A 54,236-nucleotide genomic window follows, 5' to 3' on the forward strand; every position below is an offset into this window, starting at 1 on the left:
GCTTCATGGACAGCTTCTACGGTCCGATCGGATTTATCACCTCGGTATTGAAGAGGCCGATCAAACATTCGGCGAGTGCATTGTCGTAGGCAGCACCAACGCTTCCGACAGACAGATCTATGTCTGCATCCGCCGATCAGTCCGTATACTTGATAGACAGATATGGCTAGCCGCGGTCAGGATGGAAAACCAAGCTTTTGTGAGCTGGTGTTTGTCCTTGCCAGATCGCTTGCTCGAATGCGTTGAGAACGAACTGGGTCTTCATTGAAGTCATTGCCCGCCAGCCGACAATTCGCCGCGCAAAGACGTCGATCACAAAAGCCACGCATACAGTGCCTGGCCAAGTGTGCATATAGGCAAAGTCTGACACCCATAGCTGGTTCGGACAGTTCAAGAAGAAGAGACTGTTTACCTTGTCGTCCGGGCACGCTTGCGATGGTGGGCTCATTATTGAGCATCCCAGTGCTACAAGCACAATCGCGAACCGATTGGTCGTGACAACCTTCTCCCCTCAGACCACACTCCTGACCCCGAAAACCATCATACAAGCTCTCGACAGTACAACGAGCGACGTCTTCACGATCACGACGCAAAACATTCCAAATCTTCCGCGCGCCATAGAGCTTGCGGTTCTCCTACCAGATCGCTTCTATCTTGAGACACAAACAAGCCTCGGACTTTGCCCAGGCCAAGGCCCGGGATGAGTTAGGTCTAGAACCAGGTCGTCTTCGTGCGGCAGAGATTCTTTGTGCCGCAGCCCAGATTCAAGAATTACGCCGAGCTTAATGCTTTGCTCCAAAACCGCTGCGTGGCGTGGCCAAGGCCAATCCCCAGCTAGACCGCAAGGATCGAATGACTTGGGAGCTGTTCCAAGCGGAGTGCGAGAGCCATTGTCCGTATGTCGCTACTCTTGATCGTTAGTCGGCAGGCGATTGCAGCGCAAGCGGCCGAGAGGGGGCTTGAACCGATGGTGCTTCAACTGGCTCACCTAGCTTAGGGATATCGTCGGCTTGATGCAGCTCGCGGACCTCTCGTTCCAATTCGCTAAACCGAGCTTTCTTCGCAGCTGTCGCGCGTGGCCCGTCGCGGCCATCGCGTTCGGCTTGCCGCACCCAAACGCGAAGACTGTTCGGCGAACAGCCCAGTTTCTCTGCGATCGAAGCGAGCGCCGCAAACTCCGGGCTATACTCATCGCGGTGCTCCATCGCCAACCGAACCGCGCGTTTGCGAAATTCGGGTAAGTATGGCTTCGAGCTTCTTTGTTTTCTGTTCTCCATAACAGGCAATGCTCCGAGAATTTAGCCCTCCCGTAAAGTTCGGGCGGTTCACTGCTTGTAGAGGGAGCATTCACTACCGAAGAACTCTGCGACAACATCAGCTTCGATTACATGTAAGCGGTAGGAACCGCGCATTGCGAGAGCAAGATCTTCTCTAGAAGACGTGCGGTTTTTTATTGACCCCCGCATTCGCTCTGAGAGGTCTGCTTAGTAAAGCCGTAAGCTTTTCTCCTCTGAAGCGTGTGCCTTTGCATCTATTGCGAGGTTTAGAAGCGCGCCAAAGGTCACCAGCCAAGTTGATCGCGAGATTGTTCGGTGAGGCTGCGTCAGCATGAAGAACCAAAACAGCCCACGCAAGCGAGGGCCGAGAAAGTCGCTCGACCCCCGAGGCAGCCTAGGCTGCAGCTGCTTTTTGTGCATCAATCATGACGCCAGCGAGGACGCCATAGGTTTCGGCCCATGCCTCCTTTACTTCGGGTGTGAAATCGTCACCGAGGCCTTTGCCAAGGGTGAAGAGCAGGGCCTCGCCAACGTAACCGTAGTGTTCGGGCGTGACTTCGTAGCCGTTATGACGACGGCCTAGGTCTTGGACTGCGGGCAGGATTTCGTCCAGCTTGGTCAGGCCGTTCACGGCGATGGCCAGCATCTGCATCAGTTTTTTCTTCTGCTCCGACATGTCATCGGGAAAGAGCGGACGTACTTGGGGGGCAAGTTCGAAGAGTTTGTCATAGAAGATGTCGGCTGCGGGACCAGCGATTGGCGCCACTTTTTTAAAGCTGTCTTGCACGAGGGTGATTTTCTCGGGGGTCATGTCTCTCATTCCTTGTTGTGTTCGATGAAGGCCAGTGCCTCGGCCTCGCCGCCGCTCGCCCAAACCATAAAGGTCACGGCTGCAGCGATCTCTGCGTCGCTTAGGTCGCGGTTGCCGCCACGGGCCGGCATTTCGGTGTAGGTTTTGCCCACAAAGCCTTGGGTGGCGTGGTCAATCAGAGTGGGCAGCCCCTGAGCGATGCGGGGCTGCCATTTCTTGGTTGCGGTGATCTTGGGCGCTCCGGTGGCTTTGTTGCCGCCGTGGCAGGCCATGCAGGTGCCCTCCCAGACTCCTTTGCCCTGAACCAGTGTTGGGGCGTCTGGTTCGGGCAGCCGGTCGGCAGTGACGAAGCCGTCCAGCCCACGGGTGGACAAAACGTCAGAAAGTGTCACTTCAGCCGCTGCAGGGGCACCCGCAAGGAGCGCCGCGCAGATTACCGCACGCCGCATCAGATCACTCCACAGGGATGCGGATAACCACACCGCCCATCACGTCACCGCCTTCGAAGTCGGTTTTGGGCGAGTCCTTGTGATCGTTGTGGCAAGAGGTGCACGCCTCGGCCACCGCAACGTCGGCGTAAAACGCGGTAAAGTAGTTCTGACCGCCAAGCTCTTCCTCTCCATAGAAATTCTCGCCGGGGTTATCGACGAGGTACTGAAGCCCCTCTTTTTCGAGGTCGGTTGCTGGAGCGTTCTGCTTGTTGATCGGCCAGAGCGACAACAGCGAGTACGAGAAAGCATCGGTTTCTTCGGCCACCATCTCCGCGCCAAAGCGGAACATCTGTGCGGGCAGAACCAGCGCTTTTTCATCTTCGAAGTGCTCGGAGGCGGTGATGACTTTTTCTTTGACCGCCAGTCGGTTGACGATCATGCGGGTGTAGACCGTGCGGTCCGAGGACATAACAAGATGCAGCAGATCCGCGACTTCTTGCTCTTCCATTTCAGCGTGGACGGCAGTGGCTCCGCTGAACGCCATTGCGCCGCAGAGAAGGACTGCTTTGATTTTTGTTCCGTAGCTGGTCATAACTATCTCTCCTGTTGGATTATGATTTGGCAGGGGTTTGCGTGGGACCGTGCGTTCATTGGTTGGCGCCTTGGTCGGACGGTTCTACGCGGCTTGTCGCCCAATCGATGCTTTCGATGTGGCGGGATGGTTGGCCCTTGAAGTTGTTTGCGATCAGCGCTGGATCAGCGAGCGCATCAATCGCAAAGCCCAATCCATGACAGTCTAGACAGACAGAGCGGATCATCTTCTCGTTCGGGCGAAGGTTGTCGTTCTGGTTGTGGTTGGTGACGGCAAAGCCTTTTTTCTCGGACTGCGGCATGTGGCAGGTCGCGCAGGTCACGCCGGTGCCTGCTAGGGCATTGCCAGTGGTTTCCGCCTGCCAGAGGGCAAAGTGCGGGCTTTCCTCATAGCTCTGGCTGTGATCGTCATTGTGGCAGCTAAGGCAGGCTGTGACAGCGGTTTGCTGCGGCTCTTCCTTGTGCGGCGAATGGCACGAGGTGCAGGTCATTCCTTGACCATGAGCGTCATCCGACAAATCGACCAAGGCTTCGTCCGTGCTCATCATCGGCGGCGGGGCGGGGTCGTTCAGATAGGCGTTGAGCGCGGTCACCAAGCCTTCGGGGGCATCTTTCCAGCCGAGAGATTTCAGCTGTTTGCCCGCGTCCCGAGGCTTCGAGATTTTCGAGTGCTGGCGCATCCCGTGACGGCCCAAGGAGAAGCTCTTGGCGGCGGGCTTGTGACAGTCCGAACAAATGCCCTCTTCGGGGTGGTCGTTCCACGCTTGCTCTTCGGGGGCGTGACAGCTGGTGCAGGTCACATCCGCCGCAGCGTGGGCGGTGCCCGCCCAATCGTGAGCGATTTCGTCGTCCTGAACCGGCGCATCGAGCGAGGCCAAATAGGTCTCAATCTCTTCCGTGCTGCTGGCGCGGGGCAATTGGGGCAGGGCGGCAGCGGCGACCACGGGTTCGTCCATCAGCCACGGTGCGCCTGCATGTTTCACAAGGAAATCCTCATAAAGCGCGCGGTTGTCATGGTAGTTGTGGCAGCCCGAAGAGGCACAGGTGTCAAAGGTCAGGTTCGCGTGGCTCTCGCGGTCCTTGCGAATGTCCTGATCGCCTTCGGAATGACAGGCCACGCAGTAGTCGCCTTGCAGGGTCACCATCATCGGCAGGGTGATTTCCGGCTGGTGCTCGGAATGGCAGGACGTACAGAACCGCCCGTCGATCTTTTCCCAGTAGCTGGCCATCCGCGGATTGGTGAATTTCTTTTTCGGGTGGCTGTCGTCGGCCTCTTTCAACTCGTCTTTGTGGCAAGTCGTGCAGGTCTTGTTGATGTCCTTTTTGATCGCGGCCTGACTGTCGAACGGGTCCGAAGTGTGGCAGGTTTCGCAGGCGATCTCGAGTTGGTGGTGAGCTCCAGCCGTCTGACCGGGCAGCAAGACCGTCCGGTCGCCGCCGATATAGAGCGCCGCGAAAACCGCGCCTGCGCCGACAAAGGTCAGCAGGCTCCAGAGCATCCAAAGAAGGGCGTTGCGTGACATCTGTTGCCCTCCTTAGAACGCGTAACTTGTTAAAACATGGGCGAGGATCAGCAGCGGCAGCGGCCAGATCATCACGATATGGGCCCAATTGGGCCAGCGGCGGGCGGGTTTGCGAGCGGTGCCGATGCGGCGCGCGCGCAACTCGTGGTCGCCGCCTGTTGCCAGACCGGCTGCCGCGCCAAACACCAGCGTCGCGGCAAAGCTGACAAAGAGCATGAGGTTCAGGTTGTCCCCCGGTCGTAGGCCGGTGTGCACGATTAGTCCAATCGCGGCCAAGGCACCAATCCCCAGATGGATCAAACGCCAGCCGTCATAGGATCCAAGCTTATCTATAAAACGCAGACGCTTGCGAAGGCCGATCGCAATCGCGGCCAACGTGAGCCCCAGCAGGATGAAGCCCGTCCACTGCCGCACGATATTGTCGCGCCACAACCAAACGCGCAGGCTCTCAGCGTCGAAATTGCTGGGGTAAGGAATGCGCGGTACAAGCGCGACGGTCAAAGCAGCTAATGCGGCCAGTGCGGACAAAACCAGAATGGGGCGATACCAGCGAACGGGCTTGGGGGCTGCGCCGCTGTTCACCATCTCGTCCAGAAGGGGAACGCAGGTTCCGCAGACCGTGCCAGCACCGGTCGCCGCGCTCAGCGCTTCGGGGGTCTTGGCCCCGCCCGCCATCGCGTCTCTTAGCCGCCCGCAGGTCACACCGGTGCAGTTGCACACAGTGGCGGCATTCGGCATTTGCGAGATGTCGCCGTCCTCTTCAACCCAGAGCGACCCGCCGCGCAGGAAACGGCCCACCATCCACGGAAAAATCAACGCTTCGTTCTGAATGGCACTTTGTACGCGACTGGCCTGAGGCCAACTGCCCACGGCAATGGCCCCGACCAAACGTCCCCCGCGTAGGAAAATTCGGCGATATCCAGTGTCGTCGCGCCAAGTATGGCTGCGGACGTCCGGCGCGACTTCTAGTTGCTCGACCTGACCGACAGAAAATACGTCTGCGCCGATGACTTTTAGCTTGGTGGTGGGTGTTGAGCCTTGGTAGCGACCATGCTCCCCCAGAATGTCAGCAACTGCCGCATCAGCTTGTTCATAGCCCGGTCCGACCAGACCATGCACGACGCCGTTGTGTTCGGCACATTCACCAATCGCGTAGATGTCCGGATCCGAGGTCCGCATTGCATCATCAACGGTGATGCCACGGCTAAAGCTCAGCTCGGCGGTGCGCGCCAGATCAGTTCGGGCGCGGACGCCAGTGCAGATGATGACGGTATCACATGGCAGGACTGTTCCATCCGCAAGGCGCACCGACTCGACCCGATGCTCGCCTTCGATCGCTTTGACAGCAACGCTGGCTCACAGCGTGACGCCAAGCTCTAGAATTTTCTCGGCCAACAGCGCGCCGCCCTCTTCATCAAGCTGACGGGGCATGAGCCGGTTTTCGTGCTCGACTACGGTGACTTGGGCCTGCCGCTGCTGCATGCCGCGTGCGGCCTCAAGGCCCAAGAGACCACCACCGATCACAACGACGCGCCGGGCGCTGATACTCCGCGCCATCAGGGCCGACGCGTCCTCGGCCGAGCGGAATGTGAATACACCGGGCAGATCGCGTCCCGGGACCCCGGGGATAAAGGCCCGCGAGCCCGTCGCGATAATCAGTTTTTCATATGGCCAGATTTGCCCGTCGGCGGTCGTCACAAAACGTTGCGCACGGTCGATGGATTTCGCACGCATTCCGGTGAGGAGACGCAAATCCTGTTCGGGGTCATCAAATCCGGGAGTGACAATCTCACCGAACTGCACCGCGCCCGCAAGAAGAGGCGTAAGCTTGACGCGATTGTAAGGCTCGAACCGTTCTGTCGATAGAACTGTCACTGCGAGCCCGCGTTTCGCCAAAAGCGTCGCGGCGCGCGCACCCACTGGGCCGCCTCCGATCACCACAATACGGGAGCGAGCGGACTCAATTAGAGGGTGTTCTTCGGTGAGGGCTGGCTGTGCTGGCATTTCACTCGCAAGGGTTTGGTCGTGGAAGTTCCACGCCGCTTCGTGCGCCCATAAGGCGCAGGGAAATCAACATAAATTCGGGACGAACGTTGTCTCGGAAGCGGCCAACCTCGTTGTCAGCACATTCTTGATGCTACATCAGGTTGAACAAACGAGAACCTTTTTCTGTACTGCAGCTGAATAAGAGGCATCGCACGGGGGCCTCCGGGCCGCCTTGGTGAATTTCTATACATTCATTTTGGGTGAATGATTAAATCTGGTGCGGTGTGTGAATGGTGGCCGGCTGCTGAAGTGCGAGTACGGCCCGAATCCAGATGGCTCCGCGGATCACTCGCCGCCTGTCAGCGACAATATATCGATCGCTTTGGGGTTCCGCGCGATCACTTGCTCAACCGTGTAGTTGTCCAGCACTCGAAAGAAGGCTTGCTTCGCCTCTGACATGATGCAGATCAGCCCGCATTCAGGCGCAAGAATACAGGACGAGCAATCGACCAAAGCTTGGCCGCCCTCCGTATGACGTACAATTTGTCCCACGGTCAGCTCCGATGGCGAAATGGCAAGCCTAATGCCGCCAGTGCGTCCTCGCACAGACTCAAAGAAGCCTGCGCCAACCAGATCAGTGGTGAGCTTCATGATATTTCCTTGCGGCAGGCCATACACTTTGACGATCTCCGAAATCTGCACCAAGCGCGCTTGATTGATCGCAAGGTAGAGGCTGACCCTTAGGGCATAATCCGAATAGCGCGTAAGTTTCATCGACTTTACATCCTGAGCCGTCTGCTAACCGGTCTCTTCGGCTGTGTCGTGATGGCCAGAAGGGACTCTGTCGCTTGCTTGGCACAGAACAGATTTGGAAACAAAGGTGTATGCGTTCAGGTTAGTGGTACGCTGCGATATCCACTGAAGACGGCTAAACTTTTCGCTTGGGTATGAGGTGTTGGAGCGCCAGGACGGCACTAACGGCGCGCTGGCTGACCTAAGCAGGTACACCAGAATTACTTGTTTTTTGGGGTAAATGTGGCTGGGGTGGTAGGATTCGAACCTACGGTGCGCGGTACCAAAAACCGGTGCCTTACCACTTGGCTACACCCCAGCAGCAGTGTGAGGCGGTGTTTACTCAAAGCGTTTGGGGGCCGCAAGGGGGGTGAAGTAAAAAAAACACCCCAATTTCGATTTTTCTCAGTCGAAGACTTCGTCTGCTTTGACGCCCCAAATTCCGGCCTTGGGAGTCCAGCCGCGGTAGTCGGCGACGCGTAGCTCGCACCAGGTGGGAATGCACTCGACGATTTGGGCAATCACTCCCTTTTCCAGTCGCGCAATTTCTGTCGCGCGCAGGTCGGGGCTGGCGTAGAGGCTGACCATCTCTTCGTCCACGAGCGCCGTACGCCGACCAGAGAGCAGGGCATAGTGAATCCAGCCGCCAGCGCCGTCATGGTCGCGAATGCGGCGCCAGTGTCCGTATTCTGCTGTGACTTCGACGGGCAGATCCTTGCGTTTGAACTCCCAATCAACGCGGTGTGTCTGACTGGGGCCGCGACGCACGTTCGCTTTGGACGACTTGATCGACACAAAGCGGGGGAGGGGCAGGTTGGTGACGGGGCCGCGCGCCTCTTCCTCAGGCGCGGGTTGTACGTCTTGGGCGAAAAGAGGGGTGCTGGTCAGGAGAGCGGCGATCAGAGCCGCACCAAGGATGGGAAATCCGCGAAAGGTCATCTGCTCTTTGTCTTTTTTCAGTGGGGTTCTTGTGCTGGCCCGTGTCATGGGACACTCTGCCAGCAACAGCGCGATATGGAAAGATGCGGAGGTTCCGAATGCCATCAGAGCGTTTGAAAGTTGTTGTGACGCGACGCCTGCCAGAAGCAGTCGAAACGCGGATGAAAGAACTTTTCAATGTAACTTTGCGTGAGAACGATCAGCAGATGAGTCGCGAGGAATTGGTCGCGGCCATGAAGGATGCGGATGTTCTGGTGCCGACACTGACCGATACTTTGGATTCGTCGGTGTTGTCGTCAGCGGGCGATCGGCTGAAGCTGATTGCAAACTACGGGGCGGGGATTGACCATATCGACGTTCATACCGCGCGTCAGCGAGGCATTCTGGTGTCGAACACCCCCGGCGTGGTCACTGAAGATACGGCGGACATGACGATCGCGCTAATCCTTGCGGTCACGCGCCGCATTCCCGAAGGACTGGCGACCATGCAGTCCGGGGATTGGGCCGGTTGGGCGCCGACGGCCCTGCTCGGGGGGCGCGTAGGTGGCCGCCGCTTGGGTATTCTGGGGATGGGCCGGATCGGTCAGGCGGTGGCGCGGCGGGCCAAGGCATTTGGCATGCAGGTGCACTACCACAATCGTCGCCGCTTGCGTCCCGAGATCGAGGACGAGCTGGAGGCGACCTACTGGGAGAGCCTTGATCAGATGGTGGCGCGTATGGATATCATTTCCATCAACTGTCCGCACACACCTGCCACGTTCCACTTGATGAATGCGCGGCGCTTGAAGTTGATGAAACCGAATGCGGTTATCGTGAATACTTCGCGGGGCGAAGTGATCGACGAGAATGCTCTGACGCGGATGCTGCGCGCGGGCGAGATTTCGGGGGCTGGCCTCGATGTGTTTGAACACGGGCATCAGATCAACCCGCGTTTGCGTCAGCTGAACAACGTGGTTCTTCTGCCGCACATGGGCTCGGCGACGATCGAGGGGCGTTTGGAAATGGGCGAGAAGGTCTTGCTGAACGTCAAAACCTTTGCCGATGGGCATCGTCCACCGGATCTGGTGGTGCCGGCGATGCTTTGATCTGCGCGCCTGCGTGTGGCGGGCGCTGGCGCAGTTGGGTATTTAGACCAAGAAAGAGGGGGCCGTGCTGGCCCCCTTGTTCGTTCTTAGCGGTAGACTTCGTCTTCGGTGGGGAAGGCGCGGGATTTGACGTCCGCCGCGTAGTCGCTGACAGCCTGTTCGATCATCGGGCCGAGTTGGCCATAGACTTTGACGAATTTCGGAGTCCACGGGTTCAGGCCGAGCATATCTTCGAGCACCAAGATCTGACCGTCGCATTCGGCGCTGGCTCCAATTCCGATCGTGGGGATGTCGATCTGTTTTGTGATCCTTGCCGCCAGCGGTTCGACCATGCCCTCGAGCACGATGGCAAAGGCGCCGGCTTCGGAGACGGCTTTGGCGTCTTCTTCATGCAAGGGCCAGCTGTCCTCATCGCGGCCTTGGGTTTTAAAGCCCCCAAGAACGTGGCTCGATTGCGGCGTCAGCCCGATATGCGCCATGACGGGGATGCCGCGTTCTGTCAGGAATTTGATGGTTTCTGCCATGCGCTTGCCGCCCTCGAGTTTCACCGCGCCGCAGCCGGTTTCCTTCATGATGCGCGCTGCGTTGCGGAAGGCGATGTTGGGGCTTTCTTCATAAGTTCCGAAGGGCATGTCGACGACGATCAGTGCCTTTTGGGTGCCCCGCACCACAGCTTTGCCGTGCATGATCATCAGGTCCAGAGGCACGCCCACGGTCGATTCCATGCCGTGCATCACCATGCCAAGGCTGTCGCCCACCAGAATGAAATCCGCGTGTTTGTCGACAATTGCGGCCGTGTGCGCGTGGTAGCTGGTCAGCGAGACGATAGGTTCGCCTCCTTTGCGCTGTGCAATCTGGGGGACAGTGGTGCGGCGGACCTGTTTCTGTGCGCTCATGGCGTAACTTCCTTCTGATCGATCAGCATGACGCCACCAACCTCGACCGAGATCATGATGGCGGTCAGTCCGGTCAGGGGACCGGAAATGTCTGCGAGTGTCTCGGCCGCGACGATATCACAGCCCACGAGTTTTGCACGGGGCTCCGCGCCTATGGTGTCCCCTATGATTTGGTGTAGCTCTGCGACAGTGGCACCGGTTTTAGCGGCGGCGTCTGCGGCGGCCAGAGATTGGCTTAGAACCACAGCAGCGGCGCGATCTTCGGGCGAGAGGCGCACATTGCGGCTGGACATGGCTAGACCGTCGGATTCGCGGACGGTGGCTTGACCTACGATTTCGATCGGCATGTGCAGGTCGCGGACCATCCGGTGGATCACTTGCAACTGCTGGTAATCCTTTTCGCCGAAAATCGCGACATCCGGCTGGATGATGTTAAAGAACTTGGTGACCACAGTGGTCACGCCGCGGAAATGACCGGGGCGTACCGCTCCGTGCAGCATGTTCGCCAGTTTGGTCGTCTCGACAATGGTTTCCGCGCCCTCGGGATAAATCTCTGATGCATCGGGTAAGAAAACGGCATCAACGCCTTCGGCCCGTAGCATGGCCAGATCGCGGTCGGTGTCGCGCGGGTATTTGGCCAAATCGTCGGGATTTTCGAACTGGGTCGGGTTCACGAAGATCCAGACCACCACGCGGTCGCCCTCGGCACGTGCGCGACGCACCAGAGTCATATGACCCTCGTGCAGGTAGCCCATGGTCGGCACCAGAGCGACTCGGTCTCCTGCCTGCTTGTAGCCGGCAACAGTCCCGCGAATCTGGGCAATTGTGGTGCAGATTTCCAATTTGGGCCCCTCCCTTTGGCGTCATAGGGCTTCTATCTTTCTGCGGGGGCAAGAACAACGACTGTATCATGCGACGTTGCGGTCGGTTTTATGCCGCAAAATGTCGGCTGGACCCTGCGGCAGAACATACGATCTGACTAGATAGAGCGAAAGAATTCTGCCCGCAGGGAGTCCCTTGATGAAAACCCAAGTCAAAGCGCTGGTTGTCGGTGGTGGTGCCATCGGTGCATCCGTAGCCTATCACCTGGCCAAAGCCGGTTGGGACGATGTCGTCCTGATGGAACGCGACGAGTTGACCGCCGGCTCGACCTGGCATGCCGCCGGTCTGCTGCCCCTGTTCAACATGAGCTACGCGGTCAGCCACATCCACCAGTACTCGGTGGAGTTCTACAAATCGCTCGAGGAAGAAACCGGCCTGAACGCGGGCTTCTCGATCGTGGGCAACCTGCGTATGGCCCGCACTCAAGAGCGTATGGACGAATATATGCTCTACGCCTCGACTGCCGAGACTGTGGGCGTTCCCTACGAATTCATGACTCCCGAGCAGATCAAAGAGCGTTGGCCGCTGGTTAATGTCGAAGGTCTGGTTGGCGCGATCTACCACCCCACCGACGGTTACATTAACCCTGCAGACGTCACTCAGGCGATGGCCAAGGGCGCCCGTCAGCGCGGCGTCGAGGTCTATCGCAAGTGTCAGGTGGACGACTACGAATGGACCGGCACTGAGTGGATCGTGCGCGGTACCATCATGGTCGAAAAGGGCGGCAACCTTGTCCCCGGCGAAGAAAAGTTCGAAATCCGCGCCGAGCACGTTGTCACCTGTACCGGTAACCACGCACAGCGCACCGCCAAGATGCTGGGCATCAAGATGCCCGCCATCCCCGTTGAGCACCAGTTCATCGTGACCGAGCCCGATCCCGCGCTGGTCGAATACCGCAAGGATCACCCCGAGCACCCCGTTCTGCGTGACGCCGATGCGAAGTGGTACGTCCGCGAAGAGCGCGGCGGCTGGATCCTTGGCCCGTACGAGCTTGGCGCGCCCGCATGCTTCGAATACGGTGTGCCCGACAGCTTCCGTGCGGACCTGTTCCCGCTGGATCTGGAGCGCATCGAAGAAGAATACATGGCGATGATCGAGCGTATTCCTTCGACAGAAGAAGTGGGTCTGAAAGACGACTTCAACGGCCCGATCTGCTACACCCCCGATGGCAACCCGCTGGTTGGCCCCGCACCTGGTCTGCGCAACATGTGGCTGGCCGAAGGTTTCAGCTTTGGCATCACCGCGGCAGGCGGCACCGGCTACTATCTGGCTCAGATGATGGTTGCTGGCGAAGCCGAGATCGACATGGCGTCGCTCGACCCCAAGCGTTTCGGCCAGAAGTGGATGACCACCGAATACGGCGCGCGCAAGAACGAAGAAGCTTACGAGCACGTCTACATTCTGCACCAGCCCGATGAAGAGCGTGAAGCCTGCCGTCCCCTGCGGACCGGTCCCGCCTATGAACGCCAGAAGGCGCGCGGCGCACAGTTCGGCTGCGTGAACGGCTTCGAGCGTCCCAACTACTACGGCCCGCTAGATGCGCCTGATAACTTCGATCACGAGGCCCGCAGCTTCCGCCGTGGCGGCTGGTGGCAGTACGCCGTCGAAGAAGCAAAAGCGATCCGTGAGGGCGTTGGTGTTGTCGACGCGACCGCCTTCACCAAGCACCTTGTCAAAGGCCCCGGCGCGACCGCGTTCCTTGACTGGTTCACCTGTAACAAGCTGCCCAAGACCGGCCGCATCAACCTGACCTATGCGCTGACCAAGCTGGGCACTGTGCGCACCGAATACACCATCGTCCGTCTCAAGGATGACGAGTACTATCTGGTGTCCGCAGGCGCTTGGCACGAGTACGATCAGGACTTCCTGATGAAGGCTGCCGAGGACATGGAAGCTGAGTTCGGCCGCATCGACATTCAGGATGTGACCACCCAGTGGGGCGTTTTCGCCATCGCCGGCCCCAAGTCGCGTGATCTTCTGAAAAAGATCATCAAGGACGCAGATCCCGAGACTGCCCTGTCGAACAAGCGCTTCCCGTGGCTGTCGGCGCGCCAGATCGAACTGGGTATGTGCCCCGTGAATGCGATCCGCGTGGCTTACACCGGTGAGCTGGGCTGGGAGCTACACCACCCGATCGAAATGCAGAACTACCTGTTTGACCTGCTGGAAAAAGCGGGCGCAGAGTTCGACATGAAGTGGGTCGGTGCCCGTGCACAGAACTGGCTGCGTCAGGAGAAATCCTACCGCGCGTTCGGCAACGAACTGGGCCGCGACGCGACCCCGCTCGAAGCAGACCTGCCGCGCTTTGTGGACATGTCCAAAGAATTCCACGGTAAAGCCCCGATGGAAGCGACCGGCATCCGCAGCAAGTGCGTGACTGTTCTGATCGACGGACCCGAAGATGCCGATCCGTGGGGCCGCGAGGCACTGTACATCGACGGTACCAAGATCGGTCGTCTGACTTCGGGTGGTTACTCGGTGGCGTTCGGCAAGTCGATCGGCATGGGCTACGTGAAGCCAGAGCATGCTGTGCCCGGCACCAAGGTGCAGGTGAAGATGTTCAACCAGCTGTTCGACGGTGAGATTGTGGTCGACAGCCCCTACGACAGCAAAAACGAAACCATCCGCAAGGACGGTTAATTTCTCTACTCCCCCAGAGAAAAAGAAGCGCTGTGCAGGGTCCCCCTTGCGCGGCGCTTCGCAGTTCCGAGCGACTTAATTATTTGCGGCCAAAGTCTGCGGTGGTTACCACGCCATCGCCATTTCGATCCATTTGGCCGATCCATGCTTCGGTGCGGCCCAAAAACTCTGCTCGGCTGACGCGGCCATCGCTATCGGCATCGTTATATGCCAAGTGCATGCCTCCCTCGGCATTCTTCATCGCGCCGTTGCCATGACCGCCTTGGCCTTCCATGTCGTTTTTGCGGGCTTCATCGAAATTCTTGTACTCTTCGCCGTCGATGAAGCCGTCTTCGTCCGCATCAAAGCTATAGAAGACATCGCCCCGACGCTCTTGGGCTTCGGCCAGCGTGACTTGACCGTCGCCGTCGAGATCCCAGTTCTCGATGAAATGCGAGCCGGGGACGCCATTTTCTGCCAGAGTGACAGAGGCGGCGAAGATCAGGGGCAGGGCCAGCTGGATGGGTTTCATGGAATGTCCTTTCTTGCTTTGCTGCATCTTAAACGCAGGAAAAAATATATTCCGGCTATGGAATATTAATTTTTTTCGGTAAATGCGTCAAAACACTCCAGTGCCTTGGCGGCGTACATCATCGACGGACCACCCCCCATCTGGATGGTCATACCCAGACAGTCCGCGACCTCCTCTCGGGTTGCGCCGCATTTGATCAGCGCGTCTACGTGCAAGGTAATGCAGGCCTCGCAGCGAGTTGCGACGGCAATCCCCAAAGCCACGAATTCTTTGGTTTTGAAATCCAGCGCACCATCCTGTTTGACGGCTTTGCTCAAGGTGCCAAAGCCTTTGGTTACGTCTGGGATGGCTTTGTTCAGGTTGCGTAGTTGGTCCTTGGTTGAGTCGATCTTGTCTTGCCAGCTCATGTATTCTGCCTTTCGCATATTTCAGCGACAGCAAAATCATTTGGCAAAGCTAAGTGCCTTGATCGATATCAACCGCGCAAACGATCCGGCGATACGGCAAACACTGTCTCGGTCGGCAGGCTAGAGGCCCGACCGCTGATCAAATCCGCAAGCAGATCGCTTAGGGCTGGCGCGGTTTGGAAACCGGTGCCCCCTTGGCCAGCAAGCCAAATGAACGATGGGTTTAGCGGATCGGCCCCGACCACTGGCGAGCGGTCGGCGGCAAAAGTGCGTAATCCGGACCATGTGTTGTTCACGCGGGTCACGGACAGGGTCGTCATATCCTCGAACCGGGCAAGGCCATGGGCCAGAACGCTCTCGTCCGGGGCTGAGTCGGTCGGCATGACCGGCTCCTCTTCGCCGCAGGACAGCAGCATTCCGTTCCCGGTCGGCTTTGCGTACCAGCGCCCGCCCGCCGCGCGGACATAGGGCCAGCGGCGGACATCGTGTCCCGCGGGGCTGGGCAAGTCGATCATCGACTGCCGTAGACAGGCCAGCCCAAGCGGCGGAAGCCCCGCCAATCCCGCGATCACATCAGCCCACGCCCCCGCCGCATTAATCACGAACCGAGAGCGGACCACGCTGTCCGCGCTGGCAATCTCCCACCCCTCAGAGGTTTGGGTCATCCCCAGAACCTGCGTGTTTGGTCGTAACTCTGCGCCATCTGCGCGGGCTTGATCAGCGTACCCTTTGATCAGGCTGTGTACGTCCATATCCAATGCATCGTTGGACCACGCGGCCCGCGATACCGTGCCTTGGTTCATCAGCGGAAAATAGACACCTGCATCCTCGATCGGGATAGGGGACAGATTGCCTGCGCGCATCTCGTAGTCGAAATATTGCTCTTCGCCTGCGCGGCCAAGGAGCAGCATCCCCCGTTTGCGCAGAACGCCCCCGTTGGCGAAGTGCAAATGGGTCGTGCTGGCTTCGGTCAAAACGCGCACGGCCTTGCTACCATGATGGGGCAGGAACATTTCTGACGAACGGCCAGAGGCGTGATAGGCCAACTGGCGCTCTGCCTCTAGGATCACGACAGACCCCAGCGGCGCCAACGCAGCCGCAGCCGACAGCCCTGCAATCCCGCCACCGACGATCGCAAAGTCATAAATTGCCGGTTTCCGGCTGTTCCGCCGGAAGAGGTTAGAGAGAATGCCTGCCATGGTGCACCGCGAGTGCTCGATTTTATATTTGTACTCCGATTCACGCGGCAAGACGCAAATTGCAATAAAAAACCGCGCCCGAACGCTCGGACGCGGTCTCATTTTGCAATTTTTATCGGCTTATTGCGGGATTTCGCCGGTGATGCCTTCGACGTAGAAGTTCATGCCCGCCAGAGTGCCATCGTCTGCGGTCTCACCTTCGGCCAGCCAAGCGCTGCCGTCCTGCTTGTTCAGCGGGCCGGTAAAGGGGTGAACTTCGCCAGATGCAATCGCGTCTTTCAGAGCCAAAGCCGCTTCTTTGACGTCTGCGGGTACCGCATCGGTGATCTCGCCGATGCCGACCATGCCAGCGCCGATGCCGTCCCAAGTGTTCGCGGTTTCCCAAGTGCCATCAATGACAGCCTGAGTGCGTTCGATGTAGTAGGGCGCCCAGTTGTCGATGATCGACGAGACGCGCGGCATGGGTGCGTACTCGATCATGTCGGACGCTTGGCCAAAGGTGTAGACGTTTCCAGCTTCCTGAGCGGCTGCCTGAGGGGCAGTCGAGTCGGTGTGCTGCAGGATCACGTCTGCGCCTTGTTCGATCAAAACCTTGGCGGCGTCAGCTTCCTTGGCGGGGTCAAACCAAGTGTAGGCCCAGACGATTTTGAATTCGACGTCGGGGTTCACCTTCTTGGCCTGAATGTAGGCGCTGTTGATGCCACGGATTACTTCGGGGATCGGATACGATCCGATGTAGCCGATGATATTCGACTCAGTCAGGTTGCCAGCGATCAGACCCTGTACCGCGCGACCTTCGTAAAAACGGGCCGAGTAGACCGACACGTTGTCAGCGGTCTTGTAGCCGGTGGCGTGTTCGAATTTCACATCGGGGAACTTTGACGCGACATTGATGGTCGGGTCCATGTAGCCGAACGAGGTGGTAAAGATCAGGTCTGCACCCTCGAGCGCCATCTGGGTCATCACACGCTCGGAGTCGGGACCTTCGGGGACCGATTCCACGAACACGGTTTCGACCTGATCGCCAAAGTGCTCTTCGACGGCCAGACGGCCTTCGTTGTGTTCATAGGTCCAGCCGCCGTCGCCCACAGGACCGACGTAGACAAAGCCGACTTTGGTTTTCTCGCCATGGCCTGCTGCCATTGCGCCGGTTGCAACGCCGAGCGCCATAGTGGCGGTGGCCAGATGCTTGATGAGTTTCATTCTCTTCAACTCCTGTTGGTGGTCTTTTTATGGCCTCAGTTCGAGGCGTGGAATGGGCGGCCCAAAGAGGCCGGAGCGCGGGAACGATCCGCGGACATGATAACCAACACAAGAATGGTTACCAGATAGGGGGACATTGCCAAATACTCGACGGGGATCGCGGCACCGGCGGCCTGCAGGTTCAGCTGGAGCACGTTCACCCCACCGAACAGATAGGCGCCAAGGATCACGCGACCCGGCTTCCAGCTGGCAAAAACGACAAGCGCGAGGGCGATCCAGCCGATGCCAGCGGTCATGCCCTCGGTCCACTGGGGGACACGGACGAGGCTCAGGTAGGCACCGCCGACTCCTGCACAGGCCCCGCCAAAAGCGATAGCGGCAAAGCGGATCAGGACGACCTTGTACCCCAAGGCATGGGCGGCATCGTGGTTTTCGCCAACAGCACGCAGGATCAGACCCGCCCGTGTACGGTGTAGGAAGAACCAGATCGCGATGGCCAAAACCAGCGCGAGGTAGACCATCAGGTCATGGGTAAAGAGCACGCGCCCGACAAAGGGGATATCGGCCAGCATCCCAAGATCCAGCTTGGGTGTCGAGGGCGGCTTGATGCCCACGTAGTCGCGGCCCAACAGCGCCGAGAGCCCGAGCCCAAAGAGCGTTAACGCGAGGCCCGATGCAACTTGGTTGGCCAAAAAGACCTGCGTGAGCAGGGCAAAGAGCAGCGAAAGCAGCGCGCCCGCAATGGCAGCACACAGGAATCCGAGGGCAGGGGAGCCAGACTCAACCGCGATGATGAAACCAGCCACTGCGCCAGTGATCATCATCCCCTCGACCCCGAGGTTCAGGACACCCGCGCGTTCCACGATCAGTTCACCCAGAGCGGCGAAGAGCAGCGGCGTCGCGGCGACCATCAGGCTGGCCAACAGCAGGACAGGATTGATCGAAGACAGGTCCATCACGCGGCCTCCTTGGCTGTGGGGCGGAAGCGGTAGTTGGTCAACAAATCCATAGCGAGCAGGAAGAACAGCAGCATCCCTTGGAAAACCTGAATAGCTGCCAGCGGCAGGCCCATCTGGCTCTGAGTGATCTCGCCGCCGATATAGGTCAGTGCCATCAGAACGCCCGCCAGCAAGATGCCAATCGGATTCAATCGGCCAAGAAAGGCCACGATGATCGCGGTAAAGCCGTAGCCGACGTTGAAGTCGATGCTGACCTGACCTGCTGGGCCTGCGATTTCAAATAGGCCCGCCATACCGGCTAGACCGCCCGAGATACCCATGCAGATCAGAACCATGCGCGTTGGGTTCACGCCCGCGAATCTGGCTGCACGCGGTGCCATACCCGACATGCGCAGGCTGAAGCCGAACATGTGACGGCTCAGGACGATATAGGCGAAAATCACTGCGATCAGCGCGGCAACCACACCCCAGTGCATGCCCGTTCCAGAGATGATCTCGGCGTTGTGGGCGCTAGGATATTGCTGCAGGTTGCGCGATCCGGGGAAACCCATGCCCTCGGGGTTTTTCATCAGGCCCAAGGCCATCGAGGCCAGCAACTGCTCGGCCACGTAGACCAGCATCAGCGAAACGAGAATTTCGTTGGTGCCAAATCGGACCTTCAGGACCGCTGGGATCAGGCCCCAGAGCGCGCCGCCAATCGCCCCTGCGATCACCATCAAGGGCAGCAGAATGAACAGTTCCATCGGGTAAAGCGCCAATGCCAAGCCTGCGCCGCAAAGAGCGCCAATGATATATTGCCCTTCGGCTCCGATGTTCCAAATTCCTGCGCGAAAGCCAAGGCTTAGGCCGATGGCAATCAGGATCAGGGGCGCGGCTTTGACCATTAGCTGCGGGCGGTAGTAAAACGCATATTCGCCAAACAGCGGTTCGTAGAAGATCTTTTCCAGTGCCAAGAATGGGTTCACGCCCAGCACCGCAAAGAGTGCGCCGCCAAACACCATGGTCAGCAGGACCGCCACGACGGGCGCCCCCCAGTTCCATTTGCCCGAGGGGATCGGGCGTTTTTCAATCTTAAACATGGGCGGCCTCCATGCCATGTGCGCCACCCATCATCAGACCGATTTCTTCGATCGTCAGGCCCGCGGCGGGGCGGGCTTGGGTCAGGCGCCCTTCGTTCAGGGCGGCAAAGCGGTCGCTGATTTCCATAAGTTCGTCAAGGTCTTGGCTGATGCATACGATTGCGGCACCTTCGGCAGCCAAGTCCAGCAGGGCCTGACGGATCGCAGCGGCTGCACTCGCATCAACACCCCAAGTCGGCTGGTTCACGACCAGAACGTGGGGCGCTTGCAGGACCTCTCGGCCAATGACGAATTTCTGCAGGTTCCCGCCCGATAGCGCCCGCGCAGCCACATGCGGGCCTGGGGTGCGTACGTCGAATTGATGAATAATCCGCTCGGCATACCCTTTGGCGGCGGCCCAGTTGATCCAGCCTCCTTTGGCGAACGCTTGACGGGTCACACCCGTCAGCAGGGCATTCTCGGTCAGGCTCATATCCGGCACGGCAGCATGCCCCAAACGCTCTTCGGGGGCGGCCAGCAGGCCGAGACGCCGACGCGCTGTCGGTCCAAGATTGCCGACCGGCTTGCCATTCAAACGAACCTGCTCCGCAGCGCAAAGCCGTTCGCCAGACAGGGCTGCTAGGAGTTCGTCCTGACCATTGCCCGCGACGCCGCCAATTCCAAGAACCTCGCCCTTGTGCAGGGTCAGAGTGATGTCTCGAAGGCTGGTGCCAAAGGCTTGGGCCGGCGGCAGGTTCAGCCCGCTGACATGAAGAGCCACTTCGCTAGAGGACACATCAGCCGCCCGCTTGGGCGGCTTCAGGCTAGTGCCGACCATCATCTCAGCCAATTCGGCGGCGGTTTTCTGGGCGGGAATGCAGGTCGCGACCTTCTTGCCCAAGCGCAGAATGGTCGCGTTGTCACAGAGCGAGCGGATTTCTTCGAGCTTGTGCGAGATATAGAGGATCGCTGTCCCTTCGGCTGAAAGCTTGCGCAGGGTCTTGAACAGGATCTCGACCTCTTGGGGTGTTAGAACGCTGGTCGGTTCGTCCATGATCAAGAGTTTGGGGTCCTGCAGCAGGCAGCGAATAATCTCGACGCGCTGCCTTTCGCCTGCGGACAGATCGCCCACGGTTCTGTGCGGGTCCAAGGGCAACCCGTAGGCGTCCGAAACGGTTCGGATCTTCGTTGCCAGTTCGCCTTGGGGCGGCGGGTTATCCATGCCCAACGCCACATTTTCGGCCACAGACAGCGCGTCGAACAGCGAGAAATGCTGGAACACCATCGCAACGCCTGCTGCACGGGCTGCATTCGGACTGGCAGGCACAAAAGGAGCACCATTCAAGGTCATCTTACCGCTGTCCGGAGAGACCAACCCGTAAATCATTTTGACCAGAGTGGACTTGCCCGCCCCATTTTCGCCAAGCAGGGCGTGAACTTCGCCCTGCTGGATGTCGAAGCTCACGTCGTCATTCGCGACGACTCCAGGATAGGCCTTGGTCAGCCCAGAGAGTGTTAAGAGTGGCGTGCCCACTGCGTCCCATCCCCGCTTGTTATTTCATCATTTGGTGAATTCAGTAGCGCAGCAGCCACCCCAACGGCAATGGCTTGCGGGTGTTTGCCCAACGCAGGATTTCCAATTGGGCAGGTGATGCGCGAAATCTGGTCCTGCGGGTGCCCCAAGGTCATCAGCCGCTTCTGGAACCGAGCCCATTTGGTGTCCGACCCGATCAGCCCGCAGAACCCGAATCCCCGCGTGAGCAGCGCGTGACACAGCGCGAAGTCGATCTCGTGGCTGTAGGTCAGGATCAGGTGCATGGCTTCTGTGGGCGCATGCATGGCTAACCGGTCAGGCTGGGCTGCGATGGCAGTCTCAATACCAGCGGGGCAGGTCTCGGGGAAACGGTCCGCGGCTGTGTCGATCCACGTGATCGCAAAGTCCGGCAGTGGGGACATCGTGTGCACGATCGCGCGCCCCACATGGCCCGCGCCCCAGATCCACAAAGGTGTGCGCGTAGGAGCGAGCGTCTCGGCAAACCAACCCGAGTGCAGACCTTCGCAGCTGGGCGGTGTACCGTCTGAAACACCAGGTAAAGGGCGTGCCCACAGTCCGTCGCTGGGCAATGTCGCCAATCGCGTTGCGTCAAAGATTTCCGTCAGGACCCGCACCGATCCACCACAGCATTGGCCCAAGGCCGGTCCTAACGGGTACAGGCGTGCAATATCCCGACCGTCGGTCAAGCTTTGGCGGGCGGCGGCAGCGGCATCGAACTCAAGCCGACCGCCCCCGATCGTGCCACTTTGTCCCTCTGGCCAGACCAGCATTTCCGTGCCCGCCCCGCGCGGGACAGAGCCGCGCGCCTCTAGGATGACGACGCGCGCCACGGTGCCATGTGCTGCGACAGCGGCTTCGAGTGCGGCCCGATCAAGCAAGACCGCGCACCCTTTGCACTGCGGCCAAGACTCGTTCTGGCGTCGCAGGTGCAGCCAGCGCAGGGTAGGCCGTGCCGCAGAACGCCACGGCATCAGACAGGGCCATCAAGACAGAGACTCCAAGGCAGAAGGGCGGTTCGCCCACGGCCTTGGATCGATGAATGGTAGCCTCGGGGTTGTCGCTCTCGTACAAGGCGACATTGAACACCTGCGGCCGATCCGAGGCAGCTGGAATTTTGTAGGTCGATGGGGCATGGGTGCGCAGACGCCCTTGATCATCCCACACCAGTTCTTCGGTCGTCAGCCAGCCCGCCCCTTGGACAAACCCGCCTTCGATCTGGCCGATGTCCAGCGCAGGGTTCAGGCTGCGCCCTGCATCGTGCAGGATGTCGGTCCGCAAAATGCGATACTCGCCGGTCAGCGTGTCTACCACCACTTCGGAGCAAGCCGCCCCATAGGCAAAGTAATAGAAGGGGCGCCCTTCGCCCTTGATCCGGTCCCATTGAATGTCGGGTGTCTTGTAAAAGCCTGTCGCCGACAGGCTGACGCGCCCCTCGTAACATTCCTTGGCCGCGGCCGGGAACGTTAGTGTGTCGCCACCCACACGTACCACGCCGCCTTCAAATAGTACTGCACTGGCCGTGGTCTGACGAACAGAAGCCAAGTGTTCAGCCATCCGGTCCCGTACCGCCTCGCAGGCAGTAAGGACAGCCATACCATTCAGATCCGACCCCGAAGATGCCGCCGTGGCCGAAGTGTTCGGCACCTTGGACGTGTCCGTCGCGGTCAATCGGACTTGGTCGAGCGAAATGCCAAACGTGCTGGCGGCCACTTGCGCGACCTTCTGGTAGAGTCCTTGCCCCATCTCGGTCCCGCCGTGGTTCAAGGCGACGGAGCCATCTTGGTAGACATGCACCAAGGCACCTGCTTGGTTCAGATGGGTCAGCGTGAACGAGATTCCGAATTTCACCGGCGTCATCGCGAGCCCGCGCTTCAAAACAGGGTTCTCTGCGTTCCACGCCGCAACCGCCGCGCGCCGCGCAGCGTAGTCACATCCCGTCGCCAGATCAGAAGTCAGCCCATGCAGGATGAAGTCGCTGACCTCTTGGCCATAAGGTGTCACCTGTTTCGTCTTGGCAGATAGCCCCCCGTCTGGGCTCTCCATCTCGGCGTAGTAGTTGACCTTGCGCACCTCTAGCGGGTCCAATCCCAACTGGTGTGCGATCTGATCCATTACCCGCTCGACACCCACCAGACCTTGCGGGCCACCAAAGCCTCGGAACGCGGTCGCGCTTTGGGTGTTGGTGCGCAGGCGGTGGCTCTCGATGCGGACGTTTTCGAGCAGGTAAGCATTGTCCGCATGCAGCATCGCGCGGTCTGCCACCGGCAGGCTCAAATCCTGCGCCCATCCGCACCGCGTGTAGTGAATGAAATCGATCCCACGCACGCGGCCATCATCGTCAAACCCGACCTCATAAGAGATGCGGAAGTCGTGACGCTTGCCCGTGATCACCATGTCATCGTCACGGTCATAGCGCATTTTGCAGGGCTTACCGGTCATCGACGCGGCGATCGCGCAAGAGACGGCCAGCGCGTTGCCTTGGCTCTCTTTGCCCCCAAAGCCGCCGCCCATGCGGCGCACTTCGACTTTGACCCCATGCATTGGCAGGCCCAAGGCGTCCGCGACCTTGTGCTGGATTTCACTGGGGTGCTGGGTCGAGGAATGAACGACCACATCGCCATCATCTTGGGGCAGGGCAAGCGCGGCCTGACCCTCTAGGTAAAAGTGTTCTTGTCCACCCATGTCGATGACGCCTTCGGCTCGATGGGGGCTGTTGCCAATCGCGCTCTGGGCATCGCCGCGGCTGTAGATGCGCGGACCTTCTTCGAAACGGCTGTCGGCGGCCATCGCCTCTTCGATCGTAAAGATCGGGGGCAGGGGGCTGTAGTCAACCTTCGCCAGCGTTGCGGCCTTGCGCGCTGCTGTGTGGCTCGTGGCGACGACCAGAAAGATGGGCTGCCCGACGTAGTGCACCGTATCGGTGGCCAGAAGCGGCTCGTCATGGGTCGAAGGCGAGACGTCATTCTCGAACGGGAGGTCTGCGGCGGCGAGAACAGCGATGACGCCGTCTGCCGCACGTACAGCGCTCAGGTCCATCGCGGTGATTGTGCCGTGCGCCTCGGTCGATTGACCGAAAGCCAGATGCAAACAGCCAGCAGGTGTCGGAATGTCGTCTACGTAGCGCGCCGCGCCCGTGACGTGCAGCCGCGCGCTGTCGTGCGGAGAGGGACGGTTGACGCTCATGGCTGGACCTCCAGCACGCTGGTCAGGGTGCCTTGGCTCTCGGCGAAATAACGGGTCAGCAAGTTGCGCGCCACGGTCAGGCGGTAGTCCGCACTGGCCCGCATATCGCTGAGCGGAGAGAAGTCCTGCGCTAACGCGTCATGGGCGGCGGTGATCGTCTCTGTCGTCCATGGCTGCCCAATCAGGGCGGTTTCCAGGTGGCTTGCCCGCTTTGGCGTGCCAGCCATGCCACCAAAGGCGATACGCGCGGTGGTGACCGCGCCGTCCGAAACGCTGATGTTGAACGCGCCACACAGCGCAGAGATGTCCTGATCAAACCGCTTGGAGATTTTGTAGACCTTCAGCCCTTTGGCAGCCAGCGGAATGGCGACGCCTTCGACAAATTCGCCCTGGGCGCAATCTTGTTGCCCATATTCGATAAAGAAATCTTCGAGCGGTAGGGTGCGCCGTGTATCGCCATGCCTCAGATGCAAGGTCGCGCCAAGGGCGATCAAGGCAGGCGGGCTGTCCCCGATCGGCGATCCATTGGCAATGTTTCCGCCAAGCGTCGCGGCAGAGCGGACTTGGGTCGACCCGTAGCGCCGCAGCATCTCTGCAAAGGATGGATAATGCGGGGCAATGGCCTCGCGCAGTGTCTCGATCGTGACACCTGCACCGACATACATCTGGTCGTCGTCGATGCTTATCTGCTTGAGGTCATCGCAGGCGTGCAAGAAAACGACGGGTCCAAGGTCTCTCATCTGTTTGGTCACCCAAAGCCCTACATCGGTTCCGCCCGCAATGATGCGGGTGTTCGGCTGCGCGGTGAGGATGGCGGCGAGCTCATCACCGGATGTGGGCAGCGCCGCATTGGGGAGGGTAGTTAGAGCCGCTTTGTCCGCAGCGACCCATTCGGGAACGGGAGCGGAGGCGGCCGCTTCGGCGGCGCGGATGATCGGAGCGTAGCCTGTGCAGCGGCAGAGGTTGCCTGCCAGCTGGTCATTAAAATCGGTTACGCCTGTCGCGTGGGCTGTGGCCATCGACGCAATAAAACCGGGGGTGCAGAAACCGCACTGGCTGCCGTGTTTTTCGACCATTTCCTGTTGCACAGGATGCAGGGTGCCATCGTCGGCGCGGATGCCTTCGACCGTGCGAATGGCTTTGCCCGCAATCTGGGGCAGAAACAGAATGCAGGCATTCAAAGCGCGAATGCCTTGATCGTCTTGCACCATAACGGTGCATGCGCCGCAGTCGCCCTCGTTGCAGCCTTCTTTGGTGCCAGTCAGGTGTTGTGTCAGTCGTAGCCAGTCGAGCAGAGTCTCCGTGGGCGGGATCTCTGCGGTCACGGTCTCTCCGTTCAGAAGAAACGTGGTTTTCATAGTGATACTAAATGCCGCTTTACCATGGCTGGCCGTGCTGGCGAGACTTCGATGCGGCGTAGAAGTCACGCGGGCTTTCAGTCAGGAAACCCTAAAGAGCTACGGTTTGACAAGGGCGTTGGTGCGAAACTGCGCTTTTTTCCTGCATTTGCCGTGGAAATGGGCGGAGAGGTCAGAGGGGCTCTGCCCCGCCTGCCGCTGGCAGGCCCCCCGGGGTTTTTGAACCAAGATGAAGAGGGGTTTTCGCGGTGCGGGGGCGAGGGTAGTGTCGCAGCATGAGCACTGATCCCCGATTCATTCACCTGCGCGTCCACACCGAATATTCGCTCCTTGAGGGGGCGGTGACAGTCAAGAAACTGCCTGGCCTCTGTGCCGATGCGGGGATGCCCGCTGTGGCGGTTACGGATACCAATAACAACTTCTGTGCATTGGAGTTTTCCGAATACGCCAAGGGGGCCGGCATTCAGCCGATCTTGGGCTGTCAGGTGTCCGTGCGGTATGTGGAGCCTGCGGTGGGCGAGCGTCCGCGTATGCCTGCGCCGGTGGTTCTGCTGGCGCAGAATGAAGGGGGCTACATGAATATGATGAAGCTCAATTCTGCGCTTTATTTCAAGCGGGACGGAGAGCCGCCGCAGGTTACTTTGGAAGAGTTGGAAACGTATTCGGGCGATCTGATTTGCTTGACCGGCGGGCCCGACGGGCCTGTGGGAATGCTCTTGCAACAGGGGCAGCGGCCAGCGGCCGAGGCGTTGATGCAGCGGCTTTCGTGCATGTTTGGCGATCGGCTATATGTGGAGTTGCAGCGCCATCCGGCTGAGGATGGATTGCCCCATAACGAACGGCAGAGCGAGCGCGGATTGGTCGAGATGGCCTATGCGATGGACCTGCCTCTGGTGGCGACCAACGATGTCTATTTCCCCAAGCCCGAGATTTACGAGGCCCATGACGCGTTGATTTGTATCGCCGAGGGGTCCTATGTGGACCAAGCCGAGGCGCGGCGGCGGTTGACGCGCGAACATTACTTCAAGTCGCCACAGGAAATGGCGACCCTGTTTGCCGATCTGCCCGAGGCCTTGGAAAACACCATCGAAATCGCCAAGCGGTGCGCCTATAAGGCGGAGAAGCGCGCGCCCATTCTGCCCAAGTTCGCCGATGACGAGGTCGAGGAACTGCGTCGTCAGGCGTGGGAAGGTTTGGACAAGCGTCTGGCGGTGATTGAGGCTGTCGCGGACCGGTCCGAATACGAAGCGCGTCTGAAATTCGAGCTGGATATCATCGAGGGGATGGGTTTCCCCGGATACTTCCTGATCGTTGCGGACTTCATCAAATGGGCCAAGGAACACGATATTCCCGTTGGTCCTGGGCGTGGTTCGGGTGCGGGTTCGCTGGTGGCCTATGTTCTGACGATCACCGACCTTGATCCCCTGCGCTATAGCTTGCTGTTCGAACGTTTTCTGAACCCGGAACGTGTATCGATGCCGGACTTCGACATCGACTTCTGCATGGATCGCCGCGAAGAAGTCATCCAGTACGTGCAAGAGAAGTACGGGCGGGACAAGGTCGCGCAGATCATTACGTTCGGTGCGCTGCTGTCCAAAGCGGCGGTGCGCGACGTGGGCCGTGTTTTGCAAATGCCTTATGGTCAGGTGGACCGCCTGTCCAAGATGATCCCCGTCGAGGGGGTCAAGCCTGTGTCGATCAAGCAGGCCCTGATGGACGAACCTCGCCTGCGCGAAGAGGCGCGGAGCGAGCCAGTGGTGGACCGCCTGCTGACCTATGGCCAGCAGATCGAGGGCCTCCTGCGGAATGCTTCGACCCACGCGGCGGGTGTTGTGATTGGCGACCGTCCGCTGGACGAATTGGTGCCGCTCTATCAGGACCCACGGTCAGACATGCCTGCGACCCAATTCAACATGAAGTGGGTGGAACAGGCGGGTCTGGTCAAATTCGACTTCTTGGGTCTGAAAACGCTGACCGTGATTCAGAACGCCATCAACCTGATCCACAAAGGCGGACGCGATCTGCATGTGGGGCCGGACGGCAAGCAGCTGTATGTCCCCGCAGAAGGGGCCGAGAACCAGATCAACGCGATCCCCTTGGATGACGAGCGGACCTACAAGCTTTATGCCGATGCGAAGACGGTCGCCGTGTTCCAGGTGGAAAGCTCGGGCATGATGGATGCGCTCAAGCGCATGAAGCCCACCTGTATCGAAGACATCGTTGCGCTTGTGGCCCTGTATCGCCCCGGCCCGATGGAAAACATTCCCGTCTATTGCGAGGTGAAGCACGGGCTGCGGCCTCTGGAATCCATCCACCCCACGATCGACCACATCCTTGCCGAAACGCAGGGCATCATCGTTTATCAGGAACAGGTGATGCAGATCGCGCAGGTCATGGCGGGCTACAGCCTTGGCGGCGCGGACTTGCTCCGCCGCGCGATGGGTAAAAAGATCAAAGAGGCGATGGACGCCGAACGCCCAAAGTTCACCGAAGGGGCCAAAAAGAACGGCGTCGACGACAAGAAAGCAGGCGAGGTTTTCGACCTGCTGGAGAAGTTCGCGAACTACGGCTTCAACAAATCCCACGCGGCGGCTTATGCGGTGGTGTCCTACCAGACCGCTTGGCTCAAGGCGAACCATCCGGTCGAGTTCATGGCCGGTGTCATGAACTGCGATTCCCACCTGACTGAAAAGCTGGCCGTCTATGCTGACGAGGTCCGCAAAGCCAAGGAAAAGGGCGGTCTGGGGATCGAGATCGTGCCGCCTTGCGTCAACCGCTCGCTCGCGACATTCGATGTGACGGATGGCAAGCTGGTCTACGCTTTGGGCGCACTCAAGAACGTGGGCGAAGACGCGATGCGGATGATCGAACGGGCGCGGGACGGGCAGCCCTTCAAGACGCTGTTCGATTTCGCCCGCCGAGTGGATCTGAAGCGCGTGGGCAAGCGCCCGCTGGAGATGCTGGCGCGTGCAGGGGCCTTTGATCAGCTGGATTCAAATCGCGCGCGGGTGTTCGACAGCCTTGATGGTTTGGTACAGTATTCGGCGGCGATCCACGAACAGCGTGCGTCCAATCAGGTGTCACTGTTCGGCGATGCGGGCGATGACCTGCCCGAACCGCGCCTGTCGAAACGCAACGATTGGCTTCCCGCTGAACGCCTAGCCGAGGAATTCCGCGCCATCGGCTTCTACCTGTCTGGCCATCCGCTGGACGACTACCGCGGCGTGCTGAAGCGCAAAAAGGTGATGACCTTTGACGAACTCAGTCGCAAGGTCCAAGAAGGCCCGCAGATCGCCAAACTGGCGGGCGTTGTCGCCTCGCGTCAGGAGCGTAAATCGGCCAAGGGCAACCGTTTTGCCTTTGTCCAGATGAGCGACCCGACTGGCCAATTCGAAGTCACGCTCTTTTCCGAAGCTTTGGAGAAGTCACGCGAGTTTTTGGACAGCGGCTCAAATGTGGTCTGCACGGTCGAGGCCACCTACGAATCAGAGCAGGTCAAACTGCTGGGCCGAAGTATCGCGCCCTTGGATACCATGGTGGCGGACGCCGGATCGTCTGGCCTGCGGATCTATTTGGACACGCCAGAGGCGCTGCCCATGATGGCGGCCCTGCTAGAGGACGCGGTCAAAGCCGCCCCCCGCGCCGCCAAAGGCCCAATCTATTGCTGCCTGCTTTCGGACGATCTGCCCGGCGAGGTCGAAATCGATCTGGGCGCGCAGTTCCCCGTCAGCCCCCAGATAAAGGGCGCGCTCAAGAGCATGAACGGTATTCTGGAAGTCGAAGAGATCTAATCGCGCGGTCCGCTCTTTGCGGCCAGCCAACAGTGAGTATTTAGGGCAAAAAGAGGCTGCGCTTTCTGCTTTGTCTAAATACTCACGGCGCAACGGCAGCCGTTAGTAGTGCGGTGGCCGTTCATCGCCGACGATCTCGGCGGCGCCGTCTGCGTATTCCCGCGCAGCCTCGCGTTCCATGAGCAATTGCACCCGCCGTGTCAGAATTGCGATTTCCGTGTCTTGCCGTGCGACGATGTCTGACATGTCGTCCACGGATTTCAGCAGATGCGCCACGCGCTCTTCAAGTTGGTTGATCCGGTTTTCCATGCTGTTTTCCTTGCGCGTCGTTTTGGCTTTGTCACGTGCCGCCGCTTGCCCCCGCGGCGTTCAAACGCTACACCCCGCCGCGAAAAGAACCCTATCTGGAGTGTTCCCATGGCCAAAGTCAAGAAACAGCCCCGGCCCAAGGCCGAAACCCCCAAAGGCTTTCGTGACTATTTCGGCCATGAAGTCACCGAGCGTCAGGAAATGCTGCGCCAGATTGCCGAGGTCTACAGCCACTATGGCTTTGATGCTCTGGAAACCAGCGCTGTCGAAACCGTCGAGGCGCTGGGGAAATTCCTGCCTGACGTGGATCGCCCGAACGAAGGCGTGTTTGGCTGGGAAGAGGATGACAGCGGCTGGGTTGCTCTGCGCTATGACATGACCGCGCCTTTGGCCCGGGTCTATGCGCAGTTCCGCAACGACCTGCCGACCCCCTATCGCCGCTATGCGATGGGCCCTGTCTGGCGCAACGAAAAGCCCGGCCCCGGCCGCTTCCGCCAGTTCTACCAGTGCGATGCAGATACCGTGGGCGCACCATCAGTCGCGGCGGATGCCGAGATTTGCGCGATGCTGTCGGATACTCTGGAGCGTGTGGGCATCCCGCGCGGCGACTACATCGTGCGCATCAACAACCGCAAGGTTCTGAATGGCGTCATGGAAGTGGCGGGCGTTCTGGACCCCAGTGACGAGACTAAGTTCGAGGCAGAGCGCGGCATCGTTCTGCGCGCCATCGACAAGCTGGACCGCTTGGGCGAGGACGGCGTGCGCGCCCTGCTGGGTGAGGGCCGCAAGGACGAAAGCGGCGACTTTACCAAGGGTGCTGGACTGGCTGACGCGCAGGCCGACGTGGTCATGGGTTTCATGGATGCCCGCCGAGACATCGGCGCCGAAACACTGGCCCGTTTGCGCGAACTGGTTGGCGAGAGCAAGATCGGCTCCGAAGGGGTGGACGAGCTCGAAGAGATCGCGACCCTTCTGGATGCCCAAGGCTACGGCCCCGACCGTATCATTGTCGACCCCTCGGTCGTGCGCGGTTTGGGGTATTACACCGGCCCCGTCTACGAGGCCGAACTGACCTTTGAAATCTTCGACGAAAAGGGACGCAAGCGCCAGTTCGGTTCGGTGGCCGGTGGTGGCCGCTATGATGATCTGGTCAAGCGCTTCACTGGTCAGGCAGTCCCTGCGACTGGTGTCTCGATTGGTGTGGACCGTCTGCTGGCCGCTCTGCGCGCCAAGGGCCGCATCGGTCAGGACAGCGCCCGTGGCCCTGTGGTTGTCACCGTGATGGATAAGGCCCGTATGGCCGACTACCAGCTGATGGTGCGCGAGTTGCGCGAGGCTGGCATCCGCGCCGAGGTCTATCTGGGTAACCCCAAGAATTTTGGCAACCAGTTGAAGTATGCGGACAAGCGTAACAGCCCCGTGGCCGTCATCGAAGGTGGAGACGAGGCCGAGCGCGGGGTCATCCAGATCAAGGACCTGATCCTTGGCGCCAAGATCGCCGAAGAGGCGACCCTTGAGGAGTGGAAGGACCGTCCGTCGCAGTACGAAGTGGCACGCGGTGATCTGGTCGCCAAGGTGCGCGAAATTCTGGATCTGTACAAATGATCGACCGTAGTGCCCCCCGCAAACTGGCAGCCGAACTGCGTGCGCAGTTCGAAGCCCAAGGCGCGGTGCCTGTAGAGCCACCGTTCCTGTTGCCGGCGGAGAAATTGCTCGACCTTTATGGCGAGGATATTCGCGGCCGTGCCTATGTGACCTCGGACCCCGCTCGGGGCGAGATGTTCATGCGTCCCGACTTCACCGTGCCTGTGGTCGAAATGCACATGGCCCAAGGCGCAGAGCCTGCGCGCTATACCTATGCAGGCGAGGTTTTCCGCCGTCAGGAAGAGAACCCTGACCGTGCCATCGAATACCTGCAGGTCGGTTACGAAGTGTTTGACCGCGCCGATCCTGTCGGGGCCGAGGCCGAGGTGTTCGCCCGTATCGCCGAAGTTTTGAAGCCGATGGGGCTGAAGGCGGTGACCGGCGACATCGGTTTGCTGCGTGCCGCTATTGAGGGCCTTGAGACCACCGAGCGTCGCAAGGCTGCCTTGCTGCGCCACATCTGGCATCCCCGCCGGTTCCGCGCTTTGCTCGATCGTTTTTCGGGCCGTGCACCTGTGCCCGCCGCCCGTACCGCTCTGCTGAACGCTCCTGATCCGATGGCGAACGCGGGCCCAATGATCGGCCTGCGCTCTGCTGCTGAGATTGAGGAGCGCATCACCGCGCTGAAAGAAGACGCCGCAACCGCACCGATTTCCGAGCGGGAGATCGAGCTGATCGAGGCTCTATTAGATGTGCGCGAAACCGTGCCTTTTGCGCTAGAGCAGCTCCGCGATCTGGCAGTTGATCTGCCCGCGATCAATGACGCTGTGGAGCGGATGGCGGCCCGTAGCGCGGCGCTTGAGAAACTTGGCGTTTCGCTCGAGTCACTGGTGTTCGAGGCGACCTACGGCCGGACCTCGATGGAATATTACGACGGTTTCGTCTTTGGCCTAATTGCCGAGGATCGCCCCGATCTGCCCCCCGTGGCGACGGGTGGGCGCTATGACGCGCTGACCTCGAAACTGGGGCAGGGGCGTGAAATTCCGGCTGTTGGCGGCGTCATCCGTCCTGGGCTGGTTCTGGACCTCGGAGGTCTGTCATGACGATCAAAATCGGTGTGCCCTCGAAGGGCCGTTTGATGGAAAAGACCTTTGACTGGTTCGCAGAGCGGGGCGTGTCCCTGTCGCGGGCGGGGTCCGAGCGTGAATACGCGGGCAAGGTCGAAGGGATCGAAGGCGTCGAACTGGTGCTGTTGTCCGCGGGCGAAATTCCCCGTGAACTGGCGGCGGGCCGCATCCATCTGGGTGTGACGGGGCAGGACCTGATCCGCGAAAAGCTGAGCCAGTGGGAGCAGCGGGTCGAGGAACTGGCAGAACTTGGGTTTGGTCAGGCGGACCTGATTATTGCGGTGCCGCAGGTCTGGGTTGATGTGGATACGCTGGAAGATCTGGATGCGGTGTCTGCGGCCTTCCGCGCTGAGCATGGCTTCCGCCTGCGAATTGCCACGAAATACCACCGTCTGGTGCGCGAGTACCTGAAAGAGCATGGCGTTGCCGACTACCAGTTGGTCGACAGCCAAGGCGCGACCGAGGGCACGATCAAAAACCTGACCGCCGAGGCCGTGGCAGACATCACCAGCTCTGGTGAAACCTTGCGCGCGAACCACCTTAAGATTCTGTCGGATGCATTGGTGCTGCGGTCTCAGGCGACACTGTTCAAGGCGCGCGGTTTGAAGCTGAGCGACGAGGATCGCGCCACACGCACCGAGCTGCTGAAAAAGCTCGGTGTCTGGAACTGATCTGATATGGGGCGCTGCGGCGCCCCTTTGCTTTTAGATCACACCGATGTCGGCAAGTGCGGCGGATAGTTCTGGCGGAAGATTGTCTTCGCTCTCGCGCCCTTTGCGCAGATCACGTGGGCTGTCTTCGGGCTTGAGGTAGCGCCAGCCTTGGAACGGGCGGCGCGGGGCAGGTTCGGTGCGCTGCACTTCGTCGTCCAGTACGATCCCGCAGCGGCGGATGCCGTCGCCTGTATCGACCTCGTCCAGACCGATGATCCGCTGGCGCGCCAGAATCACGCCCTTGAACACCCAGTAGAGCGATCCGCCGTTCAGAATTTCGGCTTCGCGTTTGGGCCACATGCGAGTGACGTGGCGAATCCGCCCGTCCGGCCCTTTGGCCCGCGGGTTCTTTTGCCAATTTAGCAGATCTTCGACCTGTTCCGCGCCGACGCAGAGCTTCAGCAGATTGATGTATTCAGACATTGTTAACCACCTTGGATCGGTACTTAGCCGATTGTCAGGGGGGGACAAGACGCTTGCTGTGACTTTCCAGCAGAGAGTTTTCCACAGGCACTTGTGAATACCGCGCAACCTTAGGGGGAAATCCCTAATGGCCCGAATTAAAGGTGCAAGAAGAGGATGCCTTAACCCTCAGAAGGGAAGGCGTTTTTTCAATGTCTGCTAGATCTCGCAACACGCAGTCGAAAAAGGCATCCCCCTAAATGTAGGGATGTGGATAATTATTTATCCTATATATGGTGACAAAAAGGCTGTTTTCGGCGATAAACGCGTTGACCAAACATGGCGTCTGCACTAGCTAGCGCCTCCGGACCATCACAAAAATTCGAGGCTGAAATGACCCGCTTTGCTGCCCCCATTGCCGAACAAATCTGGGATATGAAGTACCGTTTGAAACAGGCAGACGGGCAGCCGATTGATGGCACGGTCGAGGACACTTGGCGCCGAATCGCGACGAGCCTCGCGTCGGTCGAGAAAGACCCCGAGACTTGGGAAAAGAAATTCTACGGCGCGCTCGAGGATTTCAAATTTCTGCCCGCTGGCCGCATTACCGCAGGTGCTGGCACCGGCCGCACAGTGACCCTGTTTAACTGCTTTGTGATGGGCACGATCCCCGACAGCATGGCGGGAATCTTTGACATGCTGAAAGAGGCCGCGCTGACCATGCAGCAGGGCGGCGGCATCGGTTATGACTTCAGCACCATTCGCCCCCGTGGCGCGGATGTCAAAGGCGTGGCGGCAGATGCGTCCGGCCCGCTGTCTTTCATGGACGTTTGGGATGCGATGTGCCGCACCATCATGTCCGCAGGCAGCCGCCGCGGCGCGATGATGGCCACCATGCGCTGCGATCACCCCGACATTGAGGATTTCATCACCGCGAAATCCGACGCAGCCCGTCTGCGCATGTTCAACGTGTCCGTTCTGGTCACCGACGCGTTCATGGAAGCGGTCAAGAACGATGGCAGCTGGGAACTGAAATTCGGCGACAAGGTATACAAAACCGTCGAGGCCCGTGATCTGTGGAACAAGATCATGAAGTCGACCTACGACTACGCCGAGCCCGGCGTAATCTTTATCGACCGCATCAACACGATGAACAACCTCGGCTACTGCGAGAGCATTGCTGCGACCAACCCTTGCGGCGAGCAGCCCTTGCCGCCCTATGGCGCGTGCTTGCTGGGCTCGATCAACATGGCCCGTCTGGTGGACAATGCGTTCGAGGACGGCGCTGTTCTGAACGAGGACAAGCTCGAAGAGCTGGTCGCTCTGGCTGTGCGCATGATGGACAACGTAGTCGATGCCAGCCGCTTCCCGCTGGAAGCGCAGGCCCGCGAAGCAGAACAGAAGCGCCGCATCGGTCTGGGTGTGACCGGTTTGGCGGACGCGCTTTTGATGGTTGGCCTGAAATATGGCTCTGACGAAGCTGCAGCGCAGACTGAAAAGTGGATGAAGCTGATCGCTCGTGCGTCCTATCTTGCGTCGGTCGAGCTGGCCAAAGAAAAGGGCGCTTTCCCGCTGTTCGACGCCGAAGGCTACCTGTCCTCGGGCAACATGAAGCAGATGGACGACGACGTCCGCGCCGAGATCGCAGAGCACGGTATCCGCAACGCGCTGCTGACCTCGATCGCGCCCACAGGCACTATCTCGCTGTATGCGGGCAATGTCAGCTCGGGCATCGAGCCGGTCTTTGCATACGCCTACAAGCGCAAGGTTCTGCAAAAAGACGGCAGCCGCACCGAAGAGGAAGTGGTCGATTACGCTGTTCAGATGTGGCGCGAAAAGAAGGGCGACGCAGAACTGCCCGACTACTTCGTGAACGCGCAGACGCTGGAGCCTTCGGCCCACGTGAAAATGCAGGCGGCCGCGCAGAAGTGGATCGACAGCTCGATCTCCAAGACCATCAACTGCCCCGAAGACATCAGCTTTGATGATTTCAAGGACGTTTACATGGCGGCATGGGATCAGGGATGTAAGGGCTGCACAACCTACCGTCCGAATGACGTGACCGGGTCGGTCCTGTCCGTCAGCGAAGAGAGCGAGAAGGCCCCCGAGCAGGACGAAGGCGCAGATGTCGTCTACCTGTCCGAGCCTCTGGACCGTCCGCAGGCGCTGGAAGGCAACACCTACAAGCTAAAGTGGCCTGATAGCGAGCACGCGATCTACCTGACCATCAACGATGTGATCGTCGGCGGCCGCCGCCGTCCGTTCGAAGTCTTCATCAACTCCAAGAACATGGAGCACTTTGCCTGGACCGTCGCGCTGACCCGCATGATCTCGGCCGTGTTCCGCCGTGGCGGGGACATCACCTTTGTCGCCGAAGAGCTGAAAGCCGTGTTCGACCCTCGTGGCGGTGCTTGGATCCAAGGCAAGTACATCCCCTCGATCCTCGCGGCGATTGGTAGCGTGATCGAGCAGCATCTTGTGTCCATTGGCTTCATGGAAGGCGAAGGCATGGGGCTGAAAACTGACCCCCAAGCGCAGGTGGTTAATCTCGACCAGCCCAAAGGCAAATCCTGCCCCAGCTGTGGCCAGTATTCGATGATGATGGTCGAAGGATGCATGACCTGTTCGTCTTGTGGTCACAGCAAGTGCGGATGATCTAAGTAATTGATTTTAAAATGAAAATATGCCCTCAGTATTGTGGGCGTATTTTTTATGTGCTATACTGATTGAAGTGACGCTAACCAGCGTCGTAATCGATCACCTTTTGGGCGAGGGTGCGAAAGAGCTCTTTTTCGGGGTCGTTCAGGCCGGCCAGCACATCGTTCTGCAATGCTTCGACGATCGGTAAAATTGCGTCGAATTCTTTTTGGCCGAGCTTGGTGGCGCGGACCTCTCTGGCGCGGCGGTCACGGCGGCTTACTGTGCGCTCCACATAGCCCTTTTGCTCCAGCCGATCGATGACTCCCCCGATCGTCGCGCGATCATAGGCGATTCTCGCTGCGACGCTGGCTTGGTCGATCCCCGGATTGGCAATGATCGCATCCAGCGCGGCGAACTGCACTGGCGTCAGGTCGCGGCCCTCTGCCTGCATTCGCTGCGAGAATACATGAGTCGAAATCTGGTTCATGCGCCGAATCAAATGTCCGGCCATCTTAGAAGCGTGCATGGCAGATCCTTTTCGCGCAAGAATTATAACGAAAAACAATATATTAAGAGAAAAGAGATGTATACTTACTTTTTTCTTGGAATTTAATAAGTATAGATACTAAATAGGGGAAGAGATCGCGGACGCTAAGGGGAGAGGCAAGTGCAATTCTATGAGAACGGTTTTCGGGGTGGGGATCCGGACATCCGCAATGCAGCGTCATCACGCCGTGATCGGGGGCCCTTTGCGCCGTTGCCCGAGAAGGTTGATGTGCTGATCTCTGGGTGTGGACCGGCTGGGCTGTGTTTGGCGGCACAACTGGCGCGGTTTCCGGACATTGAAACGATGATTGTCGAGCGCAAGCCGGGGCCCTTGGAAAAGGGACAAGCCGATGGCGTGAATACCCGCACGATGGAGATGTTTCAGGCCTTTGGTTTCGGCGAAAAGGTCAAGCGCGAGAGCTACTGGGTCAACCAGACCACGTTCTGGACGCCGGACCCTGCAAAGCCCGCACACATCAAGAGGGTGGGACGCGTGCAGGACGTGCCTGACGACTCCTCTGAGATGCCGCATACGCTGATCAATCAGGCCCGCATTCACGAGCTCTTTTTGGATGTGATGCGAAATTCGGCGTCTCGGTTGGAGCCAGACTATAGCTGGCAGGTTTTGGACGTCACCGTTGATCCCGATGCCGAGGATTATCCGGTCACTGTCACGCTCGAGAATACCGGTGTGAATGCTGGCGACACGCGAAAAGTACGAGCGCGTTACGTTGTTGGCTGCGATGGCGCGCGCTCCAAGGTGCGCGAAGCCATCGGCGGCACCCTGCACGGAGAAGCGGCCCATCAGGCTTGGGGCGTTATGGATATCCTTGCGAATACCGATTTTCCGGATGTCCGCCAGAAGTGCCTGATTGCCTCGCAATCCGAGGGCAATATTCTGATTTTGCCGCGCGAAGGGGGCTATCTGTTCCGCATGTATGTGGAGTTGGACAAGCTGAACCCCGACGAGCGTGTGTCGAGCCGCAATTTCACGGCAGATGATATGATTGCTGCCGCAAACCGGATCATGGCGCCCTACACCATCGACGTAAAGGAGATCGCGTGGTGGTCAATCTACGAAATCGGCCATCGCCTGACAGATCGTTTCGATGATGTTCCCGCAGGAGAAGACCGCGATCCACGCGTGTTTACCGCTGGTGATGCATGTCACACCCACAGCCCCAAGGCGGGTCAGGGGATGAATGTATCGATGCAAGATACGTTCAATCTGGGCTGGAAGCTGGTTCATGTGCTGCAGGGGCGCGCCGATCCCAGTCTATTGCGGACCTATTCTGCCGAACGCTGGGTCGAGGCAAAGCGCCTGATCGATACAGACCACCAATGGGCGCGCATCATGTCCGCGCCTCCGGGGCAGTCGGAACTGGATGGCGCCGGAATGCCGCGCTTTCAAAAGCAGTTCATCGAAAACCTTGAGTTCACCGGTGGTTTGGCCGTGAAATATGATCAGTCGTCTCTGGTCGGGGCGCCGGATCATCAGGACTTGGCAAAGGGCCTGATCGTGGGCAAACGCTTTCACTCAGCACCTGTGGTTCGTCTGGCAGATGCGATGCAAATGCAGTTGGGGCATGTGGCTGACGCGGACACCCGCTGGCGGGTCTATGCGTTTGCCGGAGAGGATGCGGCGAAGCTATATGGCCTTGCCGACTGGCTTGAGCAGGACCCGCAGTCGCCGATTGTGCGCCATACGCGCGATGGAGAAGATATCGATAGCATCATTGATGTGCGCGCAATCCTTCCAGCGACCTTTGACACATTGGCCTATGAGGAGATGCCGTCGCTGTTGAAGCCAAAGAAAGGGCGTTACGGGCTGCAGGACTACGAAAAGGTGTTCTGTCTCGACCACAAAGATCAAGGTGACATCTACGAGATGCGCGGGATTGATCGGGCGCAGGGGTGCGTTGTTATCGTTCGCCCCGACCAGTACGTGGCTCAGGTTCTGCCGCTCGATGCGCGTGCCGAGTTGACGGATTTCTTCGCGGGCGTACTGCGCCCGACTTAGGCGCCTGCCGTTTCCGCTCCTTCTGCTGAAACCGGCGTCTCGGGGTAGACGTCGGGAAAGTCGGGAAGCACCACTTCGATCTGCAACAGGCCATCCGAGGTCATCGCAGCTGTCGCGTTTCCATGAAGTGCGGCGGCTGTGATTTTAACTTGAAAGACGACTGGATCACGGACATCGGAAAAGTCACCCTGATCAAACTTCATCGGCATAAAAAAGCGGTCGACATTGGTTTCGCGCACTGCGGTTGATGGCGTCGTGCCTACGATACGCAGATACCGGCGACCTTCTTCGCGAACCGTTCTGATCGTACAGGCTTCCGGTGCCGAACTGACCATGTGGAGCGATTTGTCCAGCGCCAGATAAATTTCTTCGAGTTTGACCGGATCAGTGAAGGGATCTTGTGACACGTCGAATGACAACGCAGACGAAAGCTCTAGCCTGCCGACGATTTCCTCGAGCTTGGTGATACGCTCTGGGTTGTTCGTAGCCAAGGCGCGGCGCATGCATTGGGTGAGCAGTTGAAGGATTGTTTGCCCCTTCTGAGAGGCATTGATGATCTGCTCGGTCCAGTTTTCCAGAGCGTCTGGATCTGTCTTCACGTCCTCTTTTAAGAGCGTTGCAAAGCCGTTGCTGTGACGCAAAGAGGCGGACACGTCATGATGCAGGGCACTGACGTAAAGGTTAAAGCTCTCGAATACTGCATCGTAAGAGAGCCGGTCGTTCTGCCGATCTTTTACCATAGATGCCTCTTTATTCTGTAGCCGGTTTTGGGGGCAACCGGACGATGCTCAGCCAAAAGGTTTCGATGTCTTGGACCACCTTTACAAAGGACGAAGCCTTGAGCGGTTTTGAGACAAAGCAATTTGCATGAAGGTTGTAACTCTTGATCCGGTCCGCATCGGACTCTGAGGTGGTTAATACGACGACTGGAATGCGTCGCAAATCCTCTTGGGTCTTCATCGACGCCAGAACCTCGTGCCCATCTGTTTTGGGTAGGTTCAAATCCAAGAGGATCAGGTCAGGCGTCGGTGCGTCTTCGTAGCCGTTTCTTTTGTGCAAAATATCCAGCGCTTCGTCCCCGTCGCGGGCGATCAGCAAGTGGTTTGCTAGCTTGGCTTCGCGCATGGCAACTTGGGTTAGGACGATGTCTCCCTCATTGTCCTCGACCAGCAGGATGACGACTTTGTTTGCGTGGCTCATGCTGTGTGGTCCCCTTGTTTTGGTAGGGTGAAATAGAATGTAGACCCCTCCCCAAATGTGGACTCGACCGAGATCGTGCCGCCGTGGCGTTCGACGATCTTGCGGCAAATCGCGAGTCCGATCCCCGTTCCGGGGATTTGGTCACGACGATGGAGGCGTTTGAAAATCTCGAAAATCTTACTCAGGTTCTTTTCGGCAATACCGATGCCGTAGTCCTGAACCTCAAAGCGCCAAACATCGCCTTGGTCGCGGCAGCGCACGTGCACGCGGATTGGGCCTTCGGCTTTGGCATATTTGATCGCGTTCCCGATCAGGTTCTGGAACAACTGCATCAACTGCACTCTGCTAAATGGAACAGAGGGCAAGTCCTCCTGAGTTAACTCCAGCTTGCGCTCCGAGGTTCCGCGGAAGTTGGCAAAAATCTCGTGCACGACGACGCGGCTTTCGACCAGAGTGAGCTGATCGCTGCCGTGTTCGACACGGCTGTAGTCCAAGATATCTCGGATCAGGCACATCCCGCGGTCAGACGCATCAGTCAGGAATTTCAGATAGAGCGTGGTTTGCTCGTCGATCTGACCTTGGCTGTTTAAATGGGTCTCCAGCATTTCAGAGAACGCACCGATCATACGGAAGGGCTCTTGCAAGTCGTGCGAACAGATGTGGGCGAACTGCGTCAGTTCTTCGTTCGACCTTTCCAACGACTCCAGTAGCGCAATTTGCGACTGCTCTAGGTGGCGACGGTCTGTTATGTCGTAAAACACTATGACATAACCCTCTTCTTGTCCTGAGCCCGAGGCAATTGGCGTTGCCGACAAAGACAGGCTGAGTGGGTGATCGCCATAATTCGCTGGATGCAGCTCGATATCTTCGATCCGGCCAAATTCAATCAATTGGTCAATCGTCGGCTTGCTCTTGGACTGGGCATAAAAGAAAGGCAGAGCTGAAAAGCGGCGTCCGACGAGCAGACAGCGTTCGGTCTTTAGAAGCCTAGCTGCGGCGTCGTTGGCGAGGCGCACATTTTTGTGCCGATCTAGGTAAATCAGCGCCTCTGACGTGTTCGAGATTACCAGCTCTCGTTCACGCGCCATGTACTCCAAGCGCGCTTCTCGGTTCTGCAGATCATGGGTTGTGATCTTGAGCAGACCATTCTGATGAGAGACGGCCATGCTCCGGTTGATTGCAATCGCCAAGAGCAAGGTCACGATCATCCCCATTGGCAGTACGGCTTGCGATAGCGTCTGAACTTCTGCACGCACAAAGTCTTTGTCGGGGACCATGCGCAGTGACCATGTTCTGTTCAGAACGCTGATTTCTCGCTGATCCGCAAAGGATGGTGCGGTTTCGAATTGCGATGGGACGGACAGTATCGTGGCATCTTCGTCCCAAATCTCGACCGAGAAGTTTACGAAGTCTTCCCGTAGCCAAGCGGTGATCATCGGTTTGAGTTCGATGGATGCGGCGATCAATCCGCGGAATTCGGTGTCGCGGATGATTGGCGAGAATAGAACGATGCTCTGGCGACCCGTCGACAGGACAAAGGGCTTTGTGAGTACGCTGGAGCCGCGCAGAACAGCCTCGTACATGGCCTTGGTGCGATCTGGATTGAAATTCGGCCCAACTCCCATGGCCGGCTGAAGTTCTTTGTAGGGAGCAACCCCGATGATCTTGTAGTCGGTGTCCACGAGGCCGATCCCCGGGATTTGCTGGAAATCTGCGGCATATTTTTCCGCGTCCGCTTGCCAGCCCTCGGCGGTGATCACATCTCGCGCTGCTTGCCGATCCGCCATGCGTTCAAGCGCCTCTTGCAGATTTTCGAATTCGACGGTGATCAACTCTTGGATAAAACTCAATTCGTGATGGACGCCATCGACCGTGTTTTGCCGGTCGCTCTCCAGCAAATGACGCCAGATTCCGCAGGTGATGAAGACGGCGACCAGGACCACCGCAGAGGTGACAAGAATTTCCTTGCGCTGATTGGGGACGGTCGTTTGCAAGCCGCGACTGGCCAGTCCGATCGCAAGGCCAAGGACTACGAAATTCAGGGCTGTATGCAGGGCCATTCCCGTCAACGCGACCCACATATAAGAGGCCATAATGTTGACCCCATACGTCGCAAGGCCGGTCAGCCCTAACCCCAGAATGGCCAGCCCCAATGCCGCGATCGTCGCACTGACCCAAGGCTTGTCACCCATGAGCGACCTAAGGACTCCCGTCACCGCAGCGACGAACAAACCAACCGCTGTGTTTGCCGCCATAAAGCCGCCGGATGATGTCGTGTCGAACAGCAGGTCGTCGACGGGCAAGGTCAGCAAGCCAGCATATTTCAAGAGGCTGAGCGTCGGGAGTACACCTGTCAGTACGCCGAAGCCGAAGCTGAATTTCTCGTTCTCGGCGTTCAGAGCAAAGACCATCAAGGACGCAAAGACAAAGCTGAGCGCCGTGTTGAAAGACATCAAGGAAAAGCCTGGCCAAATATCCAGGAGGCGGGCGATTCCGAAATACCAACCTGAGAGAGCCGAGATTGATGTAATCAGTACAATTAGTGGCAGAGCATAGAATGCTAAGGTGCGCAGACCTACTTTGCCTCGGACTCGTTCAAAACCTCTCGGCAGTTGAGAGGCATGAGACATGAAGTAACTTTCCTTGGGATATGACTTATCCACCTAATAAGTTGTATCTGCCAACAAAACGTATAGCCCGTCAAGACTACAAGCCTTTAGTCAAAATTGACAGTAGGGAAGCTCATACTATCCGATATGGTAGGTTTTACATTCTATCGGCGGTTGTCGGACATGCCGTCGCTTTACGCCTTTGTGGCGCTTCCACGGGTGCCTTCGATACGCAGTACCTGCTGGGCCTGCATACGGCGGCGTAGCGCTCTTGATGCGGTATCGATCAACGCTGTAAGCAGAATTGTAACAGCGAGCAAGAGTAGCGCCCGATCTATCCGTAACTGCTGTAAGTTGGCCTGCACATAAAAGCCAAGCGTTGTAATGCCGAGCAGGCCCATGATTGCGCTTTCGCGAAGGATGATTTCCCAGCGGTAGAGACACAGGGCCCAGAAGTTTCCGGTTAGGCGGGGGAAAAGCTCCCAAGCCCAGAAATTCAAACCTCGCGGCGCGTCGGGTCGGATTGTTAGGTCACCGGATTGGCGCCCCAGCAGATGAGCAATGATTGCGCCATTGTGCAGCGCCAGAGCGATGATCGCGGGCAGCATGGAGGGCCCCAGAATTTGCAGGAGGACAAAGGCGAGCATGTACTCCGGCGTAGAGCGGAGAATGACCAAGATACCATGTCCCAGCGTTGCCCCGATGTGGCCGGCCACGCGCGGCACAATGATTGGGAAGCTGAGCGCTGCCATCACTGTCGCACCGCCAAAGGCGATTTGCGACAGGCTGAGGGTCGCGATGGCGCCGGGTAGCGCTTGGTCAACAAGAACCTTTTCAAGCCATGGCAGCCAATCCGCTTCGATCCGCGCGGGGGCGGGCACGAGATCGGTCAGAAAACGCCACACAGCGCCCTGTCCCATGGGGGGAAATGGCACTTGTGCCAGAGCCCAAATCGACATTCCGATAAATAACGGGACCAGCCGCCAGCGCACCCAGTGGCGTAGCGGCAGGATCAGTGCGAGGAATATCAGGAACACCGCTGCGGCTTCGGCATAGTAGGCTTGCTTGAAGTAGCTTTCGAGGTGGAAGCCAAGGGTCGGCAAACCGATGAAACCGAGCACAGCGCTGGACCGAAGCCCACATTCCAGTCGATAGAGGCTATAGGTCCTGATCTGTGGCAAGCTCGCGGGCAGGCGCACCCAGAGCAGGCGGAGCAAGGGAGATGCGACCTGAGGAAGTGCAGCCTCGGCGCGAGCGTCGGCTTCGTCCAGATATTCGGAAAAGACTTTGGCGAAGATACCAGTGTAGGGCAGGCCGATGGCCAGAACGCCTGTCAGCGGCGACAGCCCCGTGATATTCAGCAGCAGCAAGGCCCAGAAGATTTCGTGAAGCGCCCGCATCGCAATACAGGGCCACCTGACACGGCGGAGGCGGTAGAACGGGGCCAGAACAAGTCCGATGGTCGCGCCAAAGGCAACGCCACAAAAGGCAAAGGCAAGCGTGAGGCCTGCCGCGCGCAGCAACTCACCGGGATTATGAAAACTTGGGGTGAGCAGGCCTTCGGCGATGCGGCTTAGGGTCAGCCACGGATCGGGCCCGCCTGCATTCAGGTCGACAAAGAAAAGGGCCAGCAAACTCGACCCAACCAGCCCCAGCAGCAGATGACGGCCGCTCAGGCTCATGAATAAAGGCTCATGATATCAGCTTGTGACAGCGCGTCGGCTGCGCAATCAATGGCGACTTTGCCGGCCCTCAGGCCGATAATTCGTGTCGCATAGCCTTGCGCGAGCGCCACATCGTGTAGGGCTAGCACACTTGTTTGAAACGTTTGGGTGACGGTGCGCAGCAAATCGCGTGCTTGGGCCGGATCAACAGAAGAAACAGGTTCATCAGCGATCACCACCGCCCCGCGACGCAGGAGGGCGCGCGACAAGGCAACCCGCTGCTTTTGTCCACCAGAGAGCGCGCTGACCTTGCGCCGACCAAGGCCGCCAAGGCCCGTCTGTGAAAGCACCTCTTCGACTTTGGCGCGTTCAGTCGCTGAGGGCCAGAGAAGCGTGCGCAAATTGCGGGGTGCGCTGAAGTCGTCCAGACAGCCCATCCACACGTTGTGAAAGACGCTGAGTTGCACAACAAGCCCAGCCTCTTGGGGCGCCAAGGCGACCCGCTGGTCCGCAAGTCGCGAAAACATTGTATGAAGCAAAGTGCTTTTGCCGACGCCGCTGGGGCCAAGCAAGGCGATCCGCTCGCCTTGCTGAACCGAGAGCGAGACGCCAGTGAGCACGGGCGTCTCGCCCCATCCCAGCGTCTCGTTTTGCAGCGTGAGCAGAGTCGTCATCAGTCGATGATGTCGAGGGCGCGGGCCGTGTCCTCGATTGGCTGGTACATAACGTTGTCCGCCGCGATGAATTCAGAGCGCGGGAAGCTGGCGAGCAGGTCCGCGTCATCCATGCCGAGCAGGGCATCTTGGACTTTCTGCGTGAAGCCCTCGCCAAAGCGTGCATCCACGTCGCCGCGGATGGTCCAGTTGTAGTCGGGATAGGGCGGGGTTTTCCAGATGACGGTGGCCTGATCCGCTTCTGGCGCGGCTTCTGCTGCGGCAGTGTCGTAAACGGTGTAGTTGAGCGCGCCGACGTCATAAGCGCCAGAGGCCACCAAACGCAGGGTCTGGCCGTGGTCGCCGCTGAAGCCCACAGTGCTGAACAGGTCTTCGGGCGCTTTGCCGGTCAGCTCGCGGATGTAGAATTCGGGCATCAAACGGCCCGAGGTCGAGGTCTGCGCGCCAAAGGTAAAGCTGCGCCCCGACAGGTCGGGCAGAGCATCTGCTTCGGTCAGGCCGGTATCAGTGTTCGCGATGAAGTAGGTGACAAAGCTTTCGTCCTCGGCGCCTTGGGCGATGGCTTGCGAGCCGGGAACCGCCAGACGCGCCTGAACGCCGGACAAGCCGCCGAACCAACCCAGCTGAATCTGGTCGTTGCGGAACGCCATGACCGCCGCGCCATAATCTTTGACAGGAACGTATTCGACAGCGACGCCAAGCTCGGCCTCAAGGTAGTCGGCGACCGCGCCAAAGCGTTCGATCAGGCGGGTTTCGTCGTCGTCAGGGATTGCCGAAAAATAGAGAGTGTCCGACAGGGCCGGCGAGGCGGTGCAGAGCAGCGCGAGAAGAAGCTTTTTCATAACAATTCCTTTGGCTTTCGCCGGGTCTATAGCGACCCGAGAAACAAGGTTCCAGTACGAAGCCGCCCCGGACTGAAGGTCAGCCGGGGCGGTGTGTTCTGGTCAATTATGGGCGCTTGCCGTGGGCGCCGCCGGGCTTGCCCGGTTTGCCGCCTTTGGCCGGTTTTCGGAAGGGCGTCGCGTCGCCGCCTTTGCCAGCGGGGCGGCCAGGTTTCGCGCCAAAGCCGCGTTTCGCACCGTCAGGTTTGCCGCCCTTGCGGTCGTCCTTGCCAAAGCCGCCTTTGCCGTCCTTGTTGAACGGGCGCTTGCCCGAAGGCTTCCCGCCGCGGTCATCGCCAAACTTGCGGCCTGCTGGTTTCCCGCCGGGCTTGCCGGGGCGGTCGTCAGAGCGCGGTGCGCGGGGACGGTCATCACGATCTTCACGTTTGGTTTTGTCCCAGCGCGGCTTGTCCGACTTGGGCTTGTCGCCAGCGGGTTTGTCACCCCAGACTGGTTTGGTCTTGCGGGCAACGGGGCCATGCGCCTCAACTGGGCAGGGCGTCGGACGTTCAGTGCGTTCAGGACGATCACCTGCAGGGCGAGGCGCACGTTCCGCAGAGGCGGGACGCGGACGGTCGTCATCCTCGCGCTTGCGCTTGAAGGGACGGTCGTTCTTTTCCGCGAATTTCCGGTTTGACTTGCTGCGCGGCTGGGGCTTGGAAAGCTTGGGGGCTTCGTCCAGTTGTTTCAGAACGTAGCCGCGGTCGGTGGTCATCGACGCACCGATCTCGTCCAAGAATCCGGCAACGGCATCGGCGCGAAGCTCGATGTAGCTGACGGTGTCCAGGATGCGCATCGCGCCGATTTCGTCCTTGGTGATGTCGCCGGCACGGCAGATCATCGGCAGCATCCAGCGCGGGGTGACGTTCTGGTTGTGACCGGCGTCCATCTGGAACCAGACCGACTCGGTGAACTCTTCGCGCTGTTTTCTCGGCGCGGGCGCGTCCACGGACATCTGGTCAATCTCTTCGGGGGCCGAACGGCCCGTGTTCAGGGCGCGCAAGTAAGCCAGAGCCAGTTGCTCGACGCTGAAGGTCTGGGTCAGCAGGTCCACAGTGGGCTGTTCTGTCGAGGTAGGCGTATCCTGCCACGACTCGTCTGCCAGCATGCGCTCAGAATCCTTGGCAGCCACTTCTTCGGCGGACGGGGCAGAGCCCCAAGTCGCATTCAGCTTGGCCCATTTCAGCAGGCGTTCTGCTTTCTTGCGGTTCTTCGGGGTCACCATCAACGAGCTAACGCCCTTGCGGCCCGCGCGGCCGGTCCGGCCCGAACGGTGCAGCAGGGTTTCGTGGTTGCTGGGCAGCTCCGCGTGGATCACCAGTTCCAGATTGGGTAAGTCGATGCCGCGCGCCGCCACGTCGGTCGCCACACAAACACGGGCACGGCCATCGCGCATCGCTTGCAGCGCGTGGGTGCGTTCGGTTTGGGTCAACTCGCCCGACAGAGCCACGACCGAGAAACCACGGTTCGACAGGCGCGATGTCATGCGGGCCACCATTGCACGGGTGTTCGCAAAGATGATCGCGTTGGGTGCCTCGTAATACCGCAGAACGTTAATGATCGCGTTTTCCGAGTCGCGGTCATTGACGACCATGGCGCGGTATTCGATGTCAGAGTGCTGTTTTTGCTCGGAGACCGTGCTGATGCGTAGGGCATCGCGCTGGTACTTCTTGGCCATGCGCTCGATTTCTTTGGGCACGGTGGCCGAGAACAGCAGGGTCTGACGCTCTTCGGGGCAGGACCCCAGAATGAACTCAAGATCTTCGGAGAAGCCAAGGTCCAGCATCTCGTCTGCTTCGTCCAGCACCACGGCGCGGACGTTGCTCAGGTCGATGGTGTCGCGCTGGATGTGATCACGCAGACGCCCGGGTGTGGCAACGACAATGTGCGCTCCGCGAGCGAGCGCACGCTTTTCATCGCGGAAGTCCATGCCGCCAACGCAGGACGCAAGAAAGGCGCCGGCATCTTCGTACAGCCATACCAGCTCGCGTTTGACCTGCAGGGCCAGTTCGCGGGTGGGGGCGATGATTAGGGCCAAGGGCGCTTCGGCGGCGCCGAATGTGTCGGCATCGCCGAGAATCGCATTTGCGATAGCCAGGCCGAAGCCAACAGTTTTACCAGAGCCGGTTTGGGCTGACACCAGCATGTCTTGGGTGCCGAGTTCAGGATTGCTCACAGCTTCTTGAACGGGAGTAAGGCTGGAATATCCACGGCGCTCCAGCGCCTGTGCGAGGGTGTTTTTCACGTGCTTGTCTGCTTTCAAGTCAGAGGATTTGGCCGCAAATCCGCAGTTTTCGCGGAAGGGGCGGCGCATCCATACAGCACTAGTCCCGGCGGCAATCGCGCCCGCCTATAGCAATTGATGTGTTCTGTACAGGGTCTTTGCTGAAAAGACTCGTGATTTTCATCTTTGGGGGCAGGATTGTTGGCGCTGACATGCTTGCAATGTGTGTCGTGATAGATAAAACCAACGGGGACAGGGGAGACCCGCGAAAATTATCTATAAAATGGAGGGCGGCATGGCTGGCCAGCAAAATTGGACTGTCGAAGAGGCGCGCGAGATTTATAACAAGCCGCTCATGCACCTGCTTTACGAGGCGCAGACTGTGCATCGTGCCCATTTCGATCCCAATCAGGTCCAGCGCTCCAAGCTTTTGTCGATCAAGACCGGTGGCTGTGCCGAAGATTGCGCCTATTGTTCGCAGTCGGCCCGAAATGGCTCGAAACTGCCCGCGTCCAAGCTGATCGAGGTCGAGCGCGTGATCGCGCAGGCCAAGAAAGCCAAAGAGGGCGGCGCGACCCGCTACTGCATGGGGGCTGCATGGAGCAGCCCCAAGGACCGCGATATGGATGTGCTGACCGCCATGGTCGAAGGCGTCAAAGAGCTGGGTATGGAAACCTGCATGACCCTTGGCATGCTTGAGGATAATCAGGTTTCCCGTCTGAAGGATGCCGGTCTCGATTACTACAACCACAATATCGATACCTCTGAGCGCTATTACAAAGAGATCATCACCACCCGAAGCTTTGACGAGCGTTTGGCGACCCTGACCCGCGTGCGCGAAGCAGGGATCAAGGTGTGCTCTGGCGGGATCGTGGGCATGGGCGAGCAGATGATGGACCGCGTGGAAATGCTGGTCACTTTGGCGAACCTACCCGAAGCGCCCGACTCGGTACCCGTCAACATGCTGATGCCCCAGCCCGACACGCCGCTGGCGAATGTCGAGAAGCTGGACCCGATCGAATTCGTCCGCACCGTCGCGCTGGCACGCATCCTGATGCCAACCAGTCATGTGCGCCTGTCCGCCGGCCGCACCGACATGAGCGACGAGCTGCAGGCAATGTGCTTCTTTGCTGGCGCGAACTCGATCTTTGTGGGCGACACCCTGCTGACCGCCGACAACCCCGAAGAGGACAAGGACGCAATCCTGTTTGCCAAGCTGGGGCTGGAAACCATGGAAGCCTTTACCGAAGGTCGCATTTGTAAAAACGAAGCGGCGGATGCTGCGGCAGCTACGGCGGCCGAATAAGCCAGACCGATGAAGGCTCTGACCCGACACGATACCGGCTTGCAGTCGCTCGCATCGCGCGGACGGCTGCGCCGCCTTGCGCCCCGCGCGGGTCTGGACTTTGCGTCCAACGACTACTTGGGGCTGGCTGGCTCTGACATATTGAAGCGCGCGGCGTTAGATGCGCTAGAGCGTGGCGTCCCGCTTGGGTCTGGTGGGTCGCGCCTTTTGCGCGGCAACCATCCGGAGCACGAAGCGCTGGAGGCCAAGGCAGCCGCGTTCTTTGGGTCCGAAGCGACACTCTATATGGGTGGAGGCTTTCAAGGAAATGTGGCGCTGTTCTCGACGCTACCAGCAGCGGGCGATCTGGTTCTGTATGATGAGCTGGTCCACGCCAGCGCCCACGACGGGATGCGGTTGGGCCGCGCCGATCTGGTGAGCTTTGACCATAACAATGCCGCAGATGCGCGTCTGAAACTGTCGGACTGGCAGGCAAAGGGCGGCGATGGCCAAATCTGGATCGCGGTCGAGAGCGTCTATTCCATGGAGGGCGACATTGCGCCATTGGCCGATTTCGCCGCGCTGGCCCGCGATGTCGGCGCGATCCTCGTGGTGGACGAAGCCCATGCAACCGGCGTGTTTGGATCGGTGGGGCAGGGCATGGCCCATGGCTACGACGGTGTAGAGGTGCTCACCCTGCATACCTGCGGCAAGGGCCTTGGTGTTTCGGGTGCGTTGATCTGCGGGGCGCGGGTGCTGATTGATACGCTGATCAATCGTGCGCGGCCCTTCATCTTTGCGACAGCGCCGTCGCCTTTCGATGCGGCTTTGGTGCGTGCCGCGATCGGTGCTTTGCAGTCCCAGCCGCAGTACAAGGACGCGGCGGAAGCGCGTATCGCCCATGCGCACCAAGAGGCCGCGCGCCTCTGTGGCCTGAACGACCTGCAAAGCCAGATCATTCCCGTGATCATCGGCGCGGATAAACCGACCATGGCCCGTGCCGAGGCGTTGCAGCACGCTGGTTTTGACGTCCGCGGTATCCGCCCGCCGACCGTACCGCGCAATACCTCGCGCTTGCGCGTTTCGATCACCGGCAACGTGACCCATGCGGATATCACATCCCTCTTTGAACACATTTCCCGCCAACAGGAGGCCGCATGAGCGCGATCATCGTCACCGGAACCGACACCGGCATCGGCAAAACGATCTTTAGCGCGGGACTGACCGCAGCCCTTGGCGCGACCTACTGGAAGCCCGTGCAGTCAGGCCTCGAAGAAGAGACCGACACCGAAATCGTCACCCGCCTGTCTGGCCGACCCGCGTTGCCCGAGGCGTACCGGTTGGACATGCCCGCCTCGCCGCACCTCTCGGCCGAAGCAGAGAGCGTTGAAATCGACACCGATCTAGAGATCCCCGAAGTTGAGGGGCCCTTGGTTGTCGAGGGGGCAGGGGGCCTAATGGTTCCTCTGAATCGGCAGGTGACCTATCTGGATGTGTTTGCTCGTTGGCAAAAGCCGGTGATCCTTTGTGCCCGCACGCAGCTTGGGACGATCAACCACACTCTCTTGTCCCTGCGCGCGCTGCGGGCCGAGGGCTGTCTTGTCGTCGGAGTCGCATTCATTGGCGAGCCCGAGCCAGAGGTCGAAGAGACTATTTGCCAGATGGGTCTCGTTGCCTCACTCGGGCGACTGGATGTTATGCCCGAAGTGACGACCGCAGCTCTCGCTAAAGCTTTCGAGGGTATCGACATGGACCGGATCAAGGATCACCTATGACCCCGCTTGAGTTCGACCGCGACCATCTGTGGCACCCTTATACCAACGTCGCCAAGCCTGGCCCTGTGCATCTGGTCAAAGAGGCCGAGGGCATCTGGCTGACTCTGGATGATGGCACCCGCGTGATCGATGCGATGTCGTCTTGGTGGTGCACGATCCACGGTCATCGTCACCCACAGATCGTGCAGGCGATGCATGATCAGTTGGACAGTTTGCCCCACGTGATGTTCGGCGGCCTGACCCATGATCCGGCGGTGGAACTGGGAAAGCGTTTGATAGGCATGCTGCCCGATGCCTTGGATCGCGTGTTCTATTGCGACAGTGGATCTGTGTCGGTCGAGGTCGCCATGAAGATGGCGGTTCAGTACCAAATGGCGATGGGGCGCACGGGTCGGACAGGCTTTGCCACTATTCGCGGGGGCTATCACGGCGACACTTGGAAAGCGATGAGCGTTTGTGATCCCGTGAACGGGATGCACGGGCTCTTCCGTGGCGCGCTCGGGATCGAACACTTTCTGCCGCGCCCGTCGGTGCAGATGGGGCAGGAGTGGCCTGATGATCCCGTGCTGAATGGTGTTGCCGAGATGGAGGCGCTGCTGACCGAGCAAGCCGACAATTTGGCTGCTGTTATTCTAGAGCCCGTCGTGCAGGGCGCTGGCGGGATGTACTTTTACCATCCGCAGTATTTGGTCGAACTGCGCAAACGCTGCGATCAGCAGGGCATTCTTCTTATCTTTGATGAAATTGCGACGGGGTTTGGGCGTACAGGCAAAGCCTTTGCGCTAGAGCACGCGGGCGTTGTGCCCGACATCATCTGTCTGGGCAAAGCTTTGACTGGCGGGCACATTAGTTTCGCCGCCACCGTCGCGACCAAGGATGTGGCCTATGGCATCGGCGAGTCTGAGGCGGGCGTTTTCATGCATGGCCCGACTTTTATGGGCAATCCGCTGGCCTGCGCGGCTGCTTGTGCGAGCCTCGACCTGATGGCGGACGGAGCCTGGCAAACCCGCGTTGCTCAAATTGAAACGCAGATGCGAGAGGATTTGGAGCCTGCGACGGACTACGACGGGGTAGTGGATGTGCGCGTCGTGGGGGCGATTGGCGTGATCCAGATGGCAGAGTGGCAAGATACCTCGATTGCTCATCGCAAAGCGCGCCAGTCCGGCGTGTACTTGCGCCCCTTTGCTCATAATATCTACACCATGCCCCCGTTCATCACTGAGCCAGAGGATCTAAGCCGCATTACAACCGCTATGCTGGATTTGGCTAAGGGGCCGTAATGCGTTCGGAGTGGTTGCAGCGCACAGGATCGCAGAAGGCGATTGTGGTTTTCGGGGGGTGGGCCCTTGGGTCCGCACCTTTTGCTGCGCTGCAGGGGGACGCAGACGTTCTGTTTGTTGAAGATTGGCGTGACCTTGATGGGGATTTGCCTGATCTTGGGGTCTACCAATCCCGAGCGCTGATCGCGTTCTCTTTCGGAGTGGCTGCTGCGGGGCACTGGTTGGCGTTATATGGGGATCCCTTTGATCGGAAGGTCGCTGTGAATGGCACACTGGATCCCGTGAGTGCCGCGTATGGCATTCCGCCCGATATGGTTGAAGCGACCGCGTCTGCGCTAAGTGAATCGAGCTTTAGTGGTTTTTGTCGCCGCGCTGGCGTAAAGCCTGCTCCGGCCATCGATGTCGAAGCCCGCCGCGCGGAGTTGCGCGCCGTCGCGCAGCGCGGAATGGCACCAGCGACGCGATTCGACCGGATTTGGCTGTCACGTAAGGATCGTATTTTCCCAGCCGCTGCCCTTCAGTCTGCTTGGGCGGACCAATCGGCGGCTGTGCGCTGGCTGGATGCCGCACCCCATGCTCCTTTTGAGGTTGGACAGACGTGGGCGGAGTGGTTGGCATGACTCCTATCCGTGATCGCAAAGTCCATGATAGCTTCCGCCGGAGCTTGCCGAGCTACAGCGCTGAAGCGAGCCCTCAGCGGCGGATCGCCCGCTTGCTCGTGCAGCGCTTGCTGCGTGTGTGCCCGACCACGAACTTCCGAAGCCTGTTTGAGTTTGGCTGCGGGACGGGCCACCTGACCGAACCACTTCACCAAGCTTTGCAGATTGAGCGCACGACCCTGAATGATCTGGTGGCAGATGTGGCGCAGGATATCGTGGTCCCGTTCGAGGCGTTTATCGGCGGTGCGGTCGAAACGGTTGCATGGCCCGCAGATGTGGACTTGATCGCCTCGGCCTCTGCTCTGCAATGGCTGGAGGACCCCGATGCGCTGTTGCGTAGGCTTGCCGAGCATCTTGCACCGCACGGTTGGCTCGCGCTTTCTACCTTTGGACCGCAGCAGTTTGTCGAGCTGCAAAAGCTAGGGTCTGATGCTGGTGCGCCAGGCTATATCACACCGGACAGGATTGGGGCGGCGCTGAGCGCTGACCTGAGAGTTGTTGATCTGGGGGCTGCAACCTTCAAGCTGTGGTTCGACAGCCCAACCGAAGTGCTCCGCCACCTGCGGCGTACTGGGGTGAACGGCCGTGCATCGGGACGATGGACCCGGCGGGACCTAGAGCAGTTCTCACAGGCCTATGTCGACAGATTTGCTGTCGCGGGGCGAGTGCCGCTGACTTACCACCCTGTTTGGGTTATCGCGACCAAACCTTGATTACCCGAACCGGCTGATGTGGCGTTGCAGCACCATGACCGCGCCCTCGATGTCGCGTTTGCGCACTGCCGTCATGATGGCACGATGCTCCAAATCTTCGCGACGGCGCCACCGGTCCGCGCCATGTCGCAGGAAATGACGCGCTGACAGAAGCTGCAGGTCGTCAATCTCTCCGATCAGTCGGGGCATGTCGCAGGCCGCAATAGTCGCCAGATGGAAACCACGATTGGCAGCTTCCCATGTTCTGACGTCTTCGGCTTGATCGCAAATTCTTTGCAACTCTTCGGCGCGGCGAATTTGGGCTTCGGAAAGGCGGGGAATCGAGTGACGCAGGGCCACAGGTTCCAGAGCGAGTCGCATGACCTTGAGCTCTTTGACCGCGTCAGGGTCCAGCGGTGCGACGCGTACACCTTGGCGGGGCAGGGCGACCGCGAGCCCGCGGCCAACAAGATGCAAGAGCGCCTCACGAACTGGCACATGGCTCGCGCCGAACTCTTTGGCGATATGGTCCTGTCGCAGCTTGTCACCGGGTTTCAGCTCTCCCTGCACGATACGCTTGGTTAATGCGGCACTGATAACGTCAGAGCTTTTTTGGCGAACCGTGCTGTCCATTGCGCTGGTGTCTTCCCGTGGTTGTGTGGGGCGGAGTTAACCCCAAAACAAAGGGGGACGACAGACCCCTCCCTACATCTTGTTGCTGTTTGATTTTGAGTATTTTGGATTTTTTTGAGTTTTTTGGATTTTGTGTTGATTTGGGGGTTGCGACTCTTTGTTGGTATCCGTAGAAGGCCCCTCACCGGCGGCGCTGAGGCGCGGTTGGGGCGGACGGGACGGTCGGAAGGCTGGAAGGTTCG

At 59.3% G+C, this 54,236-nt stretch carries 47 protein-coding genes, 1 tRNA gene and 1 pseudogene; 15 read left to right on the forward strand and 34 right to left on the reverse strand.

Going from position 1 to position 54,236, the window contains the following annotated elements; translation table 11 throughout:
* A partial coding sequence (locus BM225_RS21985) for a hypothetical protein (protein ID WP_218157086.1) occupies window positions 1-268 on the forward strand: 268 nt, incomplete at its 5' end.
* On the opposite strand, the gene BM225_RS22420 is transcribed toward BM225_RS21985, so the two are convergent.
* The 11 genes and pseudogenes from BM225_RS22420 to BM225_RS19365 all read right to left on the reverse strand — a co-directional run bounded on the left by BM225_RS22420 (window position 167) and on the right by BM225_RS19365 (window position 8,350).
* Window positions 167-448: a DDE-type integrase/transposase/recombinase gene (locus BM225_RS22420; RefSeq protein WP_072707669.1), complete on the reverse strand. Its 282-nt coding sequence runs from the start codon at window positions 446-448 to the stop codon at window positions 167-169. The two genes, BM225_RS21985 and BM225_RS22420, sit on opposite strands and share 102 nt — an antisense overlap.
* A 469-nt stretch (window positions 449-917) precedes the next feature.
* Entirely contained in the window at window positions 918-1,277 is a 360-nt protein-coding gene (locus BM225_RS22425) for a transposase (protein WP_072707667.1), read from the reverse strand.
* A gap of 394 nt (window positions 1,278-1,671) precedes the next feature.
* Window positions 1,672-2,088, reverse strand: a complete 417-nt coding sequence (locus tag BM225_RS19325; RefSeq protein ID WP_072707665.1) for a globin family protein — start codon at window positions 2,086-2,088, stop codon at window positions 1,672-1,674.
* Window positions 2,089-2,093: 5 nt separating this feature from the next.
* Window positions 2,094-2,537, reverse strand: coding sequence for a c-type cytochrome (locus BM225_RS19330; RefSeq protein ID WP_072707663.1), 444 nt, complete (start codon window positions 2,535-2,537; stop codon window positions 2,094-2,096).
* A gap of 4 nt (window positions 2,538-2,541) precedes the next feature.
* Window positions 2,542-3,111, reverse strand: coding sequence for a Tll0287-like domain-containing protein (locus BM225_RS19335; RefSeq protein ID WP_072707661.1), 570 nt, complete (start codon window positions 3,109-3,111; stop codon window positions 2,542-2,544).
* Window positions 3,112-3,166: 55 nt separating this feature from the next.
* On the reverse strand, window positions 3,167-4,633 hold the full coding sequence (locus tag BM225_RS19340; protein WP_092465264.1) for an ammonia-forming cytochrome c nitrite reductase subunit c552: 1,467 nt from the start codon (window positions 4,631-4,633) through the stop codon (window positions 3,167-3,169).
* Window positions 4,634-4,645: 12 nt separating this feature from the next.
* Entirely contained in the window at window positions 4,646-5,698 is a 1,053-nt protein-coding gene (locus tag BM225_RS22335; RefSeq protein WP_338061000.1) for a (2Fe-2S)-binding protein, read from the reverse strand.
* Between the two features lie 15 nt (window positions 5,699-5,713).
* Window positions 5,714-6,637 (reverse strand): annotated as a pseudogene (locus BM225_RS19350) (NAD(P)/FAD-dependent oxidoreductase); the annotation flags it as partial.
* A gap of 327 nt (window positions 6,638-6,964) precedes the next feature.
* A complete protein-coding gene (locus BM225_RS19355; RefSeq protein ID WP_072707655.1) occupies window positions 6,965-7,393 on the reverse strand; it encodes an RrF2 family transcriptional regulator in 429 nt (142 codons plus the stop codon).
* 262 nt (window positions 7,394-7,655) lie between these two features.
* Window positions 7,656-7,730: transfer RNA gene (locus BM225_RS19360), tRNA-Gln, on the reverse strand.
* An 86-nt stretch (window positions 7,731-7,816) separates the two neighbouring features.
* Window positions 7,817-8,350 carry an SH3 domain-containing protein gene (locus BM225_RS19365; RefSeq protein ID WP_072707673.1) on the reverse strand — a complete coding sequence of 178 codons (534 nt, stop codon included), beginning with the start codon at window positions 8,348-8,350 and terminating at the stop codon, window positions 7,817-7,819.
* A gap of 98 nt (window positions 8,351-8,448) precedes the next feature.
* On the opposite strand from BM225_RS19365, the gene BM225_RS19370 reads away from it, so the two are divergent.
* Window positions 8,449-9,435, forward strand: coding sequence for a 2-hydroxyacid dehydrogenase (locus BM225_RS19370; protein ID WP_072707653.1), 987 nt, complete (start codon window positions 8,449-8,451; stop codon window positions 9,433-9,435).
* An 86-nt stretch (window positions 9,436-9,521) separates the two neighbouring features.
* Here the strand turns inward: BM225_RS19370 and panB are convergent, their stop codons facing one another.
* The gene (gene panB, locus BM225_RS19375) at window positions 9,522-10,331 is read right to left on the reverse strand and encodes a 3-methyl-2-oxobutanoate hydroxymethyltransferase (RefSeq protein WP_072707651.1); all 810 of its coding nucleotides are present in this window, start codon (window positions 10,329-10,331) and stop codon (window positions 9,522-9,524) included.
* On the reverse strand, window positions 10,328-11,173 hold the full coding sequence (gene panC, locus BM225_RS19380) for a pantoate--beta-alanine ligase (protein WP_072707649.1): 846 nt from the start codon (window positions 11,171-11,173) through the stop codon (window positions 10,328-10,330). Before panC ends, panB begins: the two co-directional genes overlap by 4 nt.
* Window positions 11,174-11,351: 178 nt before the next feature.
* On the opposite strand from panC, the gene BM225_RS19385 reads away from it, so the two are divergent.
* Window positions 11,352-13,853, forward strand: coding sequence for a GcvT family protein (locus BM225_RS19385; protein ID WP_072707647.1), 2,502 nt, complete (start codon window positions 11,352-11,354; stop codon window positions 13,851-13,853).
* A 79-nt stretch (window positions 13,854-13,932) separates the two neighbouring features.
* On the opposite strand, the gene BM225_RS19390 is transcribed toward BM225_RS19385, so the two are convergent.
* From BM225_RS19390 to xdhA, 10 genes are all read right to left on the reverse strand, one after another.
* Window positions 13,933-14,364 carry an EF-hand domain-containing protein gene (locus BM225_RS19390; protein WP_072707645.1) on the reverse strand — a complete coding sequence of 144 codons (432 nt, stop codon included), beginning with the start codon at window positions 14,362-14,364 and terminating at the stop codon, window positions 13,933-13,935.
* Window positions 14,365-14,429: 65 nt separating this feature from the next.
* Window positions 14,430-14,771 carry a carboxymuconolactone decarboxylase family protein gene (locus BM225_RS19395; protein ID WP_072707643.1) on the reverse strand — a complete coding sequence of 114 codons (342 nt, stop codon included), beginning with the start codon at window positions 14,769-14,771 and terminating at the stop codon, window positions 14,430-14,432.
* Between the two features lie 68 nt (window positions 14,772-14,839).
* Window positions 14,840-15,970, reverse strand: a complete 1,131-nt coding sequence (locus BM225_RS19400; RefSeq protein WP_072707641.1) for an NAD(P)/FAD-dependent oxidoreductase — start codon at window positions 15,968-15,970, stop codon at window positions 14,840-14,842.
* Between the two features lie 120 nt (window positions 15,971-16,090).
* Window positions 16,091-17,173 carry a BMP family ABC transporter substrate-binding protein gene (locus BM225_RS19405; protein WP_072707639.1) on the reverse strand — a complete coding sequence of 361 codons (1,083 nt, stop codon included), beginning with the start codon at window positions 17,171-17,173 and terminating at the stop codon, window positions 16,091-16,093.
* Window positions 17,174-17,208: 35 nt separating this feature from the next.
* Window positions 17,209-18,129 (reverse strand): ABC transporter permease, encoded by a 921-nt coding sequence (locus BM225_RS19410; protein WP_072707637.1) that lies wholly within the window; start codon window positions 18,127-18,129, stop codon window positions 17,209-17,211.
* The gene (locus BM225_RS19415) at window positions 18,129-19,211 is read right to left on the reverse strand and encodes an ABC transporter permease (protein WP_072707635.1); all 1,083 of its coding nucleotides are present in this window, start codon (window positions 19,209-19,211) and stop codon (window positions 18,129-18,131) included. The genes BM225_RS19410 and BM225_RS19415 overlap by 1 nt, the downstream gene beginning before the upstream one ends.
* Window positions 19,204-20,724, reverse strand: coding sequence for an ABC transporter ATP-binding protein (locus BM225_RS19420; protein WP_072707633.1), 1,521 nt, complete (start codon window positions 20,722-20,724; stop codon window positions 19,204-19,206). The genes BM225_RS19415 and BM225_RS19420 overlap by 8 nt, the downstream gene beginning before the upstream one ends.
* Window positions 20,706-21,623, reverse strand: coding sequence for a xanthine dehydrogenase accessory protein XdhC (xdhC, locus tag BM225_RS19425; RefSeq protein ID WP_072707631.1), 918 nt, complete (start codon window positions 21,621-21,623; stop codon window positions 20,706-20,708). Before xdhC ends, BM225_RS19420 begins: the two co-directional genes overlap by 19 nt.
* Window positions 21,616-23,928 (reverse strand): xanthine dehydrogenase molybdopterin binding subunit, encoded by a 2,313-nt coding sequence (gene xdhB, locus BM225_RS19430; protein ID WP_072707629.1) that lies wholly within the window; start codon window positions 23,926-23,928, stop codon window positions 21,616-21,618. Before xdhB ends, xdhC begins: the two co-directional genes overlap by 8 nt.
* Window positions 23,925-25,286, reverse strand: coding sequence for a xanthine dehydrogenase small subunit (gene xdhA / locus BM225_RS19435; protein WP_092465267.1), 1,362 nt, complete (start codon window positions 25,284-25,286; stop codon window positions 23,925-23,927). The genes xdhB and xdhA overlap by 4 nt, the downstream gene beginning before the upstream one ends.
* 275 nt (window positions 25,287-25,561) lie before the next feature.
* Between xdhA and dnaE the strand changes: the two genes are divergently transcribed.
* Entirely contained in the window at window positions 25,562-29,077 is a 3,516-nt protein-coding gene (gene dnaE / locus BM225_RS19445) for a DNA polymerase III subunit alpha (RefSeq protein WP_072707623.1), read from the forward strand.
* Window positions 29,078-29,179: 102 nt separating this feature from the next.
* Here dnaE and BM225_RS19450 read toward each other — a convergent pair whose 3' ends face one another.
* On the reverse strand, window positions 29,180-29,386 hold the full coding sequence (locus BM225_RS19450; RefSeq protein WP_245780554.1) for a SlyX family protein: 207 nt from the start codon (window positions 29,384-29,386) through the stop codon (window positions 29,180-29,182).
* Window positions 29,387-29,494: 108 nt separating this feature from the next.
* On the opposite strand from BM225_RS19450, the gene hisS reads away from it, so the two are divergent.
* Genes hisS through hisG form a run of 3 tightly spaced genes read left to right on the forward strand, consistent with a single transcriptional unit; the run spans window position 29,495 to window position 32,768 of the window.
* On the forward strand, window positions 29,495-30,991 hold the full coding sequence (gene hisS / locus BM225_RS19455) for a histidine--tRNA ligase (RefSeq protein ID WP_072707621.1): 1,497 nt from the start codon (window positions 29,495-29,497) through the stop codon (window positions 30,989-30,991).
* Window positions 30,988-32,073, forward strand: coding sequence for an ATP phosphoribosyltransferase regulatory subunit (locus BM225_RS19460; RefSeq protein WP_072707619.1), 1,086 nt, complete (start codon window positions 30,988-30,990; stop codon window positions 32,071-32,073). The genes hisS and BM225_RS19460 overlap by 4 nt, the downstream gene beginning before the upstream one ends.
* Window positions 32,070-32,768 carry an ATP phosphoribosyltransferase gene (hisG, locus tag BM225_RS19465; protein ID WP_072707617.1) on the forward strand — a complete coding sequence of 233 codons (699 nt, stop codon included), beginning with the start codon at window positions 32,070-32,072 and terminating at the stop codon, window positions 32,766-32,768. The genes BM225_RS19460 and hisG overlap by 4 nt, the downstream gene beginning before the upstream one ends.
* Before the next feature lie 33 nt (window positions 32,769-32,801).
* Here hisG and BM225_RS19470 read toward each other — a convergent pair whose 3' ends face one another.
* On the reverse strand, window positions 32,802-33,233 hold the full coding sequence (locus BM225_RS19470; protein WP_072707615.1) for a DUF1489 family protein: 432 nt from the start codon (window positions 33,231-33,233) through the stop codon (window positions 32,802-32,804).
* Window positions 33,234-33,605: 372 nt separating this feature from the next.
* Here BM225_RS19470 and BM225_RS19475 point away from each other — a divergent pair, with 372 nt between their 5' ends.
* Window positions 33,606-35,867 (forward strand): adenosylcobalamin-dependent ribonucleoside-diphosphate reductase, encoded by a 2,262-nt coding sequence (locus BM225_RS19475; protein ID WP_072707613.1) that lies wholly within the window; start codon window positions 33,606-33,608, stop codon window positions 35,865-35,867.
* Window positions 35,868-35,949: 82 nt separating this feature from the next.
* Here the strand turns inward: BM225_RS19475 and BM225_RS19480 are convergent, their stop codons facing one another.
* On the reverse strand, window positions 35,950-36,378 hold the full coding sequence (locus BM225_RS19480; protein ID WP_072707579.1) for a MarR family winged helix-turn-helix transcriptional regulator: 429 nt from the start codon (window positions 36,376-36,378) through the stop codon (window positions 35,950-35,952).
* 141 nt (window positions 36,379-36,519) lie between these two features.
* On the opposite strand from BM225_RS19480, the gene BM225_RS19485 reads away from it, so the two are divergent.
* Entirely contained in the window at window positions 36,520-38,418 is a 1,899-nt protein-coding gene (locus tag BM225_RS19485) for an FAD-dependent monooxygenase (protein ID WP_072707577.1), read from the forward strand.
* Here the strand turns inward: BM225_RS19485 and BM225_RS19490 are convergent.
* From BM225_RS19490 to BM225_RS19520, 7 genes are all read right to left on the reverse strand, one after another.
* Window positions 38,415-39,158, reverse strand: coding sequence for a hypothetical protein (locus BM225_RS19490; RefSeq protein WP_072707575.1), 744 nt, complete (start codon window positions 39,156-39,158; stop codon window positions 38,415-38,417). The genes BM225_RS19485 and BM225_RS19490 overlap by 4 nt on opposite strands.
* A 10-nt stretch (window positions 39,159-39,168) precedes the next feature.
* Complete coding sequence (locus BM225_RS19495; RefSeq protein ID WP_072707573.1) at window positions 39,169-39,618, reverse strand: response regulator; 450 nt, start codon at window positions 39,616-39,618, stop codon at window positions 39,169-39,171.
* Window positions 39,615-42,071 (reverse strand): ATP-binding protein, encoded by a 2,457-nt coding sequence (locus BM225_RS19500; RefSeq protein ID WP_072707571.1) that lies wholly within the window; start codon window positions 42,069-42,071, stop codon window positions 39,615-39,617. Before BM225_RS19500 ends, BM225_RS19495 begins: the two co-directional genes overlap by 4 nt.
* Before the next feature lie 350 nt (window positions 42,072-42,421).
* Window positions 42,422-43,909 carry a PhnE/PtxC family ABC transporter permease gene (locus BM225_RS19505; protein ID WP_072707569.1) on the reverse strand — a complete coding sequence of 496 codons (1,488 nt, stop codon included), beginning with the start codon at window positions 43,907-43,909 and terminating at the stop codon, window positions 42,422-42,424.
* Entirely contained in the window at window positions 43,906-44,565 is a 660-nt protein-coding gene (locus BM225_RS19510) for an ATP-binding cassette domain-containing protein (RefSeq protein ID WP_072707557.1), read from the reverse strand. The genes BM225_RS19505 and BM225_RS19510 overlap by 4 nt, the downstream gene beginning before the upstream one ends.
* Window positions 44,565-45,407: a putative selenate ABC transporter substrate-binding protein gene (locus BM225_RS19515; protein ID WP_072707555.1), complete on the reverse strand. Its 843-nt coding sequence runs from the start codon at window positions 45,405-45,407 to the stop codon at window positions 44,565-44,567. Before BM225_RS19515 ends, BM225_RS19510 begins: the two co-directional genes overlap by 1 nt.
* Window positions 45,408-45,513: 106 nt before the next feature.
* Window positions 45,514-47,691, reverse strand: a complete 2,178-nt coding sequence (locus BM225_RS19520) for a DEAD/DEAH box helicase (protein ID WP_072707603.1) — start codon at window positions 47,689-47,691, stop codon at window positions 45,514-45,516.
* A 274-nt stretch (window positions 47,692-47,965) separates the two neighbouring features.
* On the opposite strand from BM225_RS19520, the gene bioB reads away from it, so the two are divergent.
* Genes bioB through BM225_RS19550 form a run of 6 tightly spaced genes read left to right on the forward strand, consistent with a single transcriptional unit; the run spans window position 47,966 to window position 53,382 of the window.
* Window positions 47,966-48,976 (forward strand): biotin synthase BioB, encoded by a 1,011-nt coding sequence (gene bioB, locus BM225_RS19525; protein ID WP_177218665.1) that lies wholly within the window; start codon window positions 47,966-47,968, stop codon window positions 48,974-48,976.
* Between the two features lie 9 nt (window positions 48,977-48,985).
* Complete coding sequence (locus BM225_RS19530; protein WP_072707551.1) at window positions 48,986-50,116, forward strand: 8-amino-7-oxononanoate synthase; 1,131 nt, start codon at window positions 48,986-48,988, stop codon at window positions 50,114-50,116.
* Window positions 50,113-50,730 carry a dethiobiotin synthase gene (gene bioD / locus BM225_RS19535; protein ID WP_072707549.1) on the forward strand — a complete coding sequence of 206 codons (618 nt, stop codon included), beginning with the start codon at window positions 50,113-50,115 and terminating at the stop codon, window positions 50,728-50,730. The genes BM225_RS19530 and bioD overlap by 4 nt, the downstream gene beginning before the upstream one ends.
* A complete protein-coding gene (gene bioA, locus BM225_RS19540; RefSeq protein WP_072707547.1) occupies window positions 50,727-52,010 on the forward strand; it encodes an adenosylmethionine--8-amino-7-oxononanoate transaminase in 1,284 nt (427 codons plus the stop codon). The genes bioD and bioA overlap by 4 nt, the downstream gene beginning before the upstream one ends.
* Window positions 52,010-52,630 carry a pimeloyl-ACP methyl esterase BioG family protein gene (locus BM225_RS19545; protein WP_072707545.1) on the forward strand — a complete coding sequence of 207 codons (621 nt, stop codon included), beginning with the start codon at window positions 52,010-52,012 and terminating at the stop codon, window positions 52,628-52,630. The genes bioA and BM225_RS19545 overlap by 1 nt, the downstream gene beginning before the upstream one ends.
* Window positions 52,627-53,382 carry a methyltransferase domain-containing protein gene (locus BM225_RS19550; protein ID WP_072707543.1) on the forward strand — a complete coding sequence of 252 codons (756 nt, stop codon included), beginning with the start codon at window positions 52,627-52,629 and terminating at the stop codon, window positions 53,380-53,382. Before BM225_RS19545 ends, BM225_RS19550 begins: the two co-directional genes overlap by 4 nt.
* Here the strand turns inward: BM225_RS19550 and BM225_RS19555 are convergent, their stop codons facing one another.
* A complete protein-coding gene (locus tag BM225_RS19555) occupies window positions 53,383-53,994 on the reverse strand; it encodes a GntR family transcriptional regulator (protein WP_092465268.1) in 612 nt (203 codons plus the stop codon).
* Between the last annotated feature and the right edge of the window lie 242 nt (window positions 53,995-54,236).

The organism is Donghicola eburneus (assembly GCF_900115865.1).
In the GTDB taxonomy this organism is placed as follows: domain Bacteria; phylum Pseudomonadota; class Alphaproteobacteria; order Rhodobacterales; family Rhodobacteraceae; genus Donghicola; species Donghicola eburneus.

Coding starts and splice junctions, on each gene's coding strand:
- BM225_RS22420 (WP_072707669.1), bottom strand. CDS start 448: ATGAGCCCACCATCGCAAGCGTGCCCGGACGACAAGGTAAACAGTCTC.
- BM225_RS22425 (WP_072707667.1), bottom strand. CDS start 1,277: ATGGAGAACAGAAAACAAAGAAGCTCGAAGCCATACTTACCCGAATTT.
- BM225_RS19325 (WP_072707665.1), bottom strand. CDS start 2,088: ATGACCCCCGAGAAAATCACCCTCGTGCAAGACAGCTTTAAAAAAGTG.
- BM225_RS19330 (WP_072707663.1), bottom strand. CDS start 2,537: ATGCGGCGTGCGGTAATCTGCGCGGCGCTCCTTGCGGGTGCCCCTGCA.
- BM225_RS19335 (WP_072707661.1), bottom strand. CDS start 3,111: ATGACCAGCTACGGAACAAAAATCAAAGCAGTCCTTCTCTGCGGCGCA.
- BM225_RS19340 (WP_092465264.1), bottom strand. CDS start 4,633: ATGTCACGCAACGCCCTTCTTTGGATGCTCTGGAGCCTGCTGACCTTT.
- BM225_RS19355 (WP_072707655.1), bottom strand. CDS start 7,393: ATGAAACTTACGCGCTATTCGGATTATGCCCTAAGGGTCAGCCTCTAC.
- BM225_RS19365 (WP_072707673.1), bottom strand. CDS start 8,350: ATGACCTTTCGCGGATTTCCCATCCTTGGTGCGGCTCTGATCGCCGCT.
- BM225_RS19370 (WP_072707653.1), top strand. CDS start 8,449: ATGCCATCAGAGCGTTTGAAAGTTGTTGTGACGCGACGCCTGCCAGAA.
- panB (WP_072707651.1), bottom strand. CDS start 10,331: ATGAGCGCACAGAAACAGGTCCGCCGCACCACTGTCCCCCAGATTGCA.
- BM225_RS19385 (WP_072707647.1), top strand. CDS start 11,352: ATGAAAACCCAAGTCAAAGCGCTGGTTGTCGGTGGTGGTGCCATCGGT.
- BM225_RS19390 (WP_072707645.1), bottom strand. CDS start 14,364: ATGAAACCCATCCAGCTGGCCCTGCCCCTGATCTTCGCCGCCTCTGTC.
- BM225_RS19395 (WP_072707643.1), bottom strand. CDS start 14,771: ATGAGCTGGCAAGACAAGATCGACTCAACCAAGGACCAACTACGCAAC.
- BM225_RS19400 (WP_072707641.1), bottom strand. CDS start 15,970: ATGGCAGGCATTCTCTCTAACCTCTTCCGGCGGAACAGCCGGAAACCG.
- BM225_RS19405 (WP_072707639.1), bottom strand. CDS start 17,173: ATGAAACTCATCAAGCATCTGGCCACCGCCACTATGGCGCTCGGCGTT.
- BM225_RS19410 (WP_072707637.1), bottom strand. CDS start 18,129: ATGGACCTGTCTTCGATCAATCCTGTCCTGCTGTTGGCCAGCCTGATG.
- BM225_RS19415 (WP_072707635.1), bottom strand. CDS start 19,211: ATGTTTAAGATTGAAAAACGCCCGATCCCCTCGGGCAAATGGAACTGG.
- xdhB (WP_072707629.1), bottom strand. CDS start 23,928: ATGAGCGTCAACCGTCCCTCTCCGCACGACAGCGCGCGGCTGCACGTC.
- xdhA (WP_092465267.1), bottom strand. CDS start 25,286: ATGAAAACCACGTTTCTTCTGAACGGAGAGACCGTGACCGCAGAGATC.
- dnaE (WP_072707623.1), top strand. CDS start 25,562: ATGAGCACTGATCCCCGATTCATTCACCTGCGCGTCCACACCGAATAT.
- BM225_RS19450 (WP_245780554.1), bottom strand. CDS start 29,386: ATGGAAAACCGGATCAACCAACTTGAAGAGCGCGTGGCGCATCTGCTG.
- hisS (WP_072707621.1), top strand. CDS start 29,495: ATGGCCAAAGTCAAGAAACAGCCCCGGCCCAAGGCCGAAACCCCCAAA.
- BM225_RS19460 (WP_072707619.1), top strand. CDS start 30,988: ATGATCGACCGTAGTGCCCCCCGCAAACTGGCAGCCGAACTGCGTGCG.
- hisG (WP_072707617.1), top strand. CDS start 32,070: ATGACGATCAAAATCGGTGTGCCCTCGAAGGGCCGTTTGATGGAAAAG.
- BM225_RS19470 (WP_072707615.1), bottom strand. CDS start 33,233: ATGTCTGAATACATCAATCTGCTGAAGCTCTGCGTCGGCGCGGAACAG.
- BM225_RS19475 (WP_072707613.1), top strand. CDS start 33,606: ATGACCCGCTTTGCTGCCCCCATTGCCGAACAAATCTGGGATATGAAG.
- BM225_RS19480 (WP_072707579.1), bottom strand. CDS start 36,378: ATGCACGCTTCTAAGATGGCCGGACATTTGATTCGGCGCATGAACCAG.
- BM225_RS19490 (WP_072707575.1), bottom strand. CDS start 39,158: ATGGTAAAAGATCGGCAGAACGACCGGCTCTCTTACGATGCAGTATTC.
- BM225_RS19495 (WP_072707573.1), bottom strand. CDS start 39,618: ATGAGCCACGCAAACAAAGTCGTCATCCTGCTGGTCGAGGACAATGAG.
- BM225_RS19500 (WP_072707571.1), bottom strand. CDS start 42,071: ATGTCTTTCAACACGGCGCTCAGCTTTGTCTTTGCGTCCTTGATGGTC.
- BM225_RS19505 (WP_072707569.1), bottom strand. CDS start 43,909: ATGAGCCTGAGCGGCCGTCATCTGCTGCTGGGGCTGGTTGGGTCGAGT.
- BM225_RS19510 (WP_072707557.1), bottom strand. CDS start 44,565: ATGACGACTCTGCTCACGCTGCAAAACGAGACGCTGGGATGGGGCGAG.
- BM225_RS19515 (WP_072707555.1), bottom strand. CDS start 45,407: ATGAAAAAGCTTCTTCTCGCGCTGCTCTGCACCGCCTCGCCGGCCCTG.
- bioB (WP_177218665.1), top strand. CDS start 47,966: ATGGCTGGCCAGCAAAATTGGACTGTCGAAGAGGCGCGCGAGATTTAT.
- BM225_RS19530 (WP_072707551.1), top strand. CDS start 48,986: ATGAAGGCTCTGACCCGACACGATACCGGCTTGCAGTCGCTCGCATCG.
- bioD (WP_072707549.1), top strand. CDS start 50,113: ATGAGCGCGATCATCGTCACCGGAACCGACACCGGCATCGGCAAAACG.
- bioA (WP_072707547.1), top strand. CDS start 50,727: ATGACCCCGCTTGAGTTCGACCGCGACCATCTGTGGCACCCTTATACC.
- BM225_RS19545 (WP_072707545.1), top strand. CDS start 52,010: ATGCGTTCGGAGTGGTTGCAGCGCACAGGATCGCAGAAGGCGATTGTG.
- BM225_RS19550 (WP_072707543.1), top strand. CDS start 52,627: ATGACTCCTATCCGTGATCGCAAAGTCCATGATAGCTTCCGCCGGAGC.
- BM225_RS19555 (WP_092465268.1), bottom strand. CDS start 53,994: ATGGACAGCACGGTTCGCCAAAAAAGCTCTGACGTTATCAGTGCCGCA.